Origin of the sequence: Azospirillum sp. HJ39 (assembly GCF_041507355.1) — a bacterium.
GTDB classification, from domain to species: Bacteria; Pseudomonadota; Alphaproteobacteria; order Azospirillales; family Azospirillaceae; genus Azospirillum; species Azospirillum thiophilum.
In genome coordinates this window covers 527,822-584,406 of sequence record NZ_CP167909.1, presented here as the reverse complement: position 1 = coordinate 584,406, position 56,585 = coordinate 527,822, and the positions used below count along the sequence as shown (strand labels likewise).

Sequence of the window (56,585 nt, the reverse complement as noted above, 5' to 3'; positions counted from 1 at the left end):
TAGGCGGTGTCGAACATGGTGCCGCCGGCCTCGAAGAAGGCGTCGTAGACGGCGGCGGCCAGCGGAAAGGACTTGAGCGCCATGCCGCCGGTGACGATCCGCGACGCCGGCTTGCCCAGGCCGAGACCGTCGTCATAAGGCATCGCCGCATCCACCGGGCGCCGGAGCGGACGGCCGGCGGCGGTTTCCCGCCGGCCCGGGTGCTCACAGGGATAGTCGAGACCGATCGCCCGCCGCCAGTCGTCGAGCACGCGCATGGTGCCGATGCTGTCGGCCGGACCGGGCGCCGGCCAGGGGACGGCCCCGGTCGCCACCGCATCGGCGAACAGGTCGGCCTCCAGCGCGTAGAGCCAGTCCGTCGTCTCGACCTCGATGGTCTCGACCGCGCCGGAACGGCTGGTCAACAGGATGGTGCCGATGCCGCCGGTCTTGCCGGAGCAGAACCACGGGGACCGCAGCTCGATCCGTCCCGCCGTGCCGTAGATGCGCAGGGTGTTGTCCTGCACGGTGGTGATGCTGACGGCCATGTGCGCCAACAGGCCGCCGGGGAAGCGCAGCAGCGCGGTCGCCCGTTCATCCACCCCGGTCGGGCCGAGGTGCCCCTGCGCCTGGATCCCGACCGGCTCGGCGAAGGGCTTGCCGGCGGCGACCCCGGCGATCAGGCGGCACATCGAGACGCAATAGCAACCGACGTCGAGGATCGCGCCGCCGCCGAGCTGCGGATCGAAATGGCGTTTCCCGGCCGCGAAGTCGGTATGATAGCCGTAGGCCGCCTGGATCAGCGTGACCTCGCCGATGGCCCCGGATGCGATGAGGTCGATCAGCCGCCGGGTCTGCGGATGGCCGCGGTACATGAACGCTTCCATCGCGACGACGCCGGCCCGCTCCGCCGCATCGGCCACCGCCATCGCCTCCGGCGCATTCATGGCCAGCGGCTTTTCGCACAGAACATGCTTTCCGGCCTCGCAGGCCCGGATCGCCCATTCCGCGTGGCCGGGGTGCGGGGTGGCGACATAGACGGCATCGATGTCCGGATCGGACAGCAGCGCGGCATAGCCGGCATGGACGGTGACGCCGCCGAAGCTGTCGGCAAGGCCGTCGGCAGGCTGCCGGCTGGCCACGGCAACCAGCCGGCCGCGCTTGCAGGTGGCAAGCGCGTCGGCGAACTGCCGGGCGATCGCGCCGGTTCCGAGGATGCCCCAGCGCAGGAGCGGGGTGGAGGTCATCGGGCAACTCCCATCGGATGGTTCTCCAGCAGAGGTCAGGCGCGGCCGAGCAGGATGCCCCTGGGATCGACCGTGCCGCGCAGCAGGCGCAGTTCCTCATCGGTCGGCACTTCGGTCACCGGCGCGGCCTCGATGCCGTCGAGCGCAAAGCCGGTGTCTTCCGGTAGCGTTGCCCGGCCCTCTTCCCGGTGGATGCTCCTCAACCGGGCGCGGCCGCCCTCGCGGTCGAAATCGAAGATGCAGTGGGGCGTGACGATCCACTCCGGACCGCCATGCCGGAGCCCCAGCGCCGCCCGGCCGGCCAGGCCGCCGGGATAGCCGACGCCGGACACGTAATCGACCTTGTCGACGAAGGTCCGCCGCGTGTGGTGCGGCATCATGATGTATTCGCGGCCGAAGATGGTCATGTGTTCCGGCTGGAGGATCGGCCCGACCAGACGGACCTTCGGCTTGCGGTAATCGCCGATGCACACGCTGTTCAGGCAGCCGGTGCGGTCGACCTGGGCTCCGGAGCTGAAGCCGAAATCGATGTCGCCGCGCTTGAACCGGATCTGTCCGGGGTAGGTCACCGCCTGGGCGTCGCAGGGCAGGTCGCGCAGCACGGCGTCGAATTCCGAATCCGGGACGACATCCAGCATCGAAAGATCAGGATTGTGCGACCAGCCGGCCAGCAGGACGGTGAGGTTGGGGGCGTGCATCCGCCGGGCCAGCAGCATGGCGGCGAGCGGAATGGTGGTTCCGTACAGGGTCGCGGCCTCCCCGGTCACCAGACCGGTGAAGCCGACCTCGCCATCCCGGAAGCTGCGGGCGAGCTGGGCGGCGATGGTTTCGGGGATCGTCGCGGGACCGGTTCTCATAGCGCGTCGAACTCCACAAGGGCGGTGAGCCTTGCGGTTCCCAGCCGGTCCAGATAGGCCGCCTGGTCGGCGGTGCCGAACACCCAGTCGTCGAGGTAGGCGGCGAACCCCTCGGCCGAGCCGGAGGCGGCGACATAGCGTTCCATGTGGTCCCCATCGGTCAGCCAGCGGCCCAGCGTCGGCGTGGGGTGGGCGCCGCACGGCGCCTCCACCACCAGGGCCGTGCGGTAGGAGGGAAGCTGGTTCAGGGCGGAATGGCGGCGGATGAAGCTTTCCGGCACGATCCGCTCCACGGTGACGATCAGCGTGTCGCAGCTGCCGGCGACGTCGAGGTCGAGCGTCTGCGGCAGCAGCCGGTGGCTGGGCATCAGGACGTTGCCCGCCGCGTCAGCGCACAGCGCGTGGATCACCGCGACCTGCGGGGCCGCCGGGGGAACGGCATAGAGCCTGCGCCCGGTCAGCGGACAGTCGAACGGCTTGATGTCGCTGTTGTGGGTGAGAATATCGGTGCCGCCGAGATAATCGCACGGCCAGAAGCTGAAATTCTCGCGGCTGGCGCGGAAGCGGTCGAAGCTGAGCACCTCGGGATAATCGACCATGTCGAGCGTCCCGCCCTCGCAGGCGCGGCGGAAATTGCGGGCCAGCCCGTATTTCTCCAGCCCGACATAGGAGGTTTCCAGCCGCGACAGCGCGCCGGCCCCGATCAGCATGTCGGTCTCCAGTCCGCTGACCATCCCGACGAGGGTGAGGTTCCGTCGGCGCTGCCGCACCAGTTCGCGGACGAAGGCCATCGGCCGCTGGTAGTTGGCGAAACCGCCGAGTGCCAGGCGGGTGCCGTCGGGCACCAGCGCCACGGCCTCGGCCATGGTGCCGATCCTGTTACCGGGAGAGCTCATGCGCGCACCTTGTCGATCCCGACGGGCGACCGCCCGCGGCTGAGGGGATTTGATGGGAGGCGCCCTTCCCGCCGTGGCCGCCGCATCCGGCGCGGCGGGAAGGACGGGCGGCTACTTGTCCGCGAGGTTCATCGCGGCCAGCCGGGACGGGGCAAGCTTGGCCTTGCCGGCCGCCGCGTCGTAATAGTCGGCGATGTTGGTCTTGTCGATCATCGGCGCGGAGAAGGCGATCGTCTTCGGAATCGGCTTCTTCTCCAGGACCCGCACCGCCGCCTCGACCCCTTCGACGCCGAACGGATGGTAGGACATGACCATGGCGAGATCGCCGTCGTGGATCGCCTTCAGCGTTTCCGTCGCGACCCCGTCATAGCCGGTGACGAACATCTCCTTCGACCGCCCGGCCTCGCGGATCGCCTGGATGGCGCCCAGCGCCATGTCCTCGGAATGCGCATAGACCGCGTCGATCCTGGCGTTGGACTGGAGCATGTCCTCCATCCCCTTCAGCGCCTTGGCACGGTCGTAGTCGGCCATGACGCGCCCGGCGAGCTTGAATCCCGGCACCTTGTCGACCACCTCGTGCCAGCCCTTGCCGCGGTTCTGGTTGACCGTGGAGCCGGGGGAACCCTCGACCTGGATCAGGTTGCCCTTGCCGTCCAGCCGCTTGACGAAATACTCGCCCGCCGTCTTGGCCGAGGCGTAGGTATCCACGCTGAGATGCACGGTCCAGTCGACGTCGCCGACCAGGCCCGAGCTGAGCACGATGATCGGGATGCCGGCGCGGTTGGCCTCGCGGATCGCCGGGGCGACCGCTTCGGAGAAATAGGTGCTGATCAGGATCGCGTCGACCCGGCGGGTCACCAGATCCTCGATGTCGCCGACCTGCTTGGCCGGCCGGTTGGCGGCGTCCAGCACCACCGTCTCCAGCCCGAACTTCCTGGCGGTGTCGAGCACGCCCTGGCGCTGCTGGCGGATCCACTCGGTGGTGACGAAGGACTGGGAAAAGCCGATGGTCTTGCCGGCGGCGGACTGCGCGAAGGCCGGACGGGCGATCCAGGGCATGGCGAGCCCCGCGGCGCCGAGCGCACCCGCCTGGATCAGGCGCCGGCGGTCGAGGGTGACGGTCTTGTCGGTGGCCATTTCGGTTCCTCCCTTTTCTTTTGGATTTGAAGTGTCGGTGGCGTGCGTGGTCGTCCTCAGCGCTTGCGGAATTCGCTGACGATGACGGCCGCGATGATGATCAGCCCCTTCAGCAGCATCTGCGTGTAGGGCGATATGCCGAGCAGGTTCAGGATGTTGGACAGGAAGGCCAGGATCAGCACGCCGATCACCGTGCCGCGCACCGTGCCGACGCCGCCGTCGAAGGTGGTGCCGCCGATCAGGCAGGCGGCGATGGCGTCCAGCTCGTACATCTGCCCGGCATTGGGATCGCCGACGCCGAGACGGGCGGTCAGGACCATGCCGCTGATCCCGGCGAGCAGGCCGCTGACCGCATAGACCTTGATCTGGTTCAGCTTGGTGCGGATGCCCGACAGGCGGGCGGCCTCCTCGTTGGCGCCGACCGCGTAGATCTCGCGGCCGAAGATCGTGCTGCGCAACACCAGATGGCCGACCACCGCGCAGACCAGGAAGACCAGGACCGGCACCGGCACCGGGCCGAGATAGCCCGAGCCCAACGTGCCGACCGCCGCCGGCGCGCCCGACGCCACGATCGGACTGCCGTCGGAATAGATGTAGACCAGCCCGCGGGCGAAGATCATCATGCCCAGCGTGGCGATGAAGGGCTGCAGCCGGCAGACCGTGATCAGCAGTCCGTTCATGACGCCCAGCGCGACGGCGGCCAGGATCGGCAGCACCCCCCATCCGACGACGCCCCACGGCATCATCCCGGCCATCAGGACGCTCGACACCCCGACCAGGGAGCCGACCGACAGGTCGATGCCACGGTTCAGGATGACGAAGGTCATGCCGATGCTGACGATGCCGACCATGCTGGCGCCGCGCAGCACATTGAAGATGTTCTGGGTGCTGAGGAAATGGGGCGACAGGATGCTGCCGATCACCAGCAGCAGGACCAGCGCCAGGATGTTGGTCAGCGCCACCGTGTGGCGGGCGATCACCGCGCGCAGGGCGGCGGCGGGAGACTGCGGGGCGCCCATCATCAGGGCGGCTGCCTGGGGATCACTGTTGGACATGTCGGACCGTCCTCTCTTCCTGGGGGCGGCTTCGGGGAACCGCCAGTTCGATGACGGCGGTTTCGGTGGCGGTGGCGGCGGCAAGCTCGCCGCTGATGCGGCCCTCGCACATGACCATGACGCGGTCGCTGATGCCGATGACCTCCGGAAGTTCGGAGGAGATCATCAGGATCGCGCAGCCCTGTTCGGCCAGCTGGTGGATGAAGCCGTAGATTTCCCGCTTGGCGCCGACGTCGATGCCGCGGGTCGGCTCGTCGAACAGGATCACCTTGGGCTGCCTGAGCAGCCAGCGGGCGATGACGCATTTCTGCTGGTTGCCGCCGCTGAGCTGGCCGGCGGGCTGATGGATCGACGAGGTCGCGATGTTGAGCCGGCGGACGAAGTCGCTGGCCGTGCTGCGCTCCCGCCGGGCATCGACGAAAACACCGCGGGAGAACTGCGAACGGGCGGCCAGGGTGATGTTCTGCTGGACGGTCAGCGGCCGCAGGATGGAATCCCGCCGGTCCTCCGCCAGATAGGCGATGCCGCCGGCAACCGCATCGGCCGGCGCGGCATGGCGCACCGCCCTGCCCTCCAGCCGGATTTCCCCTGCGGTGGGCCGCCGGGCGCCGCACAGCACCCGGGCCAGTTCGGTGCGGCCGGCCCCGACCAGCCCGGCCAGCCCGACGATCTCGCCCCGGCGCAAGGTCAGCGACACGTCCCGGAATCCGGGACCGGACAGGTTGCTCGCCTCCAGCACGACGTCGCCGGGACGGCAGGGCCGCCGCGGCGGGAAGTGCGATCCCAGCTCCCGGCCGACCATCAGGCGGATCAACTCCGCCTTGCTGGTCTCGGCCACCCGTTTCGTCGCCACCCGGCTGCCGTCGCGCAGGACCGTCACGCGGTCGGCGACCGCCATCACCTCGTCCATATGGTGGGAAATGTAGATGAAGGCCACGTTCCGGGCGGTGAGCCGCCGCATCAGGCCGAACAGCGTCGCGACCTCGACAGGCGTCAGGCTGGCGGTCGGCTCGTCCAGCACGATCAGGCGGGCATTCTGCGTGATCGCGCGGGCAAGCTGCACCAGCTGGCGCTGCGCCACGCTCAGCCGTTCGACCGGCGTGGCGGCGGTGAAGCCGGCCCCGATGTCGCTCAGCACAGGGTCGACGGTGCGGTTGAGGGTGCGCCGGTCGAGGAAGATGCCGCCGCGCGTCGGCAACCGTCCCATGAAGACGTTCTCCGCGACGCTGAGCGGGCCGGCGACCTTCGGTTCCTGATGCATCATGGCGATGCCGAGGTCGATCGCCTCGCCGGGAGACGCGATCGGACGGTCCCGCCCGTCGACCCGGATGGTTCCGGAGGTCGGCGGGAAGGTGCCGCTGACGATGTTCATCAGCGTCGACTTGCCTGCCCCGTTCTCGCCGATCAGCGCATGGATCTCGCCGGGAAAAACGTCGAAGTCGACATCGCGCAACACGGTGGTGGGGCCGAAGCTCTTGGTGATCCCCCTGACGCTGAGCAAAGGCGCTGACTGCTCCATGCTTTCCTCCCCTTCCTATCTTCGACGGGCCGTCCAAGGATCCTCAGACGGCCCGGTTCGACCTGAGGACGGCGACATCGTCGGGAGTAAGCTTGAGCCAATCGGCCAGCACCTCGTCGGTGTGCTGGCCCAGCGTCGGCGCAGGCTCGACGGCATGCCGCCCGCTGCCGACCCGGACGACCGGGCCGCTCATCGGCACCGGACCGACCGCGGGGTGCTCGACGTCGATGATGTTCCCGGCTTCCCGCATGTAGGCGTTCGCGGCGATGTCGCTGACGGTGGAGACCTTGGCGCAGGGTATCTCCGCCTCGCCCAGGCGGCGGACCGCCTCGTCGGCCGCAAGTCCGGCGACCCAGCCGGCAACCAGCGCCTCCGCCGCCTCGACATTCTCCATCCGGGCCGCCAGCGTGGCGAAACGGGGATCGTCCAGCAGCTCCGGACGGCCGATCATGGCGGCGAAGCGTTTGAACAGCTGCTCGTTGCCCGCCTGGACCAGCATCCAGGCCCCGTCCGCCGCCCGGAACACGTTGGCCGGTGCGGTGTAGCGGTCGCGGTTGCCACGCCGGGTGGGCGGCTCGCCCAGCAGCAGGCATTCCGGCAGGGCCGTCATCAGCAGGGATGCGGCGCTGCCCATCAGGCTGACGTCCACCATCTCGCCGGTTCCGGTCCGCTCGCGGTTCTGCAGCGCGGCGAGGATGCCGATCGCGGCATAGAGGGCGGTGCTATAGTCGACCACGAAGGTTCCGGCCATCATCGGCGGACCGTCGGGGTCGCCGGTCAGGTCCATCAGGCCGGTGGTCGCCTGCGCCACCCCGTCGAAGCAGGGGCGGCTCGACATCGAGTTGTTCTGGCCGAAGCCTGAGATCCGCGCCATGACGAGGCGGGGATTGATCGCGTGCAACTCCTCCCAGCCGCATCCCATCCGCTCCATGGTGCCGGGCCGGAAATTCTCGACCAGGACATCGGCCTCGCGCGCCAGCCGGCGCAGCAGCTCCTGGGCCTGCGGATTGCGGAAGTCGAGCGTCATCCCCCGCTTGGAGCGGTTGAACATCAGGAAATAGAGGCTTTCGCCGCCGAGTTCCGGTTTGAAGGTTCGGGTGTCGTCGCCCAGCTGCGGCCGTTCCACCTTGACGACATCGGCGCCGAGATCGCCCAGGACGGTTGCGCAGTGCGGACCGGCGATGTAGCGGGACAGGTCGAGCACCTTCAGGCCCGCCAGGGGTCTGGTCATCATGCCTCCCAATAAAATCGTTTCTATCGCCGGCCGCTGTTATAGCCGGCCGTATTTTCCAGCCGGCCGTGCCGTGGCCGGCCACCGGTCAGGCGCGCAGCAGCGACAGTCCCGGGTCGATGTGGCTGCGGATCAGCCGGATTTGTTCGGCGGTCGGCGGCTGCGTTTCGGTCAGGGTCGCGGAAATCTCCGGGCGGAAGCCCATCAGGCCGAGCACCTCGTCGACGGTCACGCCGGGATGAAGGGTGCGGAGCCGCATCGCTCCCCCGTCGCCCTGGAAGTCGAAGACCGCCTTGTCGGTGACGACCAGCTGCGGGCCCGGCCCGGGAAGGCGGTAACGCTCCCTGGTCACGCCATGCCGCTGGTGGCCGAAGCTGGTGACGTAGTCCACCGCCTCGACGAAGACGCGGGGCGACAGGTCGACCACGATGATCGGCTTGCGCACGAAGGCGAGGTGTTCCGGCTGCGCCAGGCAGCCGATCAGCCTCGTCTTCAGGCGGCCGTCGGGATGGTCGATCCGCGTGATGTTGAGGTTGCCGAAGCGGTCGACCTGCGCGGCGGATTCGAACGAGACATCGAAGCGGCACCGCGCCAGCATGTCGATCTTCTGCGATGTCTCGGTCAGCTGGCTGGCGCACGGCCAGCGGGTGAAGCTGTCCTGCAGCCAGCTGTCCGGCATGCGGTCGAGATCCGGCGTCAGGAGGTTGCCCCAATAGAGCGACGCCCCGGGGGCGTGGGCGGCCTGCGCCAGCCTCGTCGCCACCACCGGCAGCCCGACCGCCAGGGTGAAGGGACGCCCGGCGGTGCCGACGCCGGTGAACACGAGGTCGTCGTCGGCGATTTCGCGCGCGATGACCGCGGCCATCAGTTCATTGACGGTATGGTCGCTCACGCTCCGCTCCTCCGCACCGAGAGGCGCGCTTCGAGTGCGTCCCTGCCGCCGAAGCGCATCAGATAGTCGTCATGCGTCGGGCCGCCGTGAACATACGCATCCAGATAGGCGCGCGCGCCTTCGGGGGTCGCGCCGGCTTGTGCATAGGCGCGGATATGGTCGACATCCTCGTCATGGATGGTGTCGCACGCCAGCGGATGCGCCCCGAACGGGGCCAGGGCGACCGCCTCGACCCATTGGGCCGGGATGTAGGTCAGGTTCGGCTGGCGGATGATCTCCTCATGGTCGACGATCTCCTCGACCGTCACGATCAGCCGGCGCGACCCGCGGGCGATGATCTGGTCGACATCGTCGGCATCGCGCGCCAGCGGCCACTGGATGTTGCCGAAACGGTCGCCACGATAGCCGTGCATGACCGTGAACTCGGCATCGACGGCCCGCACCGCGGCGTAAGGCTCGCCGGTGAAGGGACAGGCCGTCTCCATCACGATGCCGGGATCCTGGCGCATCATGTCGGTGCCGAGCAGCGCCTTGACCGGCATGTAGCTCAGCCCGCTGCAGGCCGCCTGGAACCGGGCGACGATCGAGGATTCGGAGAAGTCCCGCACCTCGACGCGGCCGGCTTCGACGGCGCGGCGGAAATTGGGGGCGAGCCCGTGCCAGAACAGGCCGACATAGACGCCCTCGTACCGCCGCAGCAGGCCGGCCGCCGCCAGCATGTCCACCGACAGGCCGGTGGCGAAGGCATAGACCGTCAGGTCGCCGATGCCCTGGCGGATCATTTCACGGACCGCGGCATTGGGTTGCCGCCGCATGATGTTTCCCCCGAACGCCACGCGGCTGCCGGAGGGGATGCGGCGGACCGCATCGGAAAGGGTTGTGAGCTTTTCTTTCATGAACCTGCCGCGCGTCAGAGGGGGCAAGGGTCCGCCGCGACTGTCGCGGCATCGAACTCGTGGGCACGATATAAAAACGTTTTTATTAGCGCGTCAACCCTTATCGTCCGGATTCTCGATTATTCGGAAGGGCGATGATTTGATTGGCGATCAGGCGCGCAGGCGGTTCCGCGCACGCCGGACCGGAACCGCCGCGGTCGAGCGGCGCACCACCAGTTCGGTAGCGAAGATGTGGGATTCGGCGGCCAGATCCTCGCCCTCGATCATGCGGATCAGCATCTCGGCCACCCGGACACCCATCTTGCGCCGGGGTGGGCGCGTGGTCGTCAGATCGACGCCGGAGAAGCCGGCGAAGGGAATGTCGTCGGCACCGACCAGCGACATGTCTTCGGGAACCCGGATCCCGCGCTCCCGCGCCACCTCCAGGATTCCCAGGGCGTTCATGTCGTTGCTGGCGATGACGGCGGTCGGACGCGGGTCGAGCGCGAGGATCTGCCCGGCCACCTGCCGGCCGGCATCGATGCCGTAGGCGTCGCCGAGCACCAGCCGCTCGTCGCCGTCCAGCCCATGCCGGCGCACCATTTCGCGATAGGTCTGCAGGCGCTCCTGCACCGTGGTGGAGTCGTGGGGACCGCGGACGAAGGCGATCCGCCGGTGGCCCAGCACGACGAGGTGCTGAACCACCGCCTCCATCGTCTGCCGGTTGTCGGTTCCGACATAGGGATCGGGAAACCCCGCACATCGGCGGTGCATCAGCACGAACGGGACGCCCGCCAGCTGGGCGCGGATGGCCTCCGACCGGCTGTGCTGCGATATCAACAGCATGCCGTCGACCTGACGGTCGCGCAGCGTCTGCATCAGCATGATCTGGCGCGCCTCGGAATCGTCCGTGTTGCACAGGATCACGCTGAAATTCTCCCGCGTGGTGACGTCGTCGATGCCGCGCAGGTGATCGACCACCGACGGGTTGGCGACATCGGCGACCAGCACGCCGATGGCCGATGTCCGGTTGAGCCGCAGGCTGCGGGCAATGGCCGAGGCCCGATAGCCGAGCCGGGCCGCCGCCTCCTGCACCTTGCGGCGGGTTTCCTCGGTGACGTAGCTCTTGTTGGTCAGCGCGTTGGACACGGTGGACAGGGCCAGCCCGCACTCCTCCGCCACGTCCTTGATCGTCACGCGCCGCTTGCTTCCGGTCGAACCAGCCATGCCGCCCGTCTCCGCCCGCCTTGCCCCGGGGCATTCTACATCCTTGCCCGCCCCCGCCCACTGCTCCCGTCCGCTTCCGACGCTGCGGCCTCAGACCTTCAGAAGAGTCCGGTGGGGATCGATGGTGCTGCGGATCGCGGCGAGATCCGCCGCCGCCGGCTCCGGCGTCACGGGAACCTCGTCGGGGATCACCGGCACGAACCCCATCAGGTCGAGGACCTCCTCCCGGCTGACCCCGGGGTGGAGGGAGCGCAGCCGCATCCGGCGGCCGGGCGTGGCGAAATCGAAGATCGCCTTGTCGGTCACCACCAGATGCGGACCGCCGGACGCCAAGCCCAGCTCCTCGCGGGTGCGGCCGTCGCGGGCGTGGCCGACGCTGGTGACGAAGTCGACCTTTTCGACGAAGCCGCGCCGCGACAAATCCATCATGACGATCGGCCGCGGGACGAAGGCCAGATGTTCGGGCTGGGCAAGGCAGCCGACCAGCCGCACCGCCGGCCGGGCGTAGTCGCCGATGGCGGTGATGTTGAGGTTGCCATGGGCATCGATCTGCGCGGCGGAGTCGAACGACACGTCGAAACGCCGGCGCATCAGCATGTCGCATTTGTAGCCGACGTCGGCGGTGCTGGCCGCGGCGTGCCAGCGGGTGAAGCTGTCCTGACGCAGCGTGGTCGGCATCTGCGACAGGTCGGGCTCCAGCAGATTGCCGAAATAGACGCTGGCCCCCGGCGCGTGCCGCAGCCGGGCCAGTTGCAGGGCGACCAGTGGAATGCCGACCGCCAGCGTGAAGGCCCGCCCGTTGGTGCCGACCCCGACGAAGACGAGGTCGTCGTCGCGGATCTCGGACGCGACCAGTGCCGTCACCAGCTCATTGGTCGAATAGGCGGAGGATCGAGTGGTCGTCATCGCGGCGGTCATTGGACAGTCTCCCAAGCGGCAAGACCGGGGCCGACGTCCAGCGCGGCCATCCGCTCGCGGCCGCCGACGGCGCCAAGGTAGGAGTCATGGTCGCGCGGGGCGCGGACGAACTCGTCGAGATAGGCGGCGGCCCCCTCCGGGCTGCGGCATCGCTCGACGTAACCGGCCAGATGGGCCTCGTCCTCGTCGTAGAAGCCGTCGACCGCCACCGGATGGGCGCCGTTCGGCACCTCGACGATGGCCTCCACCAGCTGGCCCGGAATATAGGTCAGCGCCGGACGCCGCTTGACGACGTCGTGATCGACGATCTTTTCGACCGTGACGATCAGGCGGCGCGACGCGGTCGCCATCATCTGGTCGACGTCGTCGCTGTCGCGCACCACCGGCCATTGCACATTGCCGTAACGGTCGCCGACATAGCCGTGGATCAGGGTGAAGTCCGCCTCGGCCGCCGCCACCGCCAGCAGGCGCTCGCCGGAGATCGGGCAGGTGAATTCGCGGATCTGGTCCGTGTTGCGGAGCGCGATGTCGGAGCCGAACAGGGTGCGGATCGGCAGCGACGGCAGCCCCTGGGTTGCCGCGCGCAGGCGCGCGACCATCGCCGTCTCCGAGAAGTCCCGGACCTCTATGGAACCGCCCTCGATCCCGCGCCGGACGTTGGGGGCGAGCCCCAGATTGAACATACCGGCATAGATGCCCTCGTGCCGCCGGACCGCGCCGGCCGCCGCCAGCATGTCCAGGGCCGTCGTGGCCGCCCAGGTCATCACCGTGAGGTCGCGGACCCCCGCCCGGATCAGGGCGCGGACGGCGGCGTTCGGCTGCCGCCGCAGCAGGCTGCCGCCAAGCGCGATGGTGGATCCCGAGCCGATGGGCGACACCGCCTCTTCGAGGGTGCGCAGCTTGTCTTTCATGGTTTCACCGTCCCGATATGGCCGGTCCCGCCCGGTGGACGGGGTTGGCTTCCACTCCAATAAAAACGTTTCTATACGACATTGCCGCGATGTCAAGACGGACGGCCCCGCTTGGCCACGGTTGGAGGGCCATCCGCCCGCCGGGACTGGCGGAAATCGCCCAGCGAATCGGAAAACGATTTTTTCTAAAACGTTTCTGGACACCGCAGGAGCGTTGTACTAGTCCGGTTCCAGCAACCACGCAGGGCCACCATGGCGAGAAGAGAAGGCAATCCGGACATCCTGGAGGATGGGGGCGAACGCCGGCGCGCGACGATCCACGATGTCGCCCGGGAGTGCGGCGTGTCGCTGTCCACCGTGTCGAATGCGCTCGCCGGGAAGTCGAACGTCAGGGAGGAGACCCGGCAACGGGTGCTGGCGACGGCGGAACGGCTGGGCTACCGCGCCTCGATGGTCGCCCGCGCGCTCCGGATGCAGCGCAGCTTCACCATCGGGGTCCTGATCGCCGACGTGGCCAATCCGGCCTCGCCCGATTTCGTGCGGGGGATCGAGGACATGGCCGTCCGCGAGACCTGCACCCTGCTGCTGTGCAACACCGACGGCGACGAGACGCGGCAGATCGCCCACATGCGGTCGCTGCTCGACCAGCAGGTCGACGGAATGGTGCTGATCTCGCAATATTGCGAAGGCCCGGTGGTGCGCGGATTGCTGGAAACCGGCACGCCGTTCGTGCTTCTGCAGCGCCGGAGCCCCTTGTTCGCCGACGACTATGTCGGCGCCGACAATTTCACCGGCATCACCGAATCGATGCGGCACCTGATCGAGCTGGGGCACCGGCGCATCGCCTTCGTCCGTGGCCCGTTCGAATCCTCGACCGCGCAGGAGCGGTTCGATGCCTATCTCCACAATGTCGCGGGCTTCGGGCTGGACAGCGATCCCGAACTGGTGTGTCCCGGCCATTACAGCGTCGAGGGCGGTTACGCCGCCGCGATGCGTTTCCTTGCGCTCGACCGGCCCCCGACGGCGATCCTCGCCAGCAACGACATGAGCGCAATGGGCGTTCTGAACGCGACGGCGGAGCGTGGGATCGATGTGCCGTCCCAACTGTCGCTGGTCGGGTTCGACGACATCCAGCTTGCCTCCTTCGCACGCATCAACCTGACGACGACGCATCTGCCCAAGCGCGACATGGGGGCGGCGGCGGCCGGGCTGCTGATGAACCGCATCGACAGCAAGGAACAGCTGTCCCAGCAGACCGTCATCTTCCCCACCCGCCTGGTCGTCCGCGGCACCACCGGCCCCGTCCGGACCGCCCGGCCCAGGATCCGGATCGCCGCACGCTCCCATCGGGCCGGCTGAGATCGGGCCGGCTGGCGGGGCCCTCAGGGATAGACCTCGGTGGTCGGCCGCCAGCGATGGCGCAGATGGGCTTCCAGATCGCTTTCGGTCAGCTTGCGTGCCGGCCGCGGCCGGATCGCAGCCGGACCTGTCGAGGCGCGGACCACCAGTTCCGCCGGCAGGACGACGTCGCGCGGAGCCGTGGCATCGGCCGACAGCCTGTCGAGCAGGCGCCGCCCCGCCGCCCGGCCGATCTCCGCCGCCGGCTGGCGGACCGTGGTCAGCGCGATCTGGGGAAAGGACGAGATGAAGACGTCGTCGAAGCCGATCACCGAAAGATCCTTCGGCGGCGTCAGCCCCATATGCACGGCAATGTCCATCACGGCACAGGCCATCAGATCATTGGCCGCCACGATGGCGGTGGGGCGCCGCTCGGCAGCCAGGATGCGGCGTGCGGCGTGGAATCCGCTCGAAAGGGTGTAGTCTCCGGAACAGACCAGCGCCGGATCGGCCTCGAGCCCGAGGTCCTGGACCGCCTTGCGATATCCGGCCAGCCGCTCCCGGGCCGACGACGACAGGCGCGGTCCCTCGATGAAGGCGATCCTGCGGTGGCCCAGCCCGGCGAGATGGCGGACCGCCGCCTCGGCCCCGCCGACATTGTCCATGCCGACATAGTCGAGTGCAGCCTTCGGCGTGCGGCGGTGGATGACCAGGATCGGCCCGTCCCAGTCCAGCAGTTCGTCCATCCCCTCTCCCTCGACCGGCTGCGAGATCATGACCAGGGCGTCGACCTCGCGCTGGATGAAGGTCCGGGCCGCGGTGAGCAGCCTGCCCTGCCCGTTCTCGGTGCTGGCCAGCAGGGTGGCGAGGCCGGCCGGCGCCAGAACGCCGTCCAGCCCCTTGATGATGTCGCCGAACACCGGGTTGGAGATGTCGGGCAGCAGGACGCCGATGGTGAAACTGCACCGGACCCGAAGCGCCCTCGCCACCGGAGAGGCGACATAATTCATCGCCTCGCATTTGGCGAACACCCTCGCGCGGGTGTCCGGGGCGACCTCCGGCTTTCCGCGCAGGGCGTTGGACACGGTGGACGGGGCAAGCCCCAGTTCCCGCGCCACATCGATGATGGTGACCTGCTGTTTCGGTCGTCGCGCCATGGCACCCGCCCCCTGCCTGCGTTGAGCCTGCGGATTGTCTGTATCACGGAATAAAAACGTTTGCCAAAAACGTTTTTATCGCTAGATTGCCTCCCGATATCGAGATGAACCGCGCATCCCAGGCTTGGTCCGGGTTGCCCGCGCCCTGCGAAGGGTCAATCACGCCAAGGGCCGGCGCCGTGCCGCGAAGCCGGACGAGGCCCCTCTACGGAGACTGCCCCATGTCCAACAACGCGCAATCGTCCGGCGCCGTCACCATGCCGCCCGCCGGGGATTTGCCGCCTGCGGCGCCCGTGCCGCCCGCGGCGCGCATCCGCGCCCTGCTGCTTCAGAACGTGGCGGTCACCGGCCTCGTCGTGCTGATCGTCGTCTCCGCCCTGCTGTCGCCGCATTTCCTGACCGCCGACAACATCTTCAACGTGTTCCGGCAATGGACGATGGTCGGGCTGATCGCCATCGGCCTGACCTTCGTCATCATCTCCGGGGGAATCGACCTGTCGGGAGGGTCGATCCTGGCGCTCAGCGCCGTCGTCGGCGCGGTGGCGGCCCCCCATGTCGGGCCCTTCGGGATGATCGCGACCGTGCTGCTGGTCGGGGCCGTCTGCGGCTATGTCAACGGGGCGGTGATCACCTGGGGCAAGGTGCCCCCCTTCGTCGCCACGCTGGGCATGATGACGGTGGCCCGCGGGCTGGCGCTGATCATCAGCGAGGGCCGGACGATTCCGACCCAGCTGGCGCCCGACTTCGTCTTCTGGTTCGGCCGCGGCTATCTCGGACCGGTGCCGGCCCCGGTCATCCTCACCGCCGTGGTGTGCGTCATCGCCGCGGTGGTGCTGAAATACACCAGCTTCGGCCGCTTCGTCTGCCTGGTCGGCGACAATCCGGTCGGCGCGCACCGGTCCGGCCTCAACGTCGATGGGATGAAGCGCAGCGTCTACACCCTGCATGGGGTGCTGGCGGCGCTGGCCGGCCTGCTGTTCCTCGGCCGGCTCGGCGTCGGCGAGCCCACCGCCGGCATGCTGTTCGAGCTGTCGGGCATCGCCGCGGTGGTGATTGGCGGCACGCCCTTCACCGGCGGCGTCGGAAGCGTGGCGCTCAGCCTGGTCGGCCTGATGGTGATCGGGCTGACCTACAACATCCTGAACCTGCTGTCGGTCTCCCCCTACGCCCAGGACGTCGCCCGTGGCGTCATCATCGTCATCGCCGTGATGTTCAGCATCCGGCGCCTGACCGGCGGCCGCGGCCGGCACTGACGGCCCCACCACGACAACCAAATCACATCTCCAGGGGAAGGAAACACCAGATGAAGAAGCTCGGTCTGCTGGTCTCGCTCGGCATCGGCTGCGCCGCCGTGGCGCTCTCGGCCTCTCCGGCACCCGCCCAGGACAAGCTGCGCATCGGCGTGTCGCAGCCGAATGTCGAGCATCCCTACCGCGTCAGCGGCGTCGAGCGCGCCAAGGCCTGGGCCGCCCAGCATCCGGGCGTGGAGATGACCATCGTGGACGGGCGGCGGGACAGTGCGGTCCAGCTCGCCTCGCTGGAGGATCTGATCACCCGGCGGGTCGACGTCATCGTGCTGTCGCCCAACGATTCCGCCGCCCTGGCCCCGATCGCCGACACGGCCAAGCGGGCGAAGATTCCGCTCGTCGTCTTCGACCGCAAGCTGGGCGTCGCCCCGGACGACTATGCCGCCTACATCGGATCGGACAATGTCGAGATGGGCAGGGTCTCCGCCCGCTTCATCGCCGAGAGGCTGGGCGGCAAGGGCAAGGTGATCCAGATCGAGGGAACCCCCGGCGCGTCCGCCACCATCGACCGCAAGCGCGGCTTCGAGGAGGAGATCGCCAGGCACCCGGACATGAAGATCGTCTCCTATGTCGGCCACTATCGTCTGCATGACGCGGTGGCGGTGATGGAGGACGCGGTGACCGCCCACCGCGACATGAAGGCGGTCTACGCCCATAACGACACGATGGCGCTGGGCGGCGCCCAGGTGCTGCGCGAACGCGGGCTCACCGGCGTCGTCACGGTCGGCATGGATGGCGCCAAGGAAGGGTGCGACGGCGTCGCCTCCGGCGCGCTGACCGGCTCCCTGCACTATCCGACGATGTTTCCGGAAGCGCTGGAGTTGGCCGTGAAGGTGTCGAAGGGCGAGACGGTGCCCAAGAACACCGTGCTGCCCACCCCGATGATCACTGCCGGGAACCGGGCGGACTTCTGCAAGTAACCTTCGCCTTCGGGCCGCATGCGGCCTGCCTGCGGCCCGGACAGGGAGTCCCCAATGACATCACTGTTGAAGCTGAGCGGCGTATCGGTCTCCTTCGGACCGGTCCGCGCGTTGTCCGGCATCGATTTCGACCTGCGGCCATCGGAGGTGCTGGCGCTGGTCGGCGACAACGGCGCCGGGAAATCGACGCTGATCAAGATCATCTCCGGCGCGCTGACGCCGGATGAAGGCCGGTTCTGGTTCGAGAACGCCGAGGTGCGGATCCGCAAGCCGGAGGACGCGCGCCGGCTCGGCATCGAGACCGTCTATCAGGATCTCGCCCTGTTCGACAATTCCAACGTGGCCGAGAACATCTTCGCCGGACGCGAGATCGTCCGCCGCGTGATGGGCATCCCCTTCCTGCGGGCCGCGGAGATGCATGCCCGCTCCAGGGAGTTGCTGGCCTCGCTCAGGATCCACATCCAGTCGACCCGCTACACCGTGAAGGGAATGTCCGGCGGCCAGCGGCAGAGCGTCGCCATCGCCCGCGCCGTCGCCTTCGGCCGCAAGGTGGTGATCCTCGACGAGCCGACCGCCGCGCTGGGCGTTCCCGAACAGCAGAAGGTGCTGTCACTGGTCCAGGACCTGAAGTCGCGCGGCTTCTCGATCATCATGATCAGCCACAACCTGCACCACATCTTCGAAATTTCCGACCGCATCCATGTGTTGCGCCAGGGCCGCACCGCCGGCATCCGCACCACTGCGGAAACCACGCCCGACGAGGTGGTCAAGCTGATCACCGGCGCCGATCTCGTGCGGCACTGACCCCCTTCCCCGTCCTTCCGGAGACCTCCGATGACCTCCACCGCCCCGCAGGCGACGTCCGCCCCGCCCGCCACGGCACATGCCGCCACCGGCGCCGCCACCGGCGCCAATGTCACCGGCGCCCACGTCTTCGCCGCAGCCCTGAAACGCCACGGCGTCGAGGTCATCTTCGGGCAAAGCATCCCGTCGGCGCTGTTCCTGGTCGCTCCCGAATACGGCATCCGCCAGATCGGCTACCGGACCGAGAATGCCGGAGCCGCGATGGCCGACGCCTATGCCCGGATCAGCCACAAGGTTCCGGTGGTGACGGCGCAGAACGGCCCGGCGGCGACGCTGCTGGTTCCCGGCCTGGCCGAAGCCTGCAAGGCGTCGATCCCGATCGTCGCCATCGTGCAGGACGTCCACCGTCGCCAGACCGACAAGAACGCCTTCCAGGAACTCGACCATCTGGACCTGTTCCGCGGCTGCGCCAAGTGGATCAAGCGCATCACCGAGGTCGACCGGATCGACGACTATGTCGACATGGCCTTCACCGCGGCGGCCACCGGCCGGCCGGGCCCGGCGGTGCTGATCGCGCCCATCGACCTGTTCGCCGATACCCCGCGCGCCGACCGCACCCAGCGCGTCGCGACGCTCGGCACCTTCCCGCTGGAACGCTGCGTCGCCGATCCCGCCGCCATCGAGGCCGCCGCCGAGCTGATCGCCGGCGCGAAGGCGCCGATCGTGATCGCCGGCGGCGGCGTCCACGTCTCCGACGCCGCCGACGCGGTTGCTGCCCTGCAGGAGGCGGCGTCGCTGCCGATCGCCACCACCGCCATGGGCAAGGGCTCGGTGGACGAGCGGCATCCGCTGTCGGTCGGCATCGTCGGCTATTTCATGGGAACCCGGGGCCGGACCCGTCACCTGCGTCCGCTGGTGACCGAGGCCGACGTCGTGGTCCTGGTCGGCAACCGCACCAACCAGAACGGCACCGACAGCTGGTCGCTCTATCCGGAAGGCGCCAAGTACATCCATATCGACGTCGACGGGCAGGAGATCGGCCGCAATTACGAGGCGACGGTCCGTCTGGTCGGCGACGCCCGGCTGACGCTGGAGGCGCTGACCGGCGCGCTCCGGTCGCGCGATCTCTCGGCCCGCCACACCGCCCGTCCGGCCCTGGAATCCCGCATCGCCGAAGGGCTGCGGAGCTGGGAGGCCGACATGGCCAAGGCCGTGGAGATGGACAAGGTGCCGGTCCGGCCGGAACGGCTGATGCGCGATCTCGACAGCGTGCTGACCCCCGATGCCATCGTGGTCGCCGACGCCAGCTATTCCTCGATCTGGGTCGCCAATTTCCTGATCGCACGCAAGCCGGGGATGCGGTTCGTGACGCCGCGCGGGTTGGCCGGGCTGGGCTGGGGCCTGCCCTTCGCGCTGGGCGCCAAGGCCGCCCGTCCGGACTCGCCGGTCTTCTGCCTGGTCGGCGACGGCGGTTTCGCCCATGTCTGGTCGGAACTGGAAACGGCACGCCGGATGAAGCTTCCCGTCGTGGTCGCCGTCCTGAACAACCAGATCCTCGGCTATCAGAAGCACGCCGAGAAGGTTCTGTTCGACGACTACTCCGACGTCTGCGACTTCGAGGCGGTGGATCATGCCGCCATCGCCCGGGCCTGCGGCTGCGACGGCTTGCGGATCGAAAACCCGGCCGACTTCAAGCCGGCCCTGGTGGAGGCCCTGCGGTCCTCGCGCACCACCGTCATCGACGTGGTCACCGACCAGCGGGCCTATCCGCCGGTGACCATGTTCGAAGCGAACCGCCGCCTGGATTATTGATCGCCCGCAAATCGGGAGGAACCGCGATGAAGAAGCTGATCAACGCGCCGGAATCCTATGTCGACGAGATGCTGGACGGGCTGACGGCGGCCCACCCGTCGCTGGTGCGCGACGGGGCGGCGGGCCGGGTGATCCGCCGGCGCGTTCCGGCCAAGGGGAAGGTCGGGATCGCGTCGGGCGGCGGATCCGGCCATCTGCCCCTGTTCACCGGCTATGTCGGCGGCGGGCTGCTCGACGCCTGTTCCATCGGCAACGTCTTCGAGGGGCCGAACGTCGACTCCTGCACCGAGGCGATCCGGCTGGCACACGGTGGACGCGGCGTCCTGTGCCTGTACGGCAATTACGGCGGCGACCGCATGAATTTCGACATGGCCTGCGAACTGCTGGAGATGGAGGGCATCGCCACCCGGACGGTCCTCGGCACCGACGACGTGGCGAGTGCCGCCCCGGCCGAGGCCCACAAGCGGCGGGGCGTCGCCGGCATCGTCTATGCCTACAAGGCGGCCGGCGCCTGCGCGGAGCGGGGGGCCGAGCTGGAGGAGGTCGCCCGCATCGCCGCCAAGGCGGTCGCGGCCACCCGGACGATCGGCGTGGCGCTCGCGTCCTGCCGGGTGCCGACCGCCGCCAGGCCGACCTTCACCCTTGGCGACGACGAGATCGAGATGGGCATGGGCATCCATGGCGAACCCGGCATCTGGCGCGACACGCTGAAGCCGGCGGATGCGGTGGTCGACGAGATGCTGGACCGGCTGTTCGCGGACCGTCCGCCGCAGCGCGGAGGCCGGGTCTCGATCCTGGTCAACAGCCTGGGCGCCACCCCGCTGGAGGAGCTGTTCATCCTCTACCGGCGCGCGGCGGCGCGGCTGGCCGATGCCGGCCTGTCGGTCGTGAGCCCGCTGGTCGGTCCCTATGTCACCTCGATGGAGATGGCCGGCGCCTCGATCAGCCTCTGCCATCTGGACGAGGAGCTGGAAGACCTGCTGACGGCCCCGGCCGACTGCCCGTTCTGGAGGGTCGGCTGATGGCCGGCATCGATATCGGCACGGTGGCCGCGGCGGTGGCCCGGGCCAAGGCGGCGATGCCCGGGCTGGAGCAGGAGCTTAACGAGGCGGATTCCCGCCTCGGCGACGGCGACACCGGCAGCATGCTCGCCCGTGTCATCGACCGCATGGCCGACACCGACCTCGGCCCCGCCGCCGACGTCGGTGCCGCCTTCGGGTTGCTGGCGCGGGCGACGCTGTCGGCGACCGGCTCCAGCCTTGGAACCCTGGTCGCCACCGGCCTGATGGATCTGGCGAAGCGGTGCAAAGGACGGAGCGATCTGGACTGGAGTGACCTGTCCGTGCTGATCGCCGGCGCCCGCGACGCCATGATCGCCCGCGGCGGGGCGGCGCTGGGCGACAAGACCGTTCTGGACGGGCTGGATGCGCTGGCTCGGGCCACCGCCGGCGTGACGACCGGCGAAGCGGCGGCCGCGGCTGCGGTGGAAGCCGCGGACGGCGCGCTCGACCAATTCCGCGGCCTGCCCTGCCGCATCGGCCGCGCCCGCCTGTTCCCCGAAGCCAGCACCGGCGCGGACGATCCCGGCATGCTGGCACTGGCCCGTCTGGTCAGCGCCGCGGCCGGCCGTTAGGCCGGTTCAGTCGTACATCAGCACGACGGTCTCCGCCACCATGGCAGGCCGTTCGGGCCGATCGTCGACTTCGACGACATTGTGCAGCGTCAGCCGGACGCCGCCGTCGATCGGCAGGGCCTCGCGGATCGTCAGCCGCAGGCGGAGGCTGGAGCCTTCCGGCACCGGTGCCGTGAAGCGGACGCGGTTGCAACCGTAGTTCAGGCCCCGGCGATACCGGCGGACCTGCAGCAGGGTATCGACCAGCCCGGCCGTGACCGACAGGGTCAGCAGCCCGTGTGCAATCGTCTTGCCGAGCGGAAGTTCGGCCGCCGCCCGTGCGCGGTCGACGTGGATCCAGTGTTCGTCCCCGGTGATCCCGGCGAACAGGTCGATCTCGCGCTGAGTGACCCGCCGCCAGCCGCTCGGCCCCAGCTCCTGCCCAACATGTTGATAAAGATCGGAAATTCTTTCGACGACCAGCATGCGACCTTCCAAGGGGGAATTGACAGGACAAGGTGGCTGGGGTAGCTGTATCATCAATAAAAACGTTTTATTAGCGTCCCGGAGTGACCATGCCCAGAATCGATTTTTCGCTGCGCGAACCGACCTACGAGGCGGTGATCGTCGGGGAGGAGATCGGCCCCGTCGAGGTGCTGGCCGACGACCATTACCTGCGCCAGGGAACCTTCGCGGTGGACGACCACCGCCCCTGGCATACATCGGCCGATGCCCATCCGATGGGACAGCTGGTGCCGAGCACGGCAGTGCTGCGCGATCTGGTCGCGCATTTCTGCACGATCTACGATGCGAGCCGGGTGGTCGGGCTGCATCAGCGCGAGGAGGTCTGGTTCCACCGGCCGATCCCGCTGGGCACCCGCATGCGCTACACCGGGCGCTACATCGACAAGTACGAGCGGCGGGGCAAGGGCTACGTCGTGTTCGAGGCGGAGGCGCGCGACGCCGGGGACGGGGAACTGCTGGTCCGCCAGATCAGCACCGAGATCATGCGGATTCCGGAAAACGTGACGCTCGGCGCCGGCTCGGCGGCTCCCCCGGAAGACCGGGTCGCCGGCACCTGGACCCCGGGTGTCGAGCCGGCGGCCCGCGCCCATGCGGATCTCGCCCCCGGCACCCCCATCGTGCCGCTGACCAAAATCGCCTACCAGGACCAGATGTCGGTGTTCTCCGGCTGCAACAGGCAATGGTCGAACATCCACACCGACATCGATGTGGCGACCAAGGCCGGTTTCCGCGACACGCTGGCCCAGGGCGCGATGGAGACCTGCTGGAGCGGCGAATTGCTGGGCCGCTTCTTCGGCGAATCCTGGCTGACGTCGGGCTGGATCAAGCAGGTCTACCTGAAGCCGGTGTATCGTGGCGATGCGATCACCTTGCGGGGCGTGGTCAAGGGGCTCGAACGGGGGGACGACGGACCGCGCCTCACGCTGGAGGTGTGGGCCGAAAACCAGGACGGCGTGATGACCGCCGCCGGCTGGGCGAGCGGCCGGGTGGGGTGAACGGCTGACGGACCGGCCGGCCGAGACTCCGGCCGGCCAGAGTCTCAGCCGGCCGGGTCACACAGGAAAGGACATGCCATGCCCATCAGTTTGGACCTCACCGGACGGGTCGCGCTGGTCACCGGCGGCGGATCGGGGCTGGGCCGGGCGGCGGCCGAGAGGCTCGCCGCCGCCGGGGCCACGGTCGTGGTCGCCGGACGGCGGGAGGACGTGCTGCGGCAGGCCGCCGCCGCCGTGGACGGCGACTGGATCGCCTGCGACGTCGCCGACACCGCCTCGGTCCGCACCCTGTTCGAAACGCTCGCCGCCCGCCATGCCCGGCTGGACATCCTGATCAACGCGGCCGGGCTGAACGTCCGCAACGCGGCGCTCGACGTCGCCGAGCCGGAGTGGGACCTCGTCAACGACGTCAACGCCAAAGGGACCTTCTTCTGCTGCCAAGCGGCGGCCCGGCTGATGAAGGCCAACGGGCACGGGAAGATCGTCAACATCGGTTCGATGGCGAGCGAGATCGGCATCCCCAACGCCTCGGTCTATTGCGCGTCCAAGGGAGCTGTCCGCCAGATCACCATGGCGCTGGCCGCGGAATGGGCACCGTACGGCATCAGGGTCAATGCGATCATGCCGGGCTGGTTCAGGACGGAGCTGACCGAGCGGCTGTTCGCCGACGAGGCCTGGCGCGCCCGCGTCCTGGCCCGGATCCCGCTGGGACGCCCCGGCCAGCCTTCGGAGGTGGCCGACCTCGCCCTGTTCCTGGCGAGCCCGCTGTCCGACTACCTGACCGGCGAGACGATCCGCCTGGACGGCGGCGCGCTCGCCTGGTGATTGCCGGGCGGCCGGACGGGAAACGCCGGGATCATACGATCCCGGCACCCCGTGCCGCCTCGATGTCGGCCGGCGCCATCCCCAGCCAGTCGGCAAGGACCTCTCCGCTGTGGGCCCCCAGCACCGGCGCCGCCATCCGGATCCCGGCCGGGGTCTCGCTCAGGCGGATCGGCAGTCCCTGCATCGGAACCACTCCGGCGCGCGGGTGGACGGTGTCCACGACATGGCCGGCCTCGCGCATGTAGGGGCTGGTGGCCACGTCGGCCACCGTCTGCACCCGGGCGCAGGGCAGTTCGGCCCGGTGGAGGGCCTGGAGCACCTCGTCCGAGCTGCGGGCGCCGATCCATTCGGCGGCGATCGCCTCGATGGCGTCGACATTCGCCATGCGGGCCTCCAGCGTCGCAAAACGCGGATCGGCCAGCAGCCCGGGCCGGCCGATCATGCCGACGAAGCGCGGGAAATGCGCATCGTTGCCCGCGACCATATGGACCCATACGCCGTCGCCGGCCTTGAAGCTGTTGCCCGGCGCCGCATAGCGGTCGCGGTTGCCCAGCCGCGTGGCCTGATGCCCGCGCACCAGATGGTCGGGAATCGCCGTCATCAGCAACGACGTCGCGCTGCCCATCAGGCTGACGTCGACCACCTGCCCGACGCCGGTCCGGTGGCGCTGCTCAACCGCGGCCAGGATGCCGACCGCGGCATAGAGGGCGCTGGCATAGTCGACGACGAAGGTCCCCGCCATGGAGGGAGCGCCGTCGGGCTGCCCGGTCAGGTCCATCAGCCCGCAGGTCGCCTGGGCGATGCCGTCGAAGCAGGGATTGCCCGACAGGGCGTTGCCCTGGCCGTAACCGGAGATCCGCGCCATGATCAGCCGCGGGTTGATCGACCGCAGCACATCCCAGCCGCACCCCATCTTTTCCATGGTTCCGGGACGGAAATTCTCGATGAGGATGTCGGTCTCGGCAACCAGCCGGCGCAGCAGATCCTGGGCCGCCGGATTGCGGAAGTTGAGCGTGAGGCTCCGCTTGTTGCGGTTGTACATCATGAAATAGATGCTCTCGCCCTCGATGTAGGGGCCGAGCGAGCGGGTGTCGTCGCCGAGGCGGGTGCGCTCCACCTTGACCACGTCGGCGCCGAGATCGCCCAGCTGCATCGCGCAATGCGGTCCGGCGATGAACCGCGACAGATCGAGAACCTTCAGCCCGGACAGTGCCCCAGCCATGCTTGCATCCTGACGTTGGACAGTGCCGCCGATGGCGGCTTCTCTTTCTCATTAAAACGTTTTTATAACGGCGCGCAATCGGAAAACCGACGGCTCGCATTGTTCCGTTAAACGGATATTCCGCAGTTGACTTAATCGGACCGGCGGATTTAACTGCGCGTCAAATGGCCCTAAAAACGTTTTCGGGTGTGGTCGCCACCCCCGGAAACCAGACGGAACGACAATCCGGAGGAAGCCGACCGTGCCCAGCCGAACCCCGCCACCCCGGTCGCCGTCGGCAAGCGCCCCCCGCGGCCCTCGTGCCGCCCCGGGTCACGAGACGATGACGAAGGGAACACCCGCATGACCGACAGCCGGCCCGAGGAAATGCCGCCGGCCTCCGCGCTGGAACGGACGCTGGAATGGGTCATCGTGCCCCTGATGCTGGGGCTGATCGCGCTCGGCTGCGTTTCCGTCCTTTTGCGGATCGTGGCCGGCGGCGAATACGCCCTGTTCTGGTCGGAAGAGGTCATCCGCTACGGCTTCATCTGGCTGTTCTGGCTGTGCGCGCCGGTGCTGGCCTGGCAAGGCGCGATGTTCTCCGTCGACATGGTGTTCGACGCCCTTCCCTCCGCGCTTCGCAAGCCGGTGCGGCTGCTGGTCAACCTGCTGGTGATGGGGCTGACGGGCGTGTTCACGGTCCAGGGCTGGCAGATGACCGAATTGAACATCGACCAGGAATCGAGCGCGCTCGGCTTTCCGCTCGCCATCGTCTATGCCGCCATCCCGTTCGGTTGCGCCGCCATCTTCCTGGTCACCGCCTGGCGCAGCTGGTCCATGATCGCCGGAACCGGGCCGTCGGGAGGACAGCGATGATCCTCACCCTGTTCGGCACGTTCCTGCTGTTCCTGGCGCTCGGCGTGCCGGTCGCCTTCTCCACCGGCCTCGCCTCGCTGGTGGTGGTGCTGCTGGAGCCGTCGCTGTCGGTCCGCCTCCTGGTCACCAAGGCGTTCGGCGGCATGGATTCCTTCCCGCTGATGGCGATCCCGTTCTTCATCCTGGCGGGCGAGATCATGGCGTGCAGCGGCCTGACGCAGCGGATCGTCACCCTCGCCATGGCCCTGGTCGGGCATATCCGCGGCGGGCTGGCGCACGTCACCGTGCTGGCGAACGCCCTGATGGCGGGCGTTTCCGGATCGGCATCGGCCGATTGCGCCGCAACCGGATCGATCCTGATCCCTGCGATGATCCGCCAGGGCTACAAGCCGGCCTTCGCCGCCCTGATCACCTCCTTCTCGGCGATGATGGGTCCGATCATCCCGCCCAGCATCTTCATGATCATCTACGGCTCGATGGCCGGGGTGTCGATCGGCAAGCTGTTCATCGGCGGGGTCGTTCCGGGGCTGCTGATCGGCCTGTCGCTGATGACCCTGGTGTCGATCCTGGTCAGGCGCAACGCCTTCGCCGTCCCGACGATGGCGTTTTCCCTCCGGGAATGCGGGCGCAGCCTCGTCGGGGCGCTCTGGGCGCTGGTCATGCCGGTGATCGTCGTCGGCGGCATTCTCGGCGGCTTCATGACCCCGACCGAGGCCGGCATCGTCGCTGTCGCCTACAGCCTGTTCGTCGGCTTCTTCGTCTACCGGACGCTGACCCTGCGGCAGTTGCGGGCACTGACCATGCAGGCCGCCCTCTCCTCGGCCAACATAATGATGGTCGTTGGATTCGCCTCGGTCTTCGGCACCATCATGGCGCTCGGCCGGTTCGAGACGCAGCTGATGACGGGCCTGTTCGCCATCGCCAGCGAGCCCTGGATCGTCATCTCCATCCTCATCCTGTCCCTGGCCTTGATCGGCAGCCTGATGGACGAGGTGTCGACCGCCGTCCTGTTCGTGCCGAGCCTCGCCAAGGTCGGCGCCATGCTGGGCTACGACCCGGTGCATTTCGGCGTCGTCATGGTGCTGGCGATCATGCTCGGCGCCGTCGTGCCGCCGGTCGCCACCCTGCTGTTCATCGGATGTTCGATCGCGCGCATTCCGCTGTCGGCGATCATCAGGCTGGTCTGGGTGTTCCTGGTCCCGCTTCTGCTCGTCAATCTGCTGATCGCCTATGTTCCTCCGCTCGTCACCTATCTGCCGGCGCTTTTCTGAGCCGGAACCAAGAACAACCGGGAGGGAGCCCAATGACGTTCCGATCCATCGCCGCCCTGGTCGCCGGGGCGCTGACGCTGCTTGCCTACGCGCCGGCCGGCTCGGCCCAGACCGTGCTGAAGCTCGGCGAGATCTATGCCGCGACCCATAGCAACGGCATGGCGGTGCAGCGCTTCGCCGAACTCGTGGCCAAGAAGACCAACGACGCCGTCAAGGTCGAGGTCTTTCTCGACTCGACCCTGGGCAGCGAACGCGAGATCGCGGAAAGCCTGGTCGCCGGCACCATCGACCTGGCGCCGAGCGGCCTGTCGGGCATCGGCCGCTTCTTCCCCGATGCGCAGGTTCTCGAACTGCCCTACCTCTACCGCGACCTCCGGCACATGGAGCGCGTCGCCAAGGCGGTGGCGCCCGACGTCGACGCGCTGTTCCGCGCCAAGGGCGTCAAGAACATCGGCTACCTGTTCCTCGGCCCGCGGTCGCTGGCCAGCCGCAAGGACATCCACAAGCTGGAGGACATGAAGGGGCTGCGCCTGCGCGTACCGGAATCGCCGCTCTATGTCGGCCTCGCCCGGGCGCTTGGCGCCGTTCCGACGCCGGTCGCCTTCCCCGAGGTCTACAGCGCCCTGGAAACCGGCGTCGCCAACGCGGCGGAAGGCGAGCCCGCGACCCTGTGGACGACCAAATGGTATGAACCGACCAAGAGCGTCAGCCTGACCAAGCACATCTGGCACTACCGCTTCTTTGCGATGAACGGGAAGAGGTTCGACAGCCTGCCCGCCGACCAGCAGAAGGCCCTGCTGGATGCCGCCGCCGAGACCATGGAGTATCAGGCCGGCCTCCAGGAGGAATACAACCGCAAGGCGCTGGAGGACATCAAGGCCGCCGGGGTGAAGATCGTCGAAACCCAGGGGCTGGACGCCTTCGCCGATGCGCTGGTCGACTTCAACACGGGCTTCGCCAGGAAGCTTGGGCCGGGCGCGGAAGCGCTGCTGGCCAAGGTCAGGTCGGTCCAGTGAGCGCCGGACCGGCCGTCGCCACCGCAACCGCCATCACCGGTCGGACCGCGGTCTTTGCGCTGCTGGCCGATCCGGTCGAGCATGTCGGCTCGCCGCCGCTGTTCAATGCCCATCTGTCGCAGAACGGCCTGGATGGCGTTCTGGTGCCCTTGCAGGTGCCGGCCGATGCGCTGGCGACGGTGGTGGCGGCCCTGCGGCGGATGGGAAACCTGCGTGGATTCCTGGTGACCATCCCGCACAAGCAGGCGATCCTGCCGCTGCTCGACCGGCTCACGCCCCAAGCGGAACGGGCCGGCGCGGTGAATGTGGTGCGCCGCATGCCCGACGGGAGCCTTATCGGTGGGCAGCTGGATGGCGAGGCGTTCGTCGCGGCGCTGCTCCAGGCCGGGGAAACCGTCAGCGGCAGCAGGGTCTTCATCGCCGGAGCCGGCGGTGTCGCGTGCGGCATCGGATCGGCGCTTGCCGGACATGGGGCCGCCGCGATCACCATCTTCAATCGCAGCCAGCCACGGGCACAGCACCTGATCGAGCGTCTGCGCCATGGCTTTCCCGCCTGCGACGTCAGGATGGGCGGCCCCAATCCGGCCGGGCACGACATCGTCGTCAACGCCACCAACCTCGGCCAGCGGCCTGCCGATGCCCTGCCGCTGGACGTGCACGGGCTGGATGGGACGATCATCGCCGCGGAGGTGGTGATCGAGCCCGCCGACACCGCCTTCCTGAGGGCGGCGATGGCGCGGGGATGCCGGGTGCAACGGGGCGCCGCCATGGTTCGGGCGCAGCTTCCCCTGCTGCTGGCGTTCATGGCCCCCCGCAGCTGATGCCGGTCTTGCCCCGGGCAGCGTGCTGCAGGGAGGCGAGGACGACAAGAAGTCGCCCCGGCTCTGTCAGTCCTCGCGCCATCCTGCTCGTAACCGTGGGGCTGAAGTAGACGATCACCTCCATTCTGGAGGAGATCGATGCGCTGCGCGACATGCTCGCCATTGCGTAACTCATCATGCCCGCCCGGCGCCCCTCGGCGGCGTCAGCCCAGACTTGGCCTGACACCTGACGAAGCCCCGTTGGGGAGATGATCCGTGACGAAGGGATCGACAGGCCATGAACATGGCTGCACTCATAAGGTGAACAGCATCGCACCCGGCGTATCGTCGAGAAGACCGAACAGCCGCCACTCGAAACCGATCGAACTCCAGAACCGCGCAGGACGCTCCACGATCAGAATGTCGCCTCCAACATCGCGGATGGCGGCTGTTTGCGCATCTGTGGTCCGCCGCACCGTCGAAACCTGGACCGGGCATCGGGAATCCAGCCGGCGCAGCCACTCGGTCTCCCGATCCGGGCCGGTGCGCTCGTCGAGGATCAGGTGAACCGACGAAATTGTTGGAAAGAGCCCTTGGGCGATGCCGAAGGACGGCAGCTTGCGTGGCGGTCCGTTCGCCAGGATGGCGACCCTCCGTCCCAGGCAGGACGGTATCTCACGCGGTGCCACCAGAACCGCCCTGAACCGCTGCGCATCGGCATTCCAATAGGCTGGATTGCCCGACAAGGGCCTGCCGACAGGCGGGCGGCCGACCAACAGCAGATCGAACCTCCCGACAGGCGGCCCGTGGCTCAGTTCGAGTGCTCCGTCACCGGGACGCAGTGCCGCCAAACGGCGTGCCTCGATTGCAGCGGCATGCAAGAGCGCTTCATCGTCATCGTCCCGCTTGAGGATATGCAAATCCATGAAGCCGCGTGCGCAGGGGCCGGCACCTCGCCCCCAGTCCGAAAGGCCAACCGTGACGGTGGTTCCCTGGACCATTGACAACAGCCAGCCGCAGGCCAGCAACGGCTGAAAGTCACCATCCAGGGCAGCAAATATGTTGGCGCCGCTTCCCATGCGAACTACCCAATATGGAGGCAGGGCCTACGATGATCTGCCGTGATCGTTATTCAGCATTCCGGCAAATTGACCGCAAGACCGCCCAGGCTTGTTTCTTTGAATTTTGTACTCATTTCCTCGCCTGTCTGCCTCATTGCCTGGATGCAGTTGTCCAGCGGCATGAAATGCTGACCGTCGCCACGCAACGCCAGGGAGGCGGCGGCCACTGCCTTGGTTGCGCCGATGGCGTTGCGTTCGATGCATGGCACCTGGACCAGGCCGGCGACCGGGTCGCAGGTCATGCCGAGATGATGCTCAAGCGCGATTTCCGCCGCATTCTCCACCTGTTCCGGCGTTCCGCCCAGCACGGCGCAGAGTCCTGCCGCCGCCATGGCGGCGGCGGACCCGACCTCGCCCTGGCAACCGGCCTCCGCGCCCGAGATCGATGCATTGTGCTTGATGAGTCCGCCGATCGCCGCGGCGGTCAGCAGGAAATCGCCGACCTTGGCCGGGTCCGCCCCGGCACAATGATCGAGGTAGTAGCGGATCACCGCCGGCACGACGCCCGCCGCACCGTTGGTCGGCGCGGTCACCACCTTGCCGCCGGCCGCATTCTCCTCGTTGACGGCCATCGCATAGACGCTCAGCCAGTCGGATGCGACATGCGGCTGGCTTGAGTTCGCCCCGCGTTCGCGCAGAAGCTGCCGATGGATGGCCTTGGCGCGCCGCTTCACCTTCAGGCTGCCCGGAAGCTGGCCGTCCAGGCTCAGCCCGCGCTCGATGCAGCCGTTCATCGCCGACCAGACGGCGCCAAGCTTCTCCTCCACATCGGTCGCGGAGCGGACGACGACTTCATTGGCACGCTTCATCTCGGCGATGGAGGCACCATTTTCCCGCGCCATCCGAAGCATCGCCGCGGCGTTGTGGAAGGGATAGGGCCAGCCGGCGGACTCGTTTTCAAACGCCGCCGGAGGAGACTCCCGCTCAGCCGCCGTGACGACGAAGCCGCCGCCGATGGAGTAGAAGATTTCCGACAGCACCACCCTGCCAACCCTGTCCATGGCCTGGAAAACCAGTCCGTTGGCATGGCCCGGCAGCGGCGGCCCGAAGTCGAAGACCAGATCGGTTTCCGGATCGAAGTCCAGAGCCGGCAAACCGACCGGATTCAGCCTCCGCGTCCGCCAAAGCTCGGCGATCCGCTCCTCGGCTTCATCGACGTCGAGGCTGTCCGGCCGGTAGTCGAGAAGCCCGAGCAGCACCGCCCGGTCCGTCGCATGCCCCTTGCCGGTGAAGGCGAGCGAGCCGTGCAGCCGGACCTTGATCGCCGCGGGCGCGGTTTCCGCCCGCGTCCGCAGCATGTCGAGGAACCGCACCGCTGCGGTCATCGGCCCCATCGTGTGCGACGACGACGGGCCGATGCCGACCTTGAACACATCGAAAACGCTGAGAAACATCGGGCGCCTCGTCAGGTCAAAACAGTTGGCCTTTTAAGCAAAATTTCCCAGCGGCGCGAAACCAGATCATCCATAGATCGGGAAGCGCTCGCACAGCTCCCGGACCTCGCCATGCACGCGCGTCTCGACATCGGCATTGCCGTCCGGACCGGCGGCGGCAAGGGCGTCGACGACGGTCAGGATCAGCGCGCCGATGCGGGCGAACTCCGCCTCGCCGAAGCCGCGGGTCGTGCCGGCGGCGGTGCCGAGACGGACGCCGGAGGCCACCGCCGGCTTTTCCGGGTCGAACGGGATGGCGTTCTTGTTGCAGGTCAGTCCGGCGCGCTCCAGCGCGCGTTCGGCGTCGCGACCCTTCACGCCCTTCGGCCGCAGATCGACCAGCACCATGTGGCAGTCGGTGCCGCCGGACACGATGTCCAGCCCGCCCTTCACCAGCGTGTCCGACAGTATCCTGGCGTTGGCAACCACCTGCGCGGCATAGGCCTTGAACTCCGGGGTCAGCGCCTCGCCGAAGGCCACCGCCTTGGCGGCGATGACGTGCATCAGCGGACCGCCCTGGTTGCCCGGAAACACCGCGGAATTGAACTTCTTGGCGAGCGCCTCGTCGTTGGTCAGGATCATGCCGCCGCGCGGGCCCCGCAGGGTCTTGTGCGTGGTGGTGGTCACCACATGGGCATGGGGCAGCGGGTCCGGGTAATGGCCGGTGGCGACCAGCCCGGCGTAATGGGCCATGTCCACCATCAGATAGGCGCCGACCTCGTCGGCGATGCGGCGGAACGCGGCGAAGTCGATGACCCGCGGATAGGCCGAGGCGCCGGCGACGATCAGCTTCGGCTTGGTCTCCAGCGCCTTGGCGCGCAGGGCGTCATAGTCGATCCGCTGGTCGCTCTCGCGCACCTCGTAGCTGACGATGTCGAACCACTTGCCCGACATCGTCACCGGAGAGCCGTGGGTCAGGTGGCCGCCATGGGCCAGCGACATGCCCATCACCCGGTCGCCCGGCTGCAGCAACGCCAGGAAGACGGCCTGGTTCGCCTGGGCGCCCGAATGCGGCTGGACATTGACGAAGCCGGCGCCGAACAGCTGCTTGGCCCGGTCGATGGCGATGGTCTCCACCTCGTCCACGAACTCGCAGCCGCCGTAATAGCGGCGGCCCGGATAGCCTTCGGCATATTTGTTGGTGAGGATGGAGCCCTGCGCGGCCAGAACGTCCGCCGAGACGATGTTTTCCGAGGCGATCAGCTCGATCTCGTACTTCTGGCGGTTCAGTTCGCGTCCGATGGCCGCGGCAATCGCGGCATCGGTGAGGTCGGACTTCGGCAGAGATTGGTGACCGTTCATGTAAAGTTCTCTCTCAAATCAGATGCCGAGCGCGATTTCGCGGCTGACGGCGTGCAGGATTCCCCAGACATGGTCGGCGAAGGAGCGCCAGACCTCGATCCGGAAGCGGTTCTTGTCCTCGCGGATCAGGACGACCTGCGCCTTGTCGAAGATGGTGCGGCAGCCGGTGCCGACAGCCATTGCCTCGACATCGAAGGCGATGGCGGAGCGCAGGGCGAGCGCCGCGGCCTCCCCCTCCACCAGGATGCCGACCTCTCGATGGCCGACATCGACCAGGCTATGCGGCTCATGAAGGGCGGCGAAGGCATCCGCGATGCCATCGCTTTCTGCGACCTGCGCGATCAGCACCCACTCGTCGGGGCCGAGCTGCAGCGCCATCCGGCCGCCGGCCTCCACCATCCCGCCGATGCGGGTGGGGAGCGGCGTGCCGAAGGCGGTGCCGGCGGCCTGAACGGCGGCGGGGTCGATCCGCAGGCTGAAGCGGGCGGTGTCGTCGGCGGCACGGATACACAGCCGGCTTGTGGTGTCGCCGGGGATCGTCTTGCCCAGCAACGGGTGATTGGCCAGAAGCACGGGTAAGCCTCCTATGCACTGAGACGCTTGTTCTCGGGATCGACGAACACCATGCCGGTGATGGTCGCGGCATGGACCTTGTCCGGCATCGGCACATGCACGGTCTTGCCCTGCAAGGACCGGCCACCCTGGATCACCGCCAGGGCGATGGACCGCCCCAGCTCGGCGCTCCAGTAGGACGAGGTCACATGGCCGACCATCTCCATCGGGACCGGCCGGTTCGGGTCGAGGACGATCTGCGCCCCCTCCTCCAAAACCGTCTTGGGATCGGCGGTCAGCAGACCGACCAGTTGCTTGCGGTTGGCCGCGAGCATGTCCGGGCGGGTCAGGGAGCGCTTGCCGACGAAGTCCGGCTTGGTCTTGCCGACGGCCCAGGACAGGCCGGCGTCGTCCGGCGTCAGCGTGCCGTCCGTGTCCTGCCCGACGATGATGTAGCCCTTCTCGGCGCGCAGGACGTGCATCGTCTCGGTGCCGTAGGGGGTGATGCCGAACCGCTGCCCCGCCTCGAACAGCCTCTCCCACACCGCGCGGCCGTAGCGGGCCGGCACGTTGATCTCGAAGCCGAGTTCGCCGGTGAAGGAAACACGGAACAACCGGGTCGGCACGCCGCAGATCCTGCCTGTCGCCACCGCCATGTGCGGGAAGGCGCCCTCCGACAGGTCGATGCCCTCGACGAAGGGTTCGATCAGCTTGCGGGCGTTCGGGCCGTTCAGCGCGATCACCGACCATTGCTCGGTGGTCGAGGTCAGCCAGACCTTCAGGTCGGGCCATTCGGTCTGGAGATAATCCTCCATCATGCCCAGCACGCGCGCCGCGCCGCCGGTGGTGGTGGTGACATGGAAGCGGTCATGGGCCAGACGTCCGATCACGCCGTCGTCGCGGATGAAGCCGTCCTCGCCCAGCAGCAGGCCGTAGCGGCAGCGGCCGGGGGCCAGCTTGGCCCAGGCGTTGGTGTACATGCGGTTCATGAACTCGGCGGCGTCGGGACCGACGATCTCGATCTTGCCGAGGGTCGAGGCGTCGAACATGCCCACCGACGAGCGCACCGCCTTGCATTCGCGCGCCACCGCCGCATGCATGTCCTCGCCGACCTGCGGGAAGTACCAGGCGCGGCGCCACAGCGACACCGGCTCGAACACCGCGCCGTTTTCCGCGGCCCAGCTGTCGATCGGCGTCTTGCGCGTCACCTCGAACAGCGCCCCCTTGTTGTAGCCGGAGAAGGTACCGAAGCTGGTGGGGGTGTAGGGCGGGCGGAAGGTGGTCAGGCCCACGGCCGGGATCGGCCGCTTCAGCGCATCGGACGCGACGGCCAGGCCGTTGATGTTGGACAGCTTGCCCTGGTCGGTCGCCATGCCGTTGGTGGTGTAGCGCTTGATGTGCTCGATGGATTTAAAGCCTTCGCGCACCGCCAAGCGGATATCCTTGGCCATCACGTCGTTCTGGAAATCGACGAATGCCTTGGCATGGCCCGGATCGCGGTCGGTCGGCAGCTCCCGGCCGGTCACCCCGGTGAAGGACAGTTCGCCCTCCACATGGTGGGCGGCCGGCTCAACGCTGAACCCGGCATCCACCGCAGCGGCGGCACCGGCAGCGGCGCCATCCTCGAACGCGGCCTTCAGCCCGAAACGGCCCTTGCCGGCGCCGGCCAGACGGCATTCCTCCTTGCCCCGGCCGGGCAGGAACATCTGGCCCTCCTCGTTCCAGGCCAGCGACCCCTGGGTGTGCGAGAACAGATGGATGCTGGGTGTCCAGCCGCCCGACATCAGCAGGGCGTCGCAGGCGATGGTCTCGGCACCGCCGACTTTGCCTCCGGCGCCAACCGGATTGACCCGCACCGACGAGACGCGCAGGCGGCCTTTGGTCCCGGTGACGGTCCAGCCGATCAGCGTCCTGATGCGCAGGGCGTCTGCCGCCGCCGCCAGCTGGGTCGGCACGGTCCCGCGGATGTCGACGATGGCCGCGACCTCGACCCCCGCCCCGGCCAGATCGAAGGCGGCTTGCCAGGCGCTGTCATGGGTGGTGACGACGACGACGCGGTTGCCGACCTTGACACCATAGCGGTTCAGGTAGGTCCGCGCGGCCCCGGCCAGCATCACGCCCGGCCGGTCGTTGCCGGCGAAGACCAGCGGCTTCTCGATGGCGCCCTGGGCCAGCACCACCTGCTTGGCCCGCACCTTCCACATCCGCTCGCGCGGGGCGCCGTCCGGCACGATGCGCAGATGGTCGGTCAGCCGCTGGCACAGGCCAAGGAAATTCTGGTGGTAATAGCCGATGGCCGTCGTGCGCGGCAGCACCGTGACGTTCGGCATCGCCGCCAGCGCGGCGTTGGTGTCCTCCAACCAGTCCCAGGCCAGTTGCCCGTTGATCTCGGCAGCCGGTTCGGACAGCAGCGAGCCGCCAAGCTCAGACTGCTCGTCGCACAGGATGACCGATGCGCCGCTGCGGCCGGCTTCCAGTGCCGCGGCGAGTCCGGCGGCACCGCCACCGACGACCAGCACGTCGCAATGGGCGAAGCGGCTGGCGTAGCTGTCCGGATCGGGGGCGGTCGGCGCCTTGCCGAGGCCGGCGGCGTTGCGGATGACCGGCTCGTAGACCTTGTCCCAGAAGCTCCTGGGCCACATGAAGGTCTTGTAGTAGAAGCCGGCCGAGAACAGCATGTACAGCGCGTCGTTCACCGCGCCGATGTCGCGGGTCAGCGACGGCCAGCGGTTCTGGCTCTCGGTCTTCAGCCCTTCGAAGACCTCCAGCACAGTCGCCCGCGTGTTCGGCTCGAACCGCCCGTTTCCGCGGTCGCTTCCGACCAGCGCGTTCGGCTCCTCCGATCCGGCGGACAGGATGCCGCGCGGCCGGTGGTACTTGAAGGACCGCCCGACGAGATGGACGCCATTCGCCAGGAGCGCCGATGCCAAGGTGTCGCCCTCGTAGCCGGCATAGTCCACGCCGTCGAAGGTAAAGCGGACCTGACGGCTGCGGTTGACCCTGCCCTTGCCGGCGATGCGGAAATTGGTCATGGACGTGCTTCCTTGGCGCTCGCGGCGGCGCTGGCCGCGGCGCTGGCGGCAAGCTCGACCTCCTCGTCGCTCGGACGCGGAGCCCCGGCCTTGTAGGTCATGGCGAATTTGTCGGTCACGGTGTCGCGCACCGCATTGAAGAAGCGGCCGCAGCCATGCATGTGGCGCCAGCGCTCGAAATGCCGGCCGCGCGGGTTGGTGCGAATGAACAGGAAGTCGCGCCATTCGTCGTCGGACAAGGCGGATGGGTCCGCAGGTCGCGCGATATGCGCCTCGCCGGCATAGGTGAATTCCACCTCGGGGCGCTCGGCTTCGCAGTAAGGGCAGCGGATGAGCAGCATGGTCGTCTCCTCAATGCGCGACGGCGGCGGCGGCGGCCTCGTCGATCAGGCGGCCGGTCTTGAAGCGCTCCAGCGTGAAGGGCGCGTTGATCGGGTGAGGTTCGTCGCGGGCGATGGTGTGGGCGAAGACGTTGGCCGACCCCGGCGTCGCCTTGAAGCCGCCGGTTCCCCAGCCGCAATTGACGTACAGACCCGGCACCGGCGTCTTGCCGATGATCGGCGAGCGGTCCGGCGTGACGTCGACGATGCCGCCCCATTTGCGCAGCATGCGCATGCGGTTGAAGATCGGAAACACCTCGCAGATGGCGGCGACGGTGTGTTCGATCAGCGGCAAGCCGCCGCGCTGGCTGTAGGAGGTGTACTGGTCGGTGCCCGACCCGATGACCAGTTCGCCCTTGTCGGACTGGCTGATATAGGCATGCACCGTGTTGGACATCACCACGCAGGGGAAGACCGGTTTGACCGGTTCCGACACCAGCGCCTGCAACGGATAGCTTTCCAGCGGCAGCCGGACTCCGGCGGTGTCCATCACCACCGACGTGTTGCCGGCGGCCGACACCGCGACCTTCCCGGCCTTGATGAAGCCGCGCGCCGTCTCCACACCGGTGACGCGGCCGTGGGCATCGCGGCGGATGGCGGTGACCGGACAGTTCTGGATGATGTCGACCCCGCGCGCCGAAGCGGCCCGCGCATAGCCCCAGGCCACCGCATCGTGGCGGGCGGTTCCGCCTCGCCGCTGCAGCGCGGCGCCCACCACCGGGTAGCGGGCGTTGGCGGCGATGTTCAGCGGCGGGCAGTATTCCTTGGCCTGCTCCGGCGTCAGCCACTCGTTGTCGATGCCGTTCAGGCGGTTGGAATGGATGTGGCGCTTGAAGCTCTGGATGTCATGCACCGTGTGCGCCAGCATCATCACGCCGCGCTGGGAGAACATGACGTTGTAGTTCAGCTCCTGGCTCAGCCCCTCCCACAGCTTCACCGCATGCTCGTAGAGCCGGGCGCTCTCGTCATAGAGGTAGTTGGAGCGGATGATGGTGGTGTTGCGGCCGGTGTTGCCGCCGCCGAGCCACCCCTTCTCCACCACCGCGACGTTGGTGATGCCGTGTTCCTTGGCGAGATAATAGGCCGCCCCCAGACCATGCCCGCCCGCACCGACGATCACGACGTCATATTCGGATTTCGGTTCCGCATCGGGCCATTGAGGCTGCCAGTTCTTGTTGCCGGTCAGCGCGTTGGTCAACAGCGAGGAAAAGGAGAAGCGGGTCATGGCAGCACCGCGAAGTTCAACGTGCTGACAGTATCGGGACGCGACCCTTCGTTGGACAGAATGGATGCGTCAGTTTAATGTCACCTGTGCGACGGCACGTCCGCCGGAGGTCACATGACGAACAGCATCAGGACGAACGGCAAGTGGCCCGGCCGGTTCCTGGACCGTCCCGCGGCACCACGCCTGTCCGTCGGTTTCATTCTCGCCCACCGCTTCACGCTGTGCGCCTTCGCCAATTTCGTCGATGTGCTGCGGCTCGCCGCCGACGAGGGCGACCGCAGCCGGCCGATTTTGTGCGACTGGGCCATGCTGTCGGACCAGATGCGGCCGGTGGCGTCCAGCTGCGGCATGCTGGTGCAGCCGACCGAACGGCTGGGCGACCCGGCCAAGTTCGACTATATCGTCGTGATCGGCGGGCTGATCGACGAGATCTCCAACCTCAGTCCCGACTACATCCGCTATCTGCGTCAGGCGGCGGCCGCGAAGATCCCGCTGGTCGGGGTTTGCACCGGCGCCTTCATTTTGCAGCGGGCCGGGCTGATGGACGGATACCGCTGCTGCATCAGCTGGTTCCACCATGCCGATTTCCTGGAGCAGTTCGACGGCATCATGCCGGTGTCCGACCGCATCTTCATCGTCGACCGCGACCGGCTGACCTGCTCGGGCGGGACCAGCTCGGCCCATCTCGCAGCCTATCTCGTCGAAAAGCATGTCGGACGCGCCCAGGCGCGCAAGAGCCTGCACATCATGATCATCGACGATGCGCTGCGCGGGGAGAAACCGCAGCCGGGCATCCCGCTCGACTTCTCCACCAATGACGAGGTGGTGCGGAAGGCGCTGCTGCTGATGCAGCAGAACATCGACGTGCCGCTGTCGGTGGCCGAAATGGCCCGCCGCCTGGGTGCGGCCCGGCGCCAGATGGAACGCCATTTCCAGAACGCGCTGGGCATGACGCCGACCGAGGCTTACAGGATCATGCGGCTTGAACATGCCGAATTCCTGTTGCGCAACACCGGGCAGTCGGTGACGGAGATCGCCGCAGCCGTGGGCTTCTGCGATTCCTCGCACTTCGTCCGCGCCTTCAAGGAACGCCGTGGCGTGACGCCGTCCGTCTTCCGCAAAGGCTGAGAGTCCGCTACGGCCGTCCCATTCCACGCCGGTGACGCACCCGTACAATCGGCGGGTGGATCCTTTCGCCATGCTGGGTCCAACGGCAGGTGGGGAGCGCAGAGCATCCACCGTGCCCCCGGCCGGCATTGCGGCAAACCGCCTTCCGCGGCTTGCCGGACAGACAAGGATGGCGACGATGCTTGACGACAGCGACACCATGCATCTGCACTGGCATGAAGCCGGCATTCCCGAAGAGCTGTGCCGGGAGCTCGCCCTGGCATCGATGCCGATGCGCCTGCACGCCCATCCGCCGGTGCGCACCGTCGCCGACGCGGAGGAGCACTGGCGCAACGTTCCCGGCGTTCATACCAAGAACCTGTTTCTGAAGGATGCCAAAGGCGCACTTTGGCTTGTCGTGCTTCCGCACGACCGGTCGGTGAACTTGAAGGAACTGGCCCCGGTCATCGGCGCGGCCAAGCTGTCCTTCGCCTCGCCGGTCACGCTGGAGCAGGTTCTGACCATCGAACCGGGCGGGGTTAGCCCGCTTGCCCTGGTGGCGGATAGGGAACGCCGCGTCCGTCTGGTTCTGGAACGTCGCGTCCTGGCCGGCGACACCGTCAATTTCCACCCGATGACGAACCGCGCGACGCTGTCGATGCACCCCAACGACCTGTCGGCCTTCCTGAGCCGGCTCGGCTATGAGCCGATCATCGTCGACATCGCCTGACCACCCATCCCGCTTCATGCTCGGCGGCGGCCCATGCCGCCGAAGCTCATGATCCTGACAGGTCAGGATCATGAGCCGTTGGTGTAAGTCACTCCTGCGGCTCCAACATGAAATGACGAACCTTGTGTCGGTTTTCGATCAACTCGTCGATTGTGGGGTGATTGCGCATCGCCCGGCCGATGGCGATCTTGGTCGCCTCGTAGTTGGTCCGATAGAGATCGGCGCGACCGAGGTTCGGATCGGTGGCGCAGCGGGGATCGATCCAGACCATCGCCAGAACGCACAGGTCGTTGATCCCATCGCGAGGCAGAATGCCTTCGATGACACAGTCCAGCACCGCGTCGGCAGTGGCGGCCTGGACCACGCCACCGAAAAGGTCGACATAGGCGCTGGACTTCATGGTGACCTTGGACACCATCATGGTGGCAGGACGAACCATCCGCTTGCAATCCCGCACCGCGAACATGCGGGTGTGGCCGGCGGTCTGCCCCATCATGGTGGCAAATGCGTGGCCGGCCGGACCATCGACCGTACCGATCACGATCTCCGGCATGGCATCGGTGAACTGGCCTTCCTTGGCGAACACGGTGGCCTCGCCGGCTCGGAACAGCGGGCCGACTGGGAACAGCGGATTGCTCATGGGGGCATTGCTCTCTTGAAATGGGTGATGCTGCCGGTCATCCAATGCGGATGCCGTTCAGCAACTGCTCGATGCTGCCGCGCAGCCGTTCGGTCTGCCCGGCCAGCTCCGCGGCGGCGCTCAGGACATGCTGCGTCGCGCCTTCGGTGTCGCGGGCACCGCCCGTAACGTGCCGAGCGTTGCGCGCGACCACGCCCGCCCCGGATGCAGCCTGGTCGATGCTGGCATGGATGGTGGCGGAAGCGGCGGCCTGCGCCTCCATCGACCGGGCGATGGCGAGCGAGATGGCGCTGATCTCCTCGATCACCGCGGTGATGCTCTGGAGGGCTTGGGCGGCATTGCCGGTGGCGTCCTGCATCGCCTGGATCCGGAGCGAAACGTCCTGGGTCGCCTTGCCGGTCTGGCTGGCCAGCTGACGGACCTCCTGTGCCACCACCGCAAAGCCCTTGCCGGCTTCCCCGGCGCGCGCGGCTTCGATGGTGGCATTCAGTGCCAGCAGGTTGGTCTGTCCGGTGATCTTGTCGATGATGCGCACGACGTTGCCGATATCCTGCGCGGACTCCCGCAGGCTGTGAACCGATTGATCGGCTTTCCGGGCCTGCTCCACCGCCGACAAGGCGATGCGGGCGGAGTCGTCGATGCGCCTGCGGATTTCCTCCAAGGACCGGAAGGTGTCGTCGGCCAATGCGGCGACGGACTGGACGTTGCTTGCGATCTGCTCAGCCGCCACCACCGTGGCGCCGGCCTGCTCGTTGGTGCGGTCGATGATGCCTGTCAGCTGCCGGGCGGTTCCATCGAGTGCGCCCGCCGACGACTCCACCATGTCCAGCCCGTCCATCGCCGTCCGTTCGAAATGCGAAACCAGGCCCTCCAGACGGGCCGAGCGCAGGCGCTGGCGGCGCCGGGCCGCGATGTCCTGGAAGGCGGCCCGAACATGGTCGTTTGCAGGATGCTCCAGGATTTCGTCCGGAGTGCCGGCCTGCGTGAGGCGTCCCATCTCCATGAAGGCGATCCGGTCGGCAAGCCGCGTCGCCTCGTCCGGATCCTGCGTGGTGAGCAGCACGGCCGCACCATGCGCCCGCTGCCAGTCGAGGAATTCGGCCTCCAATTCCAACCGCAGGACGGGATCGACCCCGGCGAAGGGCACATCCATCAGCAAAATCGACGGATCGCCGATCAGCGACCGTGCCAGACCGATCCGCAGCCGCGCTTCGGTTGGCACCTCTTGCGGACGCCGGGCGGCGAGATGGGCCAACCCCATGCGCGTCAGCAAGGCCAAGGCACGCTCATGCCGGTCGCGCCGGCGCAGCCCGGCAACCTCCAATCCGAATGCCATGTTTTCCAGAATGTTGCGGGTCGGCATCAGCGCCATGGTGCCGAACGTCATCGCCATGGCGTTGCGGCGGACGGCCACCAGTTCGGCGGGCGTCATCGCTCCCATGTCGCGCCCGCTCAGGAACACGGTCCCGGCGGTCGGTTCGACCAGACGGTTCACCATGCGGATCAGGGTGGACTTGCCCGAATTGGACCGGCCCAACACCGCGAGGATCTCGCCGGCTGACATCGCCAACGAAACATCGGCGATGGCCACCGTGGCACCGGTTTCCCGCCGGATGTCGGCGTGGTCCACCCCGGCATGCAGCATGGCCAAGGCCCGGGCGGCATTGCCACCGTACAGCTTGCAAAGTCCTTCAGCCGACAAGACGGTCGACGTGCTGCCCTGCATGTGTGCTGACGAGTCCATCGGCGATCCCGATCATCGAATGGCTGGGGACGGGAATGGCTGGAGACGGCCGTCCGTCGCGCGACTGCGCCTGGAACGGACCGCCTCCACGAAAGCTGCAGGAAAGGGAGCGCAGCCACCGACCCGGCGGCGGCGGCCCGGATGCAGATCAGAGCTTGCCGGTGACCCAGTAATCGATCCGGGCCTTGTTGTTTTTGATGTAGTTGTCGACCGCCTGCTCATAGCTGGACTGGCGGGCTTCCTGCATCATCGCCTCCAGATCGCCGATCGGCAGGACCATCCGGTTCAGGAACTCGAACACTTCCGCATGATCCTGGTAGAAGCCCTTACGGACGATGGCGTTCACGCTCTCCAGCCCGCCCAGCGCACCCTTCGGATCCTCGAGGTAGCGCAGCTTCCAGTTGGCGAACATCCAGTGCGGGCTCCAGCTCGTCACAACGATCCACTCGTTGCGCTTCATGGCGCGTTCCAGGGCGGCCAGCATCGCGGCATCGCTGGCCGATACGAGCTGCAATCCCTTCAGATCGTAGGTCTTCAGCGCCTTTTCGGACGCCTGCATCAGACCCGAGCCCGGATCGATGCCCTGGATCTTGCCGCCCAGCTGCTTCTGCACCTCCGGCTTCTTCAGGTCGTCGATGGATTTGACCTGGTCGGCGGGAATGTAGTCCGGCACCACCCAGCCCAAACGGGCGCGGGTGTAGAGGGGGCCGAGATCGACCAGGTCCTTGCCGACCTTGTCGAGATAGGGCTTGTGGGTCAGCGGCTGCCACGACATCAGCATGGCGTCGAGCTTGCCGCTGGCGATGCCCTGATACTGGATGCCGATGTCGGCCATGGTCAGCTCGACCTTGTAGCCGAACCGCTCCTCGATCACATGCTTGGCCAGCTTCGTCACCGCCTCGGCGTCCGACCAGGCGGTCCAGCCGATGTTGATGGACTTCTCGGCGGCCTGCGCCGGGTTGGCGATCACACCGGTCCCCAGACTGACCGTCATGGCCGCCGAAAGCAGCATGCCCAAGGCTTTACCGAAGATTTTCATCAAGAAGCCTCCTGTTGTCGTTTGTTTGCATTTGTTTGTTTTGACGGCCCGGACCGCCGTGCCGAGACTTGAACGGGACGCGGGCATCTGGCCCGGGAGATCGCCTCTGTCCTTCCGGTGAAAGCGATCGACCGACGGGCGTGCATTCGTGGAACGGCTGACAGCCCACCTTCTGGGACCAAGACGAAAAAATGCTTCGAACCGACGCGCATCATTGCGGGCATCGGTGTTGATTTGGGAAGAATGCCGGTCCCGAAAGCAAAAAACCTTCATCAAAACGGCAATTCGTATCGGATTTGCGACAACCTTGTACGCTCCTCCACCCTGTAGTCGAAATCTGCCTGGTTTACAGGCAGAAATTTCAAAAACCCGCCATAGAAATAGGGAAATGCTGCGCAGTCCCGTGGGGTCGAGACGTTACGAACATCGATCGGTGGTCTTCGGATGTGGGCGCGCAGCCAACCGGCAATTCTCCCGATTGAACGAGACGGTCATCTTTCTTGAATGAATGCAGCATGTCGCAAACCGACTGTTGCCGAAATCCGGATTGCGCGGAAAGACAGGACCAGCTGTCGGCCTTTTTAAAGTTGCTGTCGCAATCCAGAACGCGGCGTGCTGCGCCGGGCGGCAGGCTGTCCATCGCGGAATCGAGGAAAGTACAGGCCAGTCAAGGCTGAAGCGGTTCCGCCAACGCACGGCCCCACTCCCGCAGAAGGTCACCTGCCATGTCGTCCGAGATTTCCATAGAAACCCTGCTGACGCGCCGAAAGAAGGGGTACAGCCTGGAAGCCCCGTTCTACACCAGCGAAGAGATCTTCAAGCTGGACATGGAGATCGTCTTCGGCCGCCACTGGCTGCATGTGGGTGTGGAACCGGACGTGCCGGAGCCGGGCGACGTGATGGTGGTGGATATCGGCAGGACGTCCATCATCGTCATGCGCGACGACGACATGGAACTGCGTGCCTATCACAATGTGTGCCGCCACCGCGGAGCACGCATCGTCCTCAGGGAGAAGAGCTCCGTCGGCAATCTGGTGTGCAGCTATCACCAGTGGACCTACGGCCAGGACGGCGAGCTTCTGTTCGCCGAACACATGGGCAAGGATTTCGACCGCAAATGCCGGAACCTGAAGAAGGTCCACATCCGCTCGGTCGGCGGCCTCATCTTCATCTGTCTGGCGGAGAAGGCCCCGGACGACATCGACCGCATGGCGGCGATGATCGAGCCCTACATCCTTCCCCACGACATCAGGAACTGCAAGATCGCCAAGACGGTGGACCTGATCGAGAAGGGAAACTGGAAGCTCACGATGGAGAACAATCGTGAATGCTACCACTGCGTCGGCAACCATCCGGAACTGACCATCCCGCTGTTCGAATACGGCTTCGGTTTCGCTCCCGACGGCTCCAACCCGAAGCGGATGGAGCATGTCGCCAAGTACGAGGCGCTGCTGCGAAGCTGCCACACCGGCTGGGAAGCGGCGGGTTTCCCCAGCCGCGAGATCGAACATCTGACCGACACCACCGGCTTCCGCGCCGAGCGGCTGCCGCTGGACGGCGCCGGCGAGGCACACACCAAGGACACCCGCTGCGCCTCCGAGAAGCTGCTGGGATCGATCACCGAGCGCAAGCTGGGCGCCCTGTCCTTCTGGACCCAGCCGAACTCCTGGAACCACTTCATGAGCGACCACGTCGTCACCTTCTCGGTGTTCCCGCTCAGCCCCGACCGCAATCTGCTGCGCACCCGCTGGCTGGTCCACAAGGACGCGGTGGAAGGCGTCGACTACGACCTGAACCGCCTGACGGAGGTGTGGGAGGCGACCAACCGGCAGGATGCCGATCTGGTCGAGATCTCGCACAACGGCGCCCTCAGCCCCGCCTATGAGCCGGGTCCCTATTCGCCCCACACCGAGCCGCTCGTCGAGAAGTTCACCGAGTGGTACGTCGGACGCATGGCCGGGCATCTGCTGGGCAGGCAGGCCGCAGTGGGCGTCGCCGCCGAATGACGCAACAGCCCTTTGTTCATGGCTAAGGGAGAGAGATGACGATGCAGCAGGATGCGGCGGCGCCTCCGGTCCGGGACTGGGATCCCGAAACCGACGATACGCTGGTGTGCCGGGCGGTGCGGGACGAAACGCATGATGTGAAGACCTTCATCCTCGCACCACGGCGACCCTCCCTGTTCCGGTTCAAGCCGGGCCAGTTCATCACACTGGAACTGCCCATCGGCGGCGGAACCGTCCATCGCAGCTACACCGTCTCCTCCTCCGCCGCACGGCCGCACCGGCTGTCCATCACGGTCAAGCGCGTGCCCGGCGGCCCGGTGTCGAACTGGCTGCACGACACATTGAAGCCGGGCGACACGATCCGCGCGGTCGGCCCGCTCGGCGAGTTCACTCCCGGAGACTCCCGGTCTCACCGCAAGTTCCTCTTCCTGTCCGGCGGCAGCGGCATCACGCCCCTGATGTCGATGACCCGGACATTCGACGATCTGGGTGACGATCACGACATCGTCTTCGTCCACGCCGCCCGAACCCCCGCCGACATTGTCTTCCGTCGCGAACTGGACGCGCTGACCGGTCCCGGCCGCCGCCTGCGCGTCGCCCATGTGTGCGAGAGCATTGGAACCGAAGCCCATTGGGCCGGCTTCACCGGACGGCTATCGCTGCCGATGCTCGGGCTGATCGCACCGGACTTCAGGGAACGGGAAGTCTACGTCTGCGGACCCGGCCCCTTCATGAAAGCGGTGCGTGCCTTCCTGGAAGAGGGGGGCTTCGACATGAGCCGCTACCGTCAGGAAAGCTTCAACTTCGAGGAGCTGGCGGCCGAACTTGCCGCGGGAGAGCCACCGGCCCAGCCTGGACCGATCCGGCATGCAACGTCCACGTCGGGGTTCCGCATCGAATTCGCCAGGACCGGCAAGGTCTTCACCTGCCCGCCGGACATGACCGTGGCGGATGCGGCATCGGCCGCCGACATCCGGGTTCCCACCTCATGCGCACGGGGATTGTGCGGAACCTGCAAGACAAGGTTGATCTCCGGCACGGTGGAAATGGACCATACCGGCGGCATTCGCAAGCGGGAGATCGATCAGGGGTTGATTCTTCTCTGCTGCAGCCGACCTACCAGCGATCTGGTGATAGAGCGTTAGCAGCATCGTCAATGAATTGTCTTCCGGGGGCAGGCTGCTGACGCTAGCATTCCGGAGGATGAATCAGGGCCGTCAGACCGAGGGAGTGTCCTGGTGGGGAAGACAGTGGAATATCGCCGTTTCGGCGGTAGCGGTCCCGCCCCCCGGCAGGAGGAACGCGCGCTGCTGTCGGTCGGGTTCATCCTGACCAACAATTTCACCCTGACGGCGCTCGCCCCCTTCATCGACGCCCTGCGGCTGGCGGCCGACGAAGGCGACAGGTCGCGCCAGATCCGTTGCCGCTGGACCATCATGGGGGCGCGGGCGGAACCGGTGATGTCCAGCTGCGGCATCAGCGTCGCCCGCTGGGAACCGCTGACCGATCCCCGCCGCTTCGACTATGTGGTCGTGGTGGGCGGGCTGCTGCATGCCGGCCCCCAACTGGACGACGAGGCGCTGGCATATCTGCGCGCCGCGGCATCCTATGGCGTGACCCTGGTCGGCGTGTGCACCGGAAGCTTCGTGCTGAGCCGTATCGGCCTGATGAAGAACCGGCGCTGTTGCGTCAGCTGGTATCATCACCGCGATTTCATTGCGGAATTTCCCGATCTGGCGCCGGTGGCCGACCAGCTTTTCGTGGTGGACCGCGACCGCATCACCTGTTCGGGCGGTGCCGGGGTGGCGGATTTGGCCGCCTTCCTGATCGAGCGGCACCTGGGCCGCGCCACGGCCCAGAAAACCATGCACATCCTGCTGATCGACAAGGCGCGTCCCGCCAGCCAGTCGCAGCCGCAGCCCCCGACAATGGTGGAGATCACCAACGGCCGCGTCCGCCGCGCCCTTCTGCTCATGGAGCAGCATATCAGCGACCCCCTGTCGGTGGAGGAGCTCGTCCACCGGTTGAACGTCAGCACTCGGCAGTTCGAACGGCTGTTCCGGCTGGCCGTCGGCACCAGCCCGGCCACCTACTACCGCAGCTTGCGCCTGCGCTATGGACACTGGCTGCTGCGCAACACCAGGCGTTCGGTCACCGCCATCGCCAACGAGGCCGGCTTCGCCGACTGCGCACATTTCTCCCGCCAGTTCCGGGAACTGTTCGGCGTCTCGCCGTCGGAGTTGCGCCGCACAGCCGGGTCGGATGTGGAGGCCGATCCGCATTTTTCGCCCTTTGCCGCCTTCCGGCGCGCCAACGGCGATTCCCTCCTGCCCGACCGCCGCCTGTTCGAGGATCCGGCGCCCGTGATCGAAGACGCCCCTCGGATGGAGTGAAGGGGCGACGCCGCCCCGGTTTCCCTGAAGATCTCAAACGATAGATGGGATGGAGCCGCTCCGTTCCGCCTCTGTCGCAAAAAGGTAATTCCCGGTCGCGGCGGGCAACGCGACAATGGCACCGATGATGAATTCTTGGCAGGCTCAATACCGGGGATCGTTCCTGCCATGTCCTCACCCGCCGAAGCCCTTCTGAAGCCTCTGCAGATCAAGCGTTTGACGATCCGTAACCGCGTGATGAGCACGAGCCATGCGCCGGGCTACGGGTCCGAAGGCAAGCCGAAGGAACGCTATCAGCTCTATCACGAGGAAAAGGCCAAAGGCGGCATCGGCCTGACCATGTTCGGCGGCTCCTCCTCGGTCTCTGTGGACAGCCCGGCGGCCCCGTGGAACCAGATTTCCGTCGCCGACGACAGCGTCATTCCCTTCTTCCGCGAATTCTCCGACCGGGTGCACCGCCACGGCGCGGCGCTGATGATCCAGCTGACCCACATGGGCCGGCGCACCCGCTGGGACACCGAGAACTGGCTTCCCACCGTCTCCGCCTCGGCCGCCCGGGAACCGGCGCACCGCAACACGCCGAAGGAGATGGAGGATTTCGACTTCAAGCGGATCATCGCCGATTACGCCGCCGCCGCCCGCCGCTGCAAGGAAGGCGGGCTGGACGGGTTCGAGCTGTCGGCCGCCCACGGGCACCTGATCGACCAGTTCTGGAGCCCCTCGGCCAACCGGCGCAGCGACAAGTACGGCGGCAGCCTGGAAAACCGCATGCGCTTCGGCATCGAGGTGTTCGAGGCGATCCGCGCCGAGGTCGGCGACGATTACGTCATCGGCATGCGCATGTCCGGCGACGAGTTGATCGACGACGGCCTCAGCCATGAGGACTGCATCGCCATCGCCCGCAGCTATGCCGAACGCGGGTTGATCGATTTCGTGAACGTCCTGGGCGGACAGGCGCGCGATCATCTGGCGCATGCCATCTCGCTGCCCAACATGTCCTTTCCGGTCGCCCCCTTCCTGCATCTGGCCAGCGGCATCAAGCGCGAGGCCGGCATCCCCGTCTTCCATGCCCAGCGCGTGACCGACCTCGCCACCGCCGCCCGCGCGGTGGAGGAAGGTCATGTCGACATGGTCGCCATGACCCGTGCCCACATCGCCGACCCGCATCTGGTGCGCAAGCTGATGGAAGGGCGGCTCGACGACGTGCGCCAGTGCGTCGGCGCCGGCTATTGCATCGACCGCATCTATGTCGGCGGCGATGCGCTGTGCATCCAGAACGCCGCCACGGGCCGCGAGCGCAGCATGCCGCACGCGATTCCGAAGGCGGAGTGCAAACGCCGCGTGGTCGTGGTCGGCGGTGGCCCCGGCGGCCTGGAGGCCGCCCGCGTCTGCGCCGAGCGCGGCCATTCGGTCGTCCTGCTCGAACGCAACGCCGCCACCGGCGGGCAGATCGGCATTGCCGCCAAGGCGAGTTGGCGCGAGGCGATGAGCGGCATCACCCGCTGGCTGTCCCAGCAGGTCACCAAGCTGGGCGTCGATGTCCGCCTTGGGGTGGAGGCCGACCGCGCCGCGATCGAGGCCGAGAAGCCCGACGTGGTGATCCTCGCCACCGGCGGCCGTCCCAACCGCGGCGACTTCAAGGGGGCCGATCTGGCGGTGTCGAGCTGGGATGTCCTGACGGGGGCGGTGGAGCCGACAGGAACCGTGCTGATGTATGACGGCACCGGCCAGCATCACGGCGCATCCTGCGCCGAATTCATGGCCAAGCGCGGTGCGCTGGTGGAAATCGCCACCCCCGACCGCATGGTCGCGGAGGAGGTCGGCACCACCAACCAGCCGATCCACCTGCGCGAGCTGTACAAGCTGAACGTGGTGATGACCACCAACCACCGGCTCGTGGAAATCTACCCGGAGGGCAACCGCCGCGTCGCCGTCCTGCGCAACGAATACACCCACGAGGAGGAGGAGCGGCTGGTCGACCAGATCGTGGTGGAACTGGGCACCCTGCCCAACGACGGCCTCTATTTCGATCTGAAGGACCATTCGCTGAACCGCGGTCAATCCGACCTCGACAGCCTGATCGCCGGCCGGCCGCAGCCTGTGCAGGCCAACGGCCATGGCGGCTACACGCTGCACCGCATCGGCGATGCGGTGGCCGGCCGCAATATCCACGCCGCCATCTACGACGCGGCGCGTCTCTGCAAGGACATCTGACACCTCTGTCCCCGCCCAGCGACCCCGGCCCAGCGACCCCGGCCAAGCGACAGGAGCCGTCCGACGTGATCGCCACCGCTCTAACCACCGTCGTCCTTGCCGTCCTCGCCATCGGCGCGGCATTGGCCGCCTGGCAGTCGCGGCGTTGGCTGGCCGGCCGGCCGGCGACGGTCGGCATGGTCGCCGGGCTGCGCGCCCTGCCGGGCCGCTATCTGGTCGATGTCCACCATGTGGTGGGGCGGACGCCGTTCAACGCCCGCTTCCACGCCCTGGTCGCTGGCGGCTTCCTCACGGCTCTTGTGCTGCTGGTCGCCATGGGTATCGCCTTCGGCGGATCGCGCATCCTCTGGCTGTTGCTGGCCGTTGTTCTGGCGGCGATGCTGGCCGGATCCCTGATGGTCTGGCATCGCCGCCGGGTGCTGCGCCCGCGCGAGCTGTCGCAGGGGCGCTTCGCCCGCCTTCCCCTGTCGCTTCTGGGATTCTCCGGCTGCCTGCTGGCGGTGGCTCTCGACCAGTCGCTGGGCGGGGTGATGCCGGAGGCTCCGGCCCTGGTCCTGATCGCGCTTGCCGGGCTGGCGATGGCCGATCTGGTGTGGGGCGTGCGGAAGGGGCCGCTGAAGCACGCGGTGCATGGAGCACTGCATCTGGCCTTTCATCCGCGCCCGGCCCGCTTCCACGACGGCCGGGGACGCGACACCGGGCTGAAGCCGTTGCCGCTCGCTCCGCGGGAGGATGTCGGCACCGTCGAGCCGGGCGCGCTGGGCGTGGAGCGCCCCGTCGATTTCGCCTGGAACCGGCTGCTCGGCTTCGATGCCTGCGTCCAGTGCGGGCGCTGTGAGACGGCCTGCCCGGCCTATGCCGCCGGCTTGCCGCTGAACCCGAAGAAGCTGGTGCAGGATCTGGTCGCCGCCATGGACGGGCAGGCCAGCGACGCCGCCTATGCCGGCAACCCCCATCCCGGCCGCGGCGTGGGCAAGGCCCATGGCGGGGCGGCGCTGCCGCTGATCGGGCCGGATGCGATGATCCATCCCGATACGCTGTGGTCCTGCACCACCTGCCGTGCCTGCGTGCAGGAATGCCCGATGATGATCGAGCATGTGGACGCCGTCGTCGATCTCCGCCGCTTCCAGACGCTGGAACTGGGCGCCACTCCGGCCAAGGCCGCCGTCATGCTGGAGGAGCTGCGCGCCACCGACAATCCCGGCGGCCGTGCGCTCGCCCGGCGCTGGGACTGGGCGGCCGGCCTGCCGCTGCCCCGGCTGCCGGCCGGCGGTTCCTGCGACATGCTGCTCTGGGTCGGCGACGGCGCCTTCGACCTGCGGGTCCAGCGCTCGCTACGGGCGCTCGTCCTGCTGCTGCGCCGCGCCGGGGTGGACTTCGCCGTTCTGGGTGACGAGGAGCTGGACTGCGGCGATGTCGCCCGGCGGCTCGGCGACGAAGCAACCTTCCAGTCGCTGGCCACCCGCAACGTGGCGACGTTGAACGCCCGCCGTTTCACCCGCATCGTCACCGCCGATCCCCACGCGCTGCACACGCTGCGCAACGAATATCCGGCTTTCGGCGGCAGATGGACCGTCGTCCATCACACAGCCCTGCTGCTGGAGCTGATCGCCGGCGGCGCGCTGCCCGTGACCAAACCGCTCGGGCGCAGCGTCACCTTCCACGATCCCTGCTATCTCGGCCGCTACAACGGCGAGATCGAGGCGCCGCGCGCCCTGCTGGACGCCATCGGGCTGGAGCGGCGGGAGATGCCGCGGTCCGGCCTGCGGTCGAGCTGTTGCGGCGGCGGCGGTGGCACCCCGCTGACCGACGTGTCGGGCGAACGCCGCATTCCCGACGTCCGCATGGAGCATGTCCGGGAAACCGGCGCCTCGATGGTCGCCGTCGCCTGCCCCAACTGCGCCCTGATGCTGGAAGGCGTCGTCGGTCCCCGGCCGGACGTGGCGGAGATCGCCGAGCTGGTGCTCGCCGCGACGGAAACCGCCCGATGACCAGCCATCCAATCCGCCGCCGCGTCGATCCCCGGGCCGAACGTGCCGCCCGCACGATCCTGACCGGTCCGCGCCCGCGCCTGCTGCGCCAGGCGGTCGCCGCAACGACCAACGAGCGCCGCCGCGACCCCCGCGCCATCCGCGACGCGGCCCTGGTCCAGCGTCAGCCGCGCCCGCGCTACGACTGGGCGCGCGACGCCGCCTCGGCCGGAACCGCCGCGGCGGTCGGCATTGCCGTCGCCACGGCACCCGCGATCCCGCTGCAGGTGATCGCCGAGCCGGCCTATCTGGTCCTCGCCATGCTCGACCGCCCCGGCGGCGAGGTCAGCGAGCATGACAGGCAGGTCATCGCCGCCGCCCGCCTGCTGGCAGACGCCGGAGGCGGGGCGGTGGTGACCGTCTCCACCGGATCGGGCGAAGTGCTGGCGGAGTCCGGGTCCGACCGCCATGTTTCGCTACCCGACGGCTGGGCCGACGATTACGTGCCGGAACGGCGCGCCGTCGCCGCTTCGGCGCTGATGGGGGCCCTGTCTCCCCGCCACATCCTGTTCCCGGACAGCCCGGATGGAGGCGACGTCGCGCGGCGGGTCGCGGCGGCGACGGGAGAGCGGCTGTTCGCCGGCGTGCAGAGCCTCGGGCCCGACCGGGCAACCCGCCAGTCGGCCGGCGGGACGCTGGAGACCGGATACCGCCCCACCCGGTTGATGACGGTGGCGGCGGACACCTTCGCCCCGCTCGACGGCGTCCGGCACGAAGCCCGGCCGCTCGACCTTGCCACCCCGGTCATGGCCGGGGAGGAGATCCTGCCCCGCCTGGGCGGCGCCCGGCGGCTGGCGGTCGATCCCGACGCCCTGTCGCTGTCGGAAACCGACTTCATCCTCAGCGCCGGCAACGGCGTGACCGACTGGCAGAGCTTCGTCGAGCTGGGCGAGGCGCTGGGCGCCACCCGCGCCGGCAGCCGCGTGGTCTGCGACGCCGGCCATCTGCCGCGCGAACGGCAGGTCGGCGCCTCCGGCACGGTGGTCGGCGCCCGCTGCTACCTTGCCTTCGGCATCGCCGGGGCGCCGCAGCATCTCCAGGGCATCACCGCCGTCCGGCATGTGATCGCCGTCAACACCGACCTCCACGCCGAGATGATCAAGCGCGCCGACCTGTCCATCGTCGCCGATGCCCAGGCCGTCATGCCCGCCCTGATCCGGCTCATCCGGGAGCGCCGCCATGGCTGATGTCTCCACGACTGACATGGCCATGCCTGACGTCGCCGTCCTGCTGTCCATCGGCCGCCATCCCGTCTCCCGCCGCGCCCGCCGCGCCGCCACCGATGCGCAGGCTTTGGACATGGCGCTGGCGCTGCGACCGCGGCGGCTGACCGCGATCCATGCCGGACCGGCCGCCGACGGCGAGGCACTGCGGGCCTATCTCGGCATGGGGCTGGAGCGGCTGACGCTGCTGGTCCTGCCAGAGGGAAGCGATCCGGTCGAACCGCTGATCGCCCATCTGCGCCACCTGGCCCCGTCGCTGGTCCTGACCGGACGGCAGGCCGAGGACGGCGAGGGCAGCGGCATGCTGCCTTACCTGATCGCCCGTGGCCTCGATGCCGCGGTCGTTCCCGATGTGGTGCGGATCGGCCCTGCCGAGGCGCCGGACTTCATGCCGGGCTCGGCGGACCTCGTCCAGGCGCTGCCGCGCGGACAGCGGCGGGCGCTGACCGTCACCGGCCGCTTCGTGGCGACCGTCCATCCCTCCGCCCCGCCCGCCCGCCCGTCCGCCTTCGGGCCGGCCCGGCGGGGCGTCATCGAGCCGCTGGCGGTCCAGGCGGCCGCCGATCTCTTCCTGCCGGACTGCAAGCATCGGCCATGGCGCCCAAAGCCCAAGCTTATACGCATGAAGCGCGGCGGCTCGGCCCTGGACCGGTTGAAGGCGGCGACCGAGGGCAAGAGCGGAAAAGGCCAACTGCTGGTCAACCCGTCAGCCGAAGCGGGAGCGCTGGCCATCTACGACAGCCTTGTCGAACAGGGAATGCTTCCATGAACATGCACAACGATCCTCCCGGAGCCACGGGTCACGCTGTCGCGAAGCCAGGGGAGGCCTGTCGATGAATACGATGATGCGAAGCGCGGTTTCGGCCGGCGGCCCAGCCAGCCTGGGCTTTCCCCGCGGAGCCGCCAGGAGGAGCGCCGGGGACGACGCGGCGATCCGCCTCGAGGTGCGGAACGTCTGCAAAATCTTCTCCGCCGACCCGAAACCCGCGCTGTCGATGCTGCGCAAGGGCGCCAGCAAGGCGGAGGTTCTGGAAAAGCTGAACGTCAATGTCGGGGTGCTGGACGCCAGCTTCCAGGTCCGCGCCGGCGAGATCTTCGTCATCATGGGACTGTCGGGATCCGGCAAATCCACCATGATCCGGCTGCTGAACCGGCTGATCGAGCCCAGCAGCGGCGAAATCCTGCTCGACGGCAAGGATCTCGTCAGCATGTCCAACGCCGAGCTGATCCAGGCCCGCCGCCGCAACATGGGCATGGTCTTCCAATCCTTCGCCCTGATGCCGCATCTGAGCGCGCTGGACAACGCCGCCTTCGGCCTGGAGATCTCCGGCACGTCGAAGGCGGAGCGCCACAAGGCCGCACAGCGCGCACTGGAGCAGGTCGGGCTCGGCGCCTACGCCCATCGCTACCCGCGCGAGATGTCGGGCGGCATGCAGCAGCGCGTCGGCCTCGCCCGGGCACTGGCCAACGACCCGACCATCCTGCTGATGGACGAGGCGTTCTCCGCCCTCGACCCGCTGATCCGCACCGAGATGCAGGACGAACTGCTGCGCCTGCAGCGCGAGCACCAGCGCACCATCGTCTTCATCTCCCACGACCTGGACGAGGCGATGCGCATCGGCGACCGCATCGCCATCATGGAAGGCGGACGCATCGTGCAGATCGGTACGCCGTACGAGATTCTCAGCCGCCCGGCCGACGACTATGTCCGCTCCTTCTTCCGCAACGTCGATGCCTCGAAGGTGCTGCGCGCCGGCGATGTGGCGCGCTTCGAAGCGACCAACACCGTCATCCGCCTGCCCGGCGAACTGGCCCCCGCCCTGCACCAGTTGCGCGAGAATCACCACGGCTTCGGCTATGTCCGCACCCAGGACGGCCATTTCGAAGGCATCGTCTCGCAGGCGACGCTGGAGCGCGAGCTGAGAGGGCCGCAGCCCCGCTTCGTCAACGCCTTCCTGCCCGACGTCCGCACGGTCAACGCCGCGACGCCCGTCCACGCCCTGCTCGCCCTCGTCGCCGACACCGAATGGCCGGTGCCCGTCGTCGATGACGACCGCAACTTCCTCGGCGCCATCTCACGCGCGCTCATGCTCCACACTTTGGTTCGGGGAGATTGACCGATGGACTTCGAAATCAGAATCGGCAAATGGGTCGAGGAACTGGTCGGTTTCATGCTCGACCATTTCCAGTCGACCTTCGACGCGATTGCGATGGTGGTGAACGGCTTCGGCGGTGCCATCGACTTCGTGCTGGTCGGGGCGCCCGCCTGGCTGCTGATCGGGCTGATCGTCGCGACGTCGCTTTGGCGCGTCGGCGCCGGCTTCGCGATCTTCACGGTCGCGTCGCTCCTGCTGATCGCCGGCATGGGGCTGTGGACGGAGACCGCCTCCACCCTGGGCCTGGTCTTGACCTCCACCCTGCTCTGCCTGCTGGTGGGAGTGCCTCTGGGCGTCTGGATGGCGCGCAACCGTGTGGTCGAAAGCATCGTCCGCACCTCGCTGGACTTCATGCAGACGATGCCGGCCTTCGTCTACCTGATCCCGGCCGTTATGTTCTTCGGCCTGGGCCGGGTGCCGGGCATCCTCGCCACCGTGATCTTCGCCATGCCGCCGGCCGTGCGCCTGACGGCACTCGGCATCCAGCAGGTGCCGGCCGAGATCGTGGAGGCCGGCAAGGCATTCGGCTGCCATGACCGTCAGCTTCTGTTCAAGGTGCAGTTGCCGAACGCCCTGCCCTCGATCATGGCCGGGGTGAACCAGACCATGATGATGGCGCTGTCGATGATCGTCATCGCCTCCATGATCGGCGCCGGCGGCCTGGGCAACGTGGTGCTGCAGGGCATCCAGCGCCTGGACATCGCGCTTGGCTTCGAGAGCGGGCTCAGCGTCGTGCTGCTGGCGATCATTCTCGACCGCATCACCCAGAGCTTCGGCCGGACCGCCGCCGCTCCGCGCCCGGCACGCTTTGCGTTCCTGCGGCGATTCCTGCCGGTGCCGGCACGGTGAGCGCGGGGGCACTCCCGGAAGAGGGTGTCGCCACCGCTCTTCCAGGGCGGGCCGCGCCACCTCAGGGGCGGCGTTTGCCGGGCGATGAGCGGAGCGATTATCGGGTGGAGCGGCTGACGGGAGCCGTCCTTGCAGAGCGGCTGGAGGAGCTGGCTGCCCTGCGTCTGACGGTGCTGGGCGAGTTTCCGTTTCTCTATTCCGGATCG

Annotated in this window: 51 protein-coding genes (2 of these 51 running past the window's edge); 25 read left to right on the top strand and 26 right to left on the bottom strand. The window is 67.8% G+C overall.

Features of this window, described 5'->3' with window-relative positions; genetic code table 11:
• The 12 genes from ABMY26_RS10085 to ABMY26_RS10030 all read right to left on the bottom strand — a co-directional run.
• On the bottom strand, positions 1–1,226 hold the 5' portion of the coding sequence (locus ABMY26_RS10085) for an aldo/keto reductase (RefSeq protein WP_372395560.1). Its footprint begins 778 nt before the window's first position; 1,226 of the gene's 2,004 nt are visible here — the first part of the coding sequence; its start codon is at positions 1,224–1,226; its stop codon lies off the left edge, out of view.
• A 35-nt stretch (positions 1,227–1,261) separates the two neighbouring features.
• Positions 1,262–2,083 (bottom strand): hypothetical protein, encoded by an 822-nt coding sequence (locus ABMY26_RS10080; protein WP_372395559.1) that lies wholly within the window; start codon positions 2,081–2,083, stop codon positions 1,262–1,264.
• Positions 2,080–2,979, bottom strand: coding sequence for a CoA transferase subunit A (locus ABMY26_RS10075; protein WP_372395558.1), 900 nt, complete (start codon positions 2,977–2,979; stop codon positions 2,080–2,082). The genes ABMY26_RS10080 and ABMY26_RS10075 overlap by 4 nt, the downstream gene beginning before the upstream one ends.
• A gap of 111 nt (positions 2,980–3,090) precedes the next feature.
• Positions 3,091–4,116: a substrate-binding domain-containing protein gene (locus ABMY26_RS10070; RefSeq protein ID WP_372395557.1), complete on the bottom strand. Its 1,026-nt coding sequence runs from the start codon at positions 4,114–4,116 to the stop codon at positions 3,091–3,093.
• A gap of 56 nt (positions 4,117–4,172) precedes the next feature.
• Positions 4,173–5,171, bottom strand: coding sequence for an ABC transporter permease (locus ABMY26_RS10065; RefSeq protein WP_372395556.1), 999 nt, complete (start codon positions 5,169–5,171; stop codon positions 4,173–4,175).
• Positions 5,158–6,690: a sugar ABC transporter ATP-binding protein gene (locus ABMY26_RS10060; RefSeq protein WP_372395555.1), complete on the bottom strand. Its 1,533-nt coding sequence runs from the start codon at positions 6,688–6,690 to the stop codon at positions 5,158–5,160. The genes ABMY26_RS10065 and ABMY26_RS10060 overlap by 14 nt, the downstream gene beginning before the upstream one ends.
• 43 nt (positions 6,691–6,733) lie before the next feature.
• Positions 6,734–7,924 carry a CaiB/BaiF CoA transferase family protein gene (locus tag ABMY26_RS10055; protein WP_372395554.1) on the bottom strand — a complete coding sequence of 397 codons (1,191 nt, stop codon included), beginning with the start codon at positions 7,922–7,924 and terminating at the stop codon, positions 6,734–6,736.
• 85 nt (positions 7,925–8,009) lie between these two features.
• On the bottom strand, positions 8,010–8,813 hold the full coding sequence (locus ABMY26_RS10050) for a CoA-transferase subunit beta (protein WP_372395553.1): 804 nt from the start codon (positions 8,811–8,813) through the stop codon (positions 8,010–8,012).
• Entirely contained in the window at positions 8,810–9,709 is a 900-nt protein-coding gene (locus ABMY26_RS10045; protein WP_372395552.1) for a CoA transferase subunit A, read from the bottom strand. Before ABMY26_RS10045 ends, ABMY26_RS10050 begins: the two co-directional genes overlap by 4 nt.
• A 150-nt stretch (positions 9,710–9,859) precedes the next feature.
• Positions 9,860–10,915, bottom strand: coding sequence for a LacI family DNA-binding transcriptional regulator (locus ABMY26_RS10040; protein ID WP_372395551.1), 1,056 nt, complete (start codon positions 10,913–10,915; stop codon positions 9,860–9,862).
• Positions 10,916–11,005: 90 nt separating this feature from the next.
• Complete coding sequence (locus ABMY26_RS10035; RefSeq protein WP_372395550.1) at positions 11,006–11,833, bottom strand: CoA-transferase subunit beta; 828 nt, start codon at positions 11,831–11,833, stop codon at positions 11,006–11,008.
• The gene (locus ABMY26_RS10030; RefSeq protein WP_372395549.1) at positions 11,830–12,744 is read right to left on the bottom strand and encodes a CoA transferase subunit A; all 915 of its coding nucleotides are present in this window, start codon (positions 12,742–12,744) and stop codon (positions 11,830–11,832) included. Before ABMY26_RS10030 ends, ABMY26_RS10035 begins: the two co-directional genes overlap by 4 nt.
• 252 nt (positions 12,745–12,996) lie before the next feature.
• Between ABMY26_RS10030 and ABMY26_RS10025 the strand changes: the two genes are divergently transcribed.
• Positions 12,997–14,103, top strand: coding sequence for a LacI family DNA-binding transcriptional regulator (locus ABMY26_RS10025; RefSeq protein ID WP_372395548.1), 1,107 nt, complete (start codon positions 12,997–12,999; stop codon positions 14,101–14,103).
• A gap of 23 nt (positions 14,104–14,126) precedes the next feature.
• Here ABMY26_RS10025 and ABMY26_RS10020 read toward each other — a convergent pair whose 3' ends face one another.
• Positions 14,127–15,239 (bottom strand): LacI family DNA-binding transcriptional regulator, encoded by a 1,113-nt coding sequence (locus ABMY26_RS10020; RefSeq protein WP_372395547.1) that lies wholly within the window; start codon positions 15,237–15,239, stop codon positions 14,127–14,129.
• Between the two features lie 221 nt (positions 15,240–15,460).
• On the opposite strand from ABMY26_RS10020, the gene ABMY26_RS10015 reads away from it, so the two are divergent.
• From ABMY26_RS10015 to ABMY26_RS09990, 6 genes are read left to right on the top strand one after another with little or no spacing between them, the layout of a single operon-like run.
• Positions 15,461–16,492 carry an ABC transporter permease gene (locus ABMY26_RS10015; RefSeq protein WP_372395546.1) on the top strand — a complete coding sequence of 344 codons (1,032 nt, stop codon included), beginning with the start codon at positions 15,461–15,463 and terminating at the stop codon, positions 16,490–16,492.
• Between the two features lie 50 nt (positions 16,493–16,542).
• Entirely contained in the window at positions 16,543–17,466 is a 924-nt protein-coding gene (locus tag ABMY26_RS10010; RefSeq protein WP_372395545.1) for a substrate-binding domain-containing protein, read from the top strand.
• A 54-nt stretch (positions 17,467–17,520) separates the two neighbouring features.
• Positions 17,521–18,270, top strand: a complete 750-nt coding sequence (locus ABMY26_RS10005; protein WP_372395544.1) for an ATP-binding cassette domain-containing protein — start codon at positions 17,521–17,523, stop codon at positions 18,268–18,270.
• A 30-nt stretch (positions 18,271–18,300) separates the two neighbouring features.
• On the top strand, positions 18,301–20,082 hold the full coding sequence (locus ABMY26_RS10000; protein WP_372395543.1) for an acetolactate synthase catalytic subunit: 1,782 nt from the start codon (positions 18,301–18,303) through the stop codon (positions 20,080–20,082).
• 26 nt (positions 20,083–20,108) lie between these two features.
• Positions 20,109–21,104 carry a dihydroxyacetone kinase subunit DhaK gene (locus ABMY26_RS09995; protein WP_372395542.1) on the top strand — a complete coding sequence of 332 codons (996 nt, stop codon included), beginning with the start codon at positions 20,109–20,111 and terminating at the stop codon, positions 21,102–21,104.
• A complete protein-coding gene (locus ABMY26_RS09990) occupies positions 21,104–21,715 on the top strand; it encodes a DAK2 domain-containing protein (protein ID WP_372395541.1) in 612 nt (203 codons plus the stop codon). Before ABMY26_RS09995 ends, ABMY26_RS09990 begins: the two co-directional genes overlap by 1 nt.
• Before the next feature lie 6 nt (positions 21,716–21,721).
• On the opposite strand, the gene ABMY26_RS09985 is transcribed toward ABMY26_RS09990, so the two are convergent.
• The gene (locus ABMY26_RS09985) at positions 21,722–22,180 is read right to left on the bottom strand and encodes a MaoC family dehydratase (RefSeq protein ID WP_372395540.1); all 459 of its coding nucleotides are present in this window, start codon (positions 22,178–22,180) and stop codon (positions 21,722–21,724) included.
• An 89-nt stretch (positions 22,181–22,269) separates the two neighbouring features.
• Between ABMY26_RS09985 and ABMY26_RS09980 the strand changes: the two genes are divergently transcribed.
• Both ABMY26_RS09980 and ABMY26_RS09975 read left to right on the top strand, forming a co-directional pair.
• A complete protein-coding gene (locus ABMY26_RS09980) occupies positions 22,270–23,214 on the top strand; it encodes a hypothetical protein (protein WP_372395539.1) in 945 nt (314 codons plus the stop codon).
• 78 nt (positions 23,215–23,292) lie between these two features.
• The gene (locus ABMY26_RS09975) at positions 23,293–24,039 is read left to right on the top strand and encodes an SDR family NAD(P)-dependent oxidoreductase (protein ID WP_372395538.1); all 747 of its coding nucleotides are present in this window, start codon (positions 23,293–23,295) and stop codon (positions 24,037–24,039) included.
• A gap of 31 nt (positions 24,040–24,070) precedes the next feature.
• On the opposite strand, the gene ABMY26_RS09970 is transcribed toward ABMY26_RS09975, so the two are convergent.
• A complete protein-coding gene (locus ABMY26_RS09970; RefSeq protein ID WP_372395537.1) occupies positions 24,071–25,261 on the bottom strand; it encodes a CaiB/BaiF CoA transferase family protein in 1,191 nt (396 codons plus the stop codon).
• 342 nt (positions 25,262–25,603) lie between these two features.
• Between ABMY26_RS09970 and ABMY26_RS09965 the strand changes: the two genes are divergently transcribed.
• Genes ABMY26_RS09965 through ABMY26_RS09950 form a run of 4 tightly spaced genes read left to right on the top strand, consistent with a single transcriptional unit; the run spans position 25,604 to position 29,224 of the window.
• Positions 25,604–26,116, top strand: coding sequence for a TRAP transporter small permease (locus tag ABMY26_RS09965; RefSeq protein ID WP_372395536.1), 513 nt, complete (start codon positions 25,604–25,606; stop codon positions 26,114–26,116).
• Positions 26,113–27,387 (top strand): TRAP transporter large permease, encoded by a 1,275-nt coding sequence (locus tag ABMY26_RS09960; RefSeq protein ID WP_372395535.1) that lies wholly within the window; start codon positions 26,113–26,115, stop codon positions 27,385–27,387. The genes ABMY26_RS09965 and ABMY26_RS09960 overlap by 4 nt, the downstream gene beginning before the upstream one ends.
• Positions 27,388–27,419: 32 nt before the next feature.
• Positions 27,420–28,403, top strand: coding sequence for a TRAP transporter substrate-binding protein (locus ABMY26_RS09955; RefSeq protein WP_372395534.1), 984 nt, complete (start codon positions 27,420–27,422; stop codon positions 28,401–28,403).
• Positions 28,400–29,224 carry a shikimate dehydrogenase gene (locus ABMY26_RS09950; protein WP_372395533.1) on the top strand — a complete coding sequence of 275 codons (825 nt, stop codon included), beginning with the start codon at positions 28,400–28,402 and terminating at the stop codon, positions 29,222–29,224. The genes ABMY26_RS09955 and ABMY26_RS09950 overlap by 4 nt, the downstream gene beginning before the upstream one ends.
• 293 nt (positions 29,225–29,517) lie before the next feature.
• Here ABMY26_RS09950 and ABMY26_RS09945 read toward each other — a convergent pair whose 3' ends face one another.
• From ABMY26_RS09945 to ABMY26_RS09915, 7 genes are all read right to left on the bottom strand, one after another.
• A complete protein-coding gene (locus tag ABMY26_RS09945; protein ID WP_372395532.1) occupies positions 29,518–30,282 on the bottom strand; it encodes a hypothetical protein in 765 nt (254 codons plus the stop codon).
• A gap of 53 nt (positions 30,283–30,335) precedes the next feature.
• Complete coding sequence (locus tag ABMY26_RS09940; RefSeq protein WP_372395531.1) at positions 30,336–31,718, bottom strand: L-serine ammonia-lyase; 1,383 nt, start codon at positions 31,716–31,718, stop codon at positions 30,336–30,338.
• A gap of 66 nt (positions 31,719–31,784) precedes the next feature.
• Positions 31,785–33,059: a serine hydroxymethyltransferase gene (gene glyA / locus ABMY26_RS09935; RefSeq protein WP_372395530.1), complete on the bottom strand. Its 1,275-nt coding sequence runs from the start codon at positions 33,057–33,059 to the stop codon at positions 31,785–31,787.
• A gap of 18 nt (positions 33,060–33,077) precedes the next feature.
• Entirely contained in the window at positions 33,078–33,632 is a 555-nt protein-coding gene (locus tag ABMY26_RS09930; RefSeq protein ID WP_372395529.1) for a sarcosine oxidase subunit gamma, read from the bottom strand.
• An 11-nt stretch (positions 33,633–33,643) separates the two neighbouring features.
• Positions 33,644–36,643 (bottom strand): sarcosine oxidase subunit alpha, encoded by a 3,000-nt coding sequence (locus ABMY26_RS09925; RefSeq protein ID WP_372395528.1) that lies wholly within the window; start codon positions 36,641–36,643, stop codon positions 33,644–33,646.
• Complete coding sequence (locus ABMY26_RS09920) at positions 36,640–36,984, bottom strand: sarcosine oxidase subunit delta (protein ID WP_372395527.1); 345 nt, start codon at positions 36,982–36,984, stop codon at positions 36,640–36,642. The genes ABMY26_RS09925 and ABMY26_RS09920 overlap by 4 nt, the downstream gene beginning before the upstream one ends.
• Before the next feature lie 10 nt (positions 36,985–36,994).
• On the bottom strand, positions 36,995–38,248 hold the full coding sequence (locus ABMY26_RS09915) for a sarcosine oxidase subunit beta family protein (protein WP_372395526.1): 1,254 nt from the start codon (positions 38,246–38,248) through the stop codon (positions 36,995–36,997).
• A gap of 114 nt (positions 38,249–38,362) precedes the next feature.
• On the opposite strand from ABMY26_RS09915, the gene ABMY26_RS09910 reads away from it, so the two are divergent.
• Positions 38,363–39,376, top strand: a complete 1,014-nt coding sequence (locus ABMY26_RS09910; RefSeq protein ID WP_372395525.1) for a GlxA family transcriptional regulator — start codon at positions 38,363–38,365, stop codon at positions 39,374–39,376.
• A 178-nt stretch (positions 39,377–39,554) separates the two neighbouring features.
• A complete protein-coding gene (locus ABMY26_RS09905; RefSeq protein ID WP_372395524.1) occupies positions 39,555–40,085 on the top strand; it encodes a YbaK/EbsC family protein in 531 nt (176 codons plus the stop codon).
• A gap of 88 nt (positions 40,086–40,173) precedes the next feature.
• On the opposite strand, the gene fae is transcribed toward ABMY26_RS09905, so the two are convergent.
• The 4 genes from fae to ABMY26_RS09885 form a co-directional block, all read right to left on the bottom strand.
• Complete coding sequence (gene fae / locus ABMY26_RS09900; RefSeq protein ID WP_372395523.1) at positions 40,174–40,725, bottom strand: formaldehyde-activating enzyme; 552 nt, start codon at positions 40,723–40,725, stop codon at positions 40,174–40,176.
• A 37-nt stretch (positions 40,726–40,762) separates the two neighbouring features.
• Positions 40,763–42,469 carry a methyl-accepting chemotaxis protein gene (locus ABMY26_RS09895; RefSeq protein WP_372395522.1) on the bottom strand — a complete coding sequence of 569 codons (1,707 nt, stop codon included), beginning with the start codon at positions 42,467–42,469 and terminating at the stop codon, positions 40,763–40,765.
• A gap of 148 nt (positions 42,470–42,617) precedes the next feature.
• Positions 42,618–43,508 (bottom strand): glycine betaine ABC transporter substrate-binding protein, encoded by an 891-nt coding sequence (locus tag ABMY26_RS09890; protein ID WP_372395521.1) that lies wholly within the window; start codon positions 43,506–43,508, stop codon positions 42,618–42,620.
• 361 nt (positions 43,509–43,869) lie between these two features.
• Complete coding sequence (locus tag ABMY26_RS09885; protein ID WP_372395520.1) at positions 43,870–44,148, bottom strand: hypothetical protein; 279 nt, start codon at positions 44,146–44,148, stop codon at positions 43,870–43,872.
• 85 nt (positions 44,149–44,233) lie between these two features.
• Here ABMY26_RS09885 and ABMY26_RS09880 point away from each other — a divergent pair, with 85 nt between their 5' ends.
• The 10 genes from ABMY26_RS09880 to ABMY26_RS09835 form a co-directional block, all read left to right on the top strand.
• On the top strand, positions 44,234–45,514 hold the full coding sequence (locus ABMY26_RS09880) for an SRPBCC family protein (protein WP_372395519.1): 1,281 nt from the start codon (positions 44,234–44,236) through the stop codon (positions 45,512–45,514).
• 35 nt (positions 45,515–45,549) lie between these two features.
• Positions 45,550–46,659: an FAD-binding oxidoreductase gene (locus tag ABMY26_RS09875; protein ID WP_372395518.1), complete on the top strand. Its 1,110-nt coding sequence runs from the start codon at positions 45,550–45,552 to the stop codon at positions 46,657–46,659.
• A gap of 93 nt (positions 46,660–46,752) precedes the next feature.
• Positions 46,753–47,907 (top strand): GlxA family transcriptional regulator, encoded by a 1,155-nt coding sequence (locus ABMY26_RS09870; RefSeq protein WP_372395517.1) that lies wholly within the window; start codon positions 46,753–46,755, stop codon positions 47,905–47,907.
• A 168-nt stretch (positions 47,908–48,075) separates the two neighbouring features.
• Positions 48,076–50,121 carry an FAD-dependent oxidoreductase gene (locus ABMY26_RS09865; RefSeq protein WP_372395516.1) on the top strand — a complete coding sequence of 682 codons (2,046 nt, stop codon included), beginning with the start codon at positions 48,076–48,078 and terminating at the stop codon, positions 50,119–50,121.
• Positions 50,122–50,186: 65 nt separating this feature from the next.
• Positions 50,187–52,112 (top strand): (Fe-S)-binding protein, encoded by a 1,926-nt coding sequence (locus ABMY26_RS09860; protein WP_372395515.1) that lies wholly within the window; start codon positions 50,187–50,189, stop codon positions 52,110–52,112.
• Positions 52,109–53,338, top strand: a complete 1,230-nt coding sequence (locus ABMY26_RS09855; RefSeq protein WP_372395514.1) for an electron transfer flavoprotein subunit alpha/FixB family protein — start codon at positions 52,109–52,111, stop codon at positions 53,336–53,338. Before ABMY26_RS09860 ends, ABMY26_RS09855 begins: the two co-directional genes overlap by 4 nt.
• Complete coding sequence (locus ABMY26_RS09850; RefSeq protein ID WP_372395513.1) at positions 53,331–54,143, top strand: electron transfer flavoprotein subunit beta; 813 nt, start codon at positions 53,331–53,333, stop codon at positions 54,141–54,143. Before ABMY26_RS09855 ends, ABMY26_RS09850 begins: the two co-directional genes overlap by 8 nt.
• A gap of 64 nt (positions 54,144–54,207) precedes the next feature.
• Positions 54,208–55,491, top strand: a complete 1,284-nt coding sequence (proV, locus tag ABMY26_RS09845) for a glycine betaine/L-proline ABC transporter ATP-binding protein ProV (RefSeq protein WP_372395512.1) — start codon at positions 54,208–54,210, stop codon at positions 55,489–55,491.
• A 3-nt stretch (positions 55,492–55,494) separates the two neighbouring features.
• Positions 55,495–56,379: an ABC transporter permease gene (locus ABMY26_RS09840; protein WP_372395511.1), complete on the top strand. Its 885-nt coding sequence runs from the start codon at positions 55,495–55,497 to the stop codon at positions 56,377–56,379.
• A gap of 104 nt (positions 56,380–56,483) precedes the next feature.
• Positions 56,484–56,585: the start of a GNAT family N-acetyltransferase gene (locus tag ABMY26_RS09835; protein ID WP_372395510.1), read on the top strand. Its footprint extends 495 nt past the window's final position; only the first 102 of its 597 coding nucleotides appear in the window; its start codon is at positions 56,484–56,486; its stop codon lies beyond the right edge, outside the window.

What these genes read in the sequence shown, in the direction of transcription:
- ABMY26_RS10080 (WP_372395559.1), bottom strand. Translation starts at nt 2,083, where the DNA reads ATGAGAACCGGTCCCGCGACGATCCCCGAAACCATCGCCGCCCAGCTC.
- ABMY26_RS10075 (WP_372395558.1), bottom strand. Translation starts at nt 2,979, where the DNA reads ATGAGCTCTCCCGGTAACAGGATCGGCACCATGGCCGAGGCCGTGGCG.
- ABMY26_RS10070 (WP_372395557.1), bottom strand. Translation starts at nt 4,116, where the DNA reads ATGGCCACCGACAAGACCGTCACCCTCGACCGCCGGCGCCTGATCCAG.
- ABMY26_RS10065 (WP_372395556.1), bottom strand. Translation starts at nt 5,171, where the DNA reads ATGTCCAACAGTGATCCCCAGGCAGCCGCCCTGATGATGGGCGCCCCG.
- ABMY26_RS10060 (WP_372395555.1), bottom strand. Translation starts at nt 6,690, where the DNA reads ATGGAGCAGTCAGCGCCTTTGCTCAGCGTCAGGGGGATCACCAAGAGC.
- ABMY26_RS10055 (WP_372395554.1), bottom strand. Translation starts at nt 7,924, where the DNA reads ATGATGACCAGACCCCTGGCGGGCCTGAAGGTGCTCGACCTGTCCCGC.
- ABMY26_RS10045 (WP_372395552.1), bottom strand. Translation starts at nt 9,709, where the DNA reads ATGAAAGAAAAGCTCACAACCCTTTCCGATGCGGTCCGCCGCATCCCC.
- ABMY26_RS10040 (WP_372395551.1), bottom strand. Translation starts at nt 10,915, where the DNA reads ATGGCTGGTTCGACCGGAAGCAAGCGGCGCGTGACGATCAAGGACGTG.
- ABMY26_RS10035 (WP_372395550.1), bottom strand. Translation starts at nt 11,833, where the DNA reads ATGACCGCCGCGATGACGACCACTCGATCCTCCGCCTATTCGACCAAT.
- ABMY26_RS10030 (WP_372395549.1), bottom strand. Translation starts at nt 12,744, where the DNA reads ATGAAAGACAAGCTGCGCACCCTCGAAGAGGCGGTGTCGCCCATCGGC.
- ABMY26_RS10025 (WP_372395548.1), top strand. Translation starts at nt 12,997, where the DNA reads ATGGCGAGAAGAGAAGGCAATCCGGACATCCTGGAGGATGGGGGCGAA.
- ABMY26_RS10020 (WP_372395547.1), bottom strand. Translation starts at nt 15,239, where the DNA reads ATGGCGCGACGACCGAAACAGCAGGTCACCATCATCGATGTGGCGCGG.
- ABMY26_RS10015 (WP_372395546.1), top strand. Translation starts at nt 15,461, where the DNA reads ATGTCCAACAACGCGCAATCGTCCGGCGCCGTCACCATGCCGCCCGCC.
- ABMY26_RS10010 (WP_372395545.1), top strand. Translation starts at nt 16,543, where the DNA reads ATGAAGAAGCTCGGTCTGCTGGTCTCGCTCGGCATCGGCTGCGCCGCC.
- ABMY26_RS10005 (WP_372395544.1), top strand. Translation starts at nt 17,521, where the DNA reads ATGACATCACTGTTGAAGCTGAGCGGCGTATCGGTCTCCTTCGGACCG.
- ABMY26_RS10000 (WP_372395543.1), top strand. Translation starts at nt 18,301, where the DNA reads ATGACCTCCACCGCCCCGCAGGCGACGTCCGCCCCGCCCGCCACGGCA.
- ABMY26_RS09995 (WP_372395542.1), top strand. Translation starts at nt 20,109, where the DNA reads ATGAAGAAGCTGATCAACGCGCCGGAATCCTATGTCGACGAGATGCTG.
- ABMY26_RS09990 (WP_372395541.1), top strand. Translation starts at nt 21,104, where the DNA reads ATGGCCGGCATCGATATCGGCACGGTGGCCGCGGCGGTGGCCCGGGCC.
- ABMY26_RS09985 (WP_372395540.1), bottom strand. Translation starts at nt 22,180, where the DNA reads ATGCTGGTCGTCGAAAGAATTTCCGATCTTTATCAACATGTTGGGCAG.
- ABMY26_RS09980 (WP_372395539.1), top strand. Translation starts at nt 22,270, where the DNA reads ATGCCCAGAATCGATTTTTCGCTGCGCGAACCGACCTACGAGGCGGTG.
- ABMY26_RS09975 (WP_372395538.1), top strand. Translation starts at nt 23,293, where the DNA reads ATGCCCATCAGTTTGGACCTCACCGGACGGGTCGCGCTGGTCACCGGC.
- ABMY26_RS09970 (WP_372395537.1), bottom strand. Translation starts at nt 25,261, where the DNA reads ATGGCTGGGGCACTGTCCGGGCTGAAGGTTCTCGATCTGTCGCGGTTC.
- ABMY26_RS09965 (WP_372395536.1), top strand. Translation starts at nt 25,604, where the DNA reads ATGACCGACAGCCGGCCCGAGGAAATGCCGCCGGCCTCCGCGCTGGAA.
- ABMY26_RS09960 (WP_372395535.1), top strand. Translation starts at nt 26,113, where the DNA reads ATGATCCTCACCCTGTTCGGCACGTTCCTGCTGTTCCTGGCGCTCGGC.
- ABMY26_RS09955 (WP_372395534.1), top strand. Translation starts at nt 27,420, where the DNA reads ATGACGTTCCGATCCATCGCCGCCCTGGTCGCCGGGGCGCTGACGCTG.
- ABMY26_RS09945 (WP_372395532.1), bottom strand. Translation starts at nt 30,282, where the DNA reads ATGGGAAGCGGCGCCAACATATTTGCTGCCCTGGATGGTGACTTTCAG.
- ABMY26_RS09940 (WP_372395531.1), bottom strand. Translation starts at nt 31,718, where the DNA reads ATGTTTCTCAGCGTTTTCGATGTGTTCAAGGTCGGCATCGGCCCGTCG.
- glyA (WP_372395530.1), bottom strand. Translation starts at nt 33,059, where the DNA reads ATGAACGGTCACCAATCTCTGCCGAAGTCCGACCTCACCGATGCCGCG.
- ABMY26_RS09925 (WP_372395528.1), bottom strand. Translation starts at nt 36,643, where the DNA reads ATGACCAATTTCCGCATCGCCGGCAAGGGCAGGGTCAACCGCAGCCGT.
- ABMY26_RS09920 (WP_372395527.1), bottom strand. Translation starts at nt 36,984, where the DNA reads ATGCTGCTCATCCGCTGCCCTTACTGCGAAGCCGAGCGCCCCGAGGTG.
- ABMY26_RS09915 (WP_372395526.1), bottom strand. Translation starts at nt 38,248, where the DNA reads ATGACCCGCTTCTCCTTTTCCTCGCTGTTGACCAACGCGCTGACCGGC.
- ABMY26_RS09910 (WP_372395525.1), top strand. Translation starts at nt 38,363, where the DNA reads ATGACGAACAGCATCAGGACGAACGGCAAGTGGCCCGGCCGGTTCCTG.
- ABMY26_RS09905 (WP_372395524.1), top strand. Translation starts at nt 39,555, where the DNA reads ATGCTTGACGACAGCGACACCATGCATCTGCACTGGCATGAAGCCGGC.
- fae (WP_372395523.1), bottom strand. Translation starts at nt 40,725, where the DNA reads ATGAGCAATCCGCTGTTCCCAGTCGGCCCGCTGTTCCGAGCCGGCGAG.
- ABMY26_RS09895 (WP_372395522.1), bottom strand. Translation starts at nt 42,469, where the DNA reads ATGGACTCGTCAGCACACATGCAGGGCAGCACGTCGACCGTCTTGTCG.
- ABMY26_RS09890 (WP_372395521.1), bottom strand. Translation starts at nt 43,508, where the DNA reads ATGAAAATCTTCGGTAAAGCCTTGGGCATGCTGCTTTCGGCGGCCATG.
- ABMY26_RS09885 (WP_372395520.1), bottom strand. Translation starts at nt 44,148, where the DNA reads ATGGACAGCCTGCCGCCCGGCGCAGCACGCCGCGTTCTGGATTGCGAC.
- ABMY26_RS09880 (WP_372395519.1), top strand. Translation starts at nt 44,234, where the DNA reads ATGTCGTCCGAGATTTCCATAGAAACCCTGCTGACGCGCCGAAAGAAG.
- ABMY26_RS09875 (WP_372395518.1), top strand. Translation starts at nt 45,550, where the DNA reads ATGACGATGCAGCAGGATGCGGCGGCGCCTCCGGTCCGGGACTGGGAT.
- ABMY26_RS09865 (WP_372395516.1), top strand. Translation starts at nt 48,076, where the DNA reads ATGTCCTCACCCGCCGAAGCCCTTCTGAAGCCTCTGCAGATCAAGCGT.
- ABMY26_RS09855 (WP_372395514.1), top strand. Translation starts at nt 52,109, where the DNA reads ATGACCAGCCATCCAATCCGCCGCCGCGTCGATCCCCGGGCCGAACGT.
- ABMY26_RS09850 (WP_372395513.1), top strand. Translation starts at nt 53,331, where the DNA reads ATGGCTGATGTCTCCACGACTGACATGGCCATGCCTGACGTCGCCGTC.
- proV (WP_372395512.1), top strand. Translation starts at nt 54,208, where the DNA reads ATGAATACGATGATGCGAAGCGCGGTTTCGGCCGGCGGCCCAGCCAGC.
- ABMY26_RS09840 (WP_372395511.1), top strand. Translation starts at nt 55,495, where the DNA reads ATGGACTTCGAAATCAGAATCGGCAAATGGGTCGAGGAACTGGTCGGT.